Source organism: Kitasatospora sp. NPDC028055, from assembly GCF_040637885.1.
Taxonomy (GTDB): Bacteria; Actinomycetota; Actinomycetes; order Streptomycetales; family Streptomycetaceae; genus Kitasatospora.
On record NZ_JBEZXE010000004.1, the window covers coordinates 170,473 to 227,910 of the forward strand.

Annotated in this window: 50 protein-coding genes and 1 pseudogene (2 of these 51 cut by a window edge); 20 read left to right on the forward strand and 31 right to left on the reverse strand. The window is 74.2% G+C overall.

The genetic code is table 11. The features are described from left to right. The 5 genes from AB0F71_RS08100 to AB0F71_RS08120 all read right to left on the reverse strand — a co-directional run. Positions 1-1,151, reverse strand: the 5' portion of a protein-coding gene (locus tag AB0F71_RS08100; RefSeq protein WP_360229947.1) for a M4 family metallopeptidase. It extends 448 nt beyond the left edge of the window; only the first 1,151 of its 1,599 coding nucleotides appear in the window; the start codon lies at positions 1,149-1,151; its stop codon lies beyond the left edge, outside the window. Between the two features lie 555 nt (positions 1,152-1,706). Continuing rightward, the gene (locus AB0F71_RS08105; RefSeq protein WP_360229784.1) at positions 1,707-2,009 is read right to left on the reverse strand and encodes a glutaredoxin domain-containing protein; all 303 of its coding nucleotides are present in this window, start codon (positions 2,007-2,009) and stop codon (positions 1,707-1,709) included. Then, positions 2,006-4,093, reverse strand: coding sequence for a serine/threonine-protein kinase (locus AB0F71_RS08110; RefSeq protein ID WP_360229786.1), 2,088 nt, complete (start codon positions 4,091-4,093; stop codon positions 2,006-2,008). Before AB0F71_RS08110 ends, AB0F71_RS08105 begins: the two co-directional genes overlap by 4 nt. 112 nt (positions 4,094-4,205) lie before the next feature. Then, positions 4,206-5,222, reverse strand: coding sequence for an alpha/beta hydrolase (locus AB0F71_RS08115; RefSeq protein ID WP_360229788.1), 1,017 nt, complete (start codon positions 5,220-5,222; stop codon positions 4,206-4,208). 114 nt (positions 5,223-5,336) lie between these two features. Beyond that, on the reverse strand, positions 5,337-6,098 hold the full coding sequence (locus AB0F71_RS08120; protein WP_360229790.1) for a dienelactone hydrolase family protein: 762 nt from the start codon (positions 6,096-6,098) through the stop codon (positions 5,337-5,339). Between the two features lie 119 nt (positions 6,099-6,217). On the opposite strand from AB0F71_RS08120, the gene AB0F71_RS08125 reads away from it, so the two are divergent. Continuing rightward, positions 6,218-6,505 carry a DUF6191 domain-containing protein gene (locus AB0F71_RS08125; RefSeq protein WP_360229792.1) on the forward strand — a complete coding sequence of 96 codons (288 nt, stop codon included), beginning with the start codon at positions 6,218-6,220 and terminating at the stop codon, positions 6,503-6,505. 60 nt (positions 6,506-6,565) lie between these two features. Here AB0F71_RS08125 and AB0F71_RS08130 read toward each other — a convergent pair whose 3' ends face one another. Beyond that, a complete protein-coding gene (locus AB0F71_RS08130) occupies positions 6,566-7,567 on the reverse strand; it encodes an iron-sulfur protein (RefSeq protein WP_360229794.1) in 1,002 nt (333 codons plus the stop codon). 232 nt (positions 7,568-7,799) lie between these two features. Between AB0F71_RS08130 and AB0F71_RS08135 the strand changes: the two genes are divergently transcribed. From AB0F71_RS08135 to AB0F71_RS08180, 10 genes are all read left to right on the forward strand, one after another. Continuing rightward, positions 7,800-8,765 carry an iron ABC transporter permease gene (locus tag AB0F71_RS08135; protein WP_360229949.1) on the forward strand — a complete coding sequence of 322 codons (966 nt, stop codon included), beginning with the start codon at positions 7,800-7,802 and terminating at the stop codon, positions 8,763-8,765. A gap of 71 nt (positions 8,766-8,836) precedes the next feature. Next, a complete protein-coding gene (locus AB0F71_RS08140) occupies positions 8,837-9,805 on the forward strand; it encodes an iron ABC transporter permease (RefSeq protein ID WP_360229951.1) in 969 nt (322 codons plus the stop codon). Then, positions 9,805-10,641: an ABC transporter ATP-binding protein gene (locus AB0F71_RS08145; RefSeq protein WP_360229796.1), complete on the forward strand. Its 837-nt coding sequence runs from the start codon at positions 9,805-9,807 to the stop codon at positions 10,639-10,641. Before AB0F71_RS08140 ends, AB0F71_RS08145 begins: the two co-directional genes overlap by 1 nt. Before the next feature lie 92 nt (positions 10,642-10,733). Beyond that, a complete protein-coding gene (locus AB0F71_RS08150) occupies positions 10,734-11,735 on the forward strand; it encodes an iron-siderophore ABC transporter substrate-binding protein (RefSeq protein WP_360229798.1) in 1,002 nt (333 codons plus the stop codon). Between the two features lie 193 nt (positions 11,736-11,928). Continuing rightward, on the forward strand, positions 11,929-13,128 hold the full coding sequence (locus tag AB0F71_RS08155) for an ATP-grasp domain-containing protein (protein WP_360229800.1): 1,200 nt from the start codon (positions 11,929-11,931) through the stop codon (positions 13,126-13,128). A gap of 104 nt (positions 13,129-13,232) precedes the next feature. Next, positions 13,233-14,879: an IucA/IucC family protein gene (locus AB0F71_RS08160; protein WP_360229953.1), complete on the forward strand. Its 1,647-nt coding sequence runs from the start codon at positions 13,233-13,235 to the stop codon at positions 14,877-14,879. Continuing rightward, a complete protein-coding gene (locus AB0F71_RS08165; protein WP_360229802.1) occupies positions 14,876-16,090 on the forward strand; it encodes an MFS transporter in 1,215 nt (404 codons plus the stop codon). Before AB0F71_RS08160 ends, AB0F71_RS08165 begins: the two co-directional genes overlap by 4 nt. A gap of 26 nt (positions 16,091-16,116) precedes the next feature. Next, on the forward strand, positions 16,117-17,841 hold the full coding sequence (locus AB0F71_RS08170) for an IucA/IucC family protein (protein WP_360229955.1): 1,725 nt from the start codon (positions 16,117-16,119) through the stop codon (positions 17,839-17,841). Beyond that, complete coding sequence (locus AB0F71_RS08175) at positions 17,838-19,070, forward strand: type III PLP-dependent enzyme (RefSeq protein ID WP_360229804.1); 1,233 nt, start codon at positions 17,838-17,840, stop codon at positions 19,068-19,070. The genes AB0F71_RS08170 and AB0F71_RS08175 overlap by 4 nt, the downstream gene beginning before the upstream one ends. Before the next feature lie 228 nt (positions 19,071-19,298). Further along, the gene (locus tag AB0F71_RS08180) at positions 19,299-20,096 is read left to right on the forward strand and encodes an inositol monophosphatase (RefSeq protein ID WP_360229957.1); all 798 of its coding nucleotides are present in this window, start codon (positions 19,299-19,301) and stop codon (positions 20,094-20,096) included. Between the two features lie 68 nt (positions 20,097-20,164). Here AB0F71_RS08180 and AB0F71_RS08185 read toward each other — a convergent pair whose 3' ends face one another. The 4 genes from AB0F71_RS08185 to AB0F71_RS08200 form a co-directional block, all read right to left on the reverse strand. After that, positions 20,165-21,661, reverse strand: coding sequence for a pyridoxal-dependent decarboxylase (locus AB0F71_RS08185; RefSeq protein WP_360229959.1), 1,497 nt, complete (start codon positions 21,659-21,661; stop codon positions 20,165-20,167). A 20-nt stretch (positions 21,662-21,681) separates the two neighbouring features. Next, complete coding sequence (locus tag AB0F71_RS08190) at positions 21,682-23,172, reverse strand: diaminobutyrate--2-oxoglutarate transaminase (RefSeq protein ID WP_360229806.1); 1,491 nt, start codon at positions 23,170-23,172, stop codon at positions 21,682-21,684. A gap of 287 nt (positions 23,173-23,459) precedes the next feature. Continuing rightward, positions 23,460-24,200, reverse strand: coding sequence for a response regulator (locus AB0F71_RS08195; RefSeq protein WP_360229961.1), 741 nt, complete (start codon positions 24,198-24,200; stop codon positions 23,460-23,462). A 41-nt stretch (positions 24,201-24,241) separates the two neighbouring features. After that, positions 24,242-25,972, reverse strand: coding sequence for a sensor histidine kinase (locus AB0F71_RS08200; protein ID WP_360229808.1), 1,731 nt, complete (start codon positions 25,970-25,972; stop codon positions 24,242-24,244). 175 nt (positions 25,973-26,147) lie between these two features. Between AB0F71_RS08200 and AB0F71_RS08205 the strand changes: the two genes are divergently transcribed. After that, entirely contained in the window at positions 26,148-27,554 is a 1,407-nt protein-coding gene (locus AB0F71_RS08205; RefSeq protein WP_360229810.1) for a cation:dicarboxylase symporter family transporter, read from the forward strand. Between the two features lie 188 nt (positions 27,555-27,742). Here AB0F71_RS08205 and AB0F71_RS08210 read toward each other — a convergent pair whose 3' ends face one another. The 9 genes from AB0F71_RS08210 to AB0F71_RS08250 all read right to left on the reverse strand — a co-directional run bounded on the left by AB0F71_RS08210 (position 27,743) and on the right by AB0F71_RS08250 (position 38,162). Continuing rightward, on the reverse strand, positions 27,743-28,708 hold the full coding sequence (locus tag AB0F71_RS08210; RefSeq protein WP_360229812.1) for a hypothetical protein: 966 nt from the start codon (positions 28,706-28,708) through the stop codon (positions 27,743-27,745). 176 nt (positions 28,709-28,884) lie between these two features. After that, on the reverse strand, positions 28,885-29,493 hold the full coding sequence (locus tag AB0F71_RS08215; RefSeq protein ID WP_360229814.1) for an RNA polymerase sigma factor: 609 nt from the start codon (positions 29,491-29,493) through the stop codon (positions 28,885-28,887). 338 nt (positions 29,494-29,831) lie between these two features. Next, positions 29,832-30,440, reverse strand: coding sequence for an ATP/GTP-binding protein (locus AB0F71_RS08220; RefSeq protein ID WP_360229963.1), 609 nt, complete (start codon positions 30,438-30,440; stop codon positions 29,832-29,834). Positions 30,441-30,507: 67 nt separating this feature from the next. Continuing rightward, positions 30,508-30,918, reverse strand: a complete 411-nt coding sequence (locus AB0F71_RS08225) for a DUF742 domain-containing protein (RefSeq protein ID WP_360229965.1) — start codon at positions 30,916-30,918, stop codon at positions 30,508-30,510. Between the two features lie 101 nt (positions 30,919-31,019). Next, entirely contained in the window at positions 31,020-31,430 is a 411-nt protein-coding gene (locus AB0F71_RS08230; protein WP_360229816.1) for a roadblock/LC7 domain-containing protein, read from the reverse strand. After that, positions 31,427-34,222 carry a nitrate- and nitrite sensing domain-containing protein gene (locus tag AB0F71_RS08235; protein WP_360229818.1) on the reverse strand — a complete coding sequence of 932 codons (2,796 nt, stop codon included), beginning with the start codon at positions 34,220-34,222 and terminating at the stop codon, positions 31,427-31,429. Before AB0F71_RS08235 ends, AB0F71_RS08230 begins: the two co-directional genes overlap by 4 nt. 90 nt (positions 34,223-34,312) lie before the next feature. Further along, positions 34,313-35,248, reverse strand: coding sequence for an MHYT domain-containing protein (locus AB0F71_RS08240; RefSeq protein ID WP_360229820.1), 936 nt, complete (start codon positions 35,246-35,248; stop codon positions 34,313-34,315). A gap of 342 nt (positions 35,249-35,590) precedes the next feature. Beyond that, a complete protein-coding gene (locus tag AB0F71_RS08245; protein WP_360229822.1) occupies positions 35,591-36,955 on the reverse strand; it encodes a cytochrome P450 in 1,365 nt (454 codons plus the stop codon). Between the two features lie 139 nt (positions 36,956-37,094). Then, positions 37,095-38,162, reverse strand: coding sequence for an RNA ligase (ATP) (locus tag AB0F71_RS08250; protein ID WP_360229824.1), 1,068 nt, complete (start codon positions 38,160-38,162; stop codon positions 37,095-37,097). Between the two features lie 356 nt (positions 38,163-38,518). Here AB0F71_RS08250 and modA point away from each other — a divergent pair, with 356 nt between their 5' ends. From modA to AB0F71_RS08265, 3 genes are all read left to right on the forward strand, one after another. After that, a complete protein-coding gene (gene modA / locus AB0F71_RS08255) occupies positions 38,519-39,385 on the forward strand; it encodes a molybdate ABC transporter substrate-binding protein (RefSeq protein ID WP_360229826.1) in 867 nt (288 codons plus the stop codon). Positions 39,386-39,552: 167 nt separating this feature from the next. Continuing rightward, complete coding sequence (locus AB0F71_RS08260) at positions 39,553-40,368, forward strand: ABC transporter permease (protein ID WP_360229967.1); 816 nt, start codon at positions 39,553-39,555, stop codon at positions 40,366-40,368. Then, positions 40,365-41,594, forward strand: a complete 1,230-nt coding sequence (locus tag AB0F71_RS08265) for an ABC transporter ATP-binding protein (RefSeq protein WP_360229828.1) — start codon at positions 40,365-40,367, stop codon at positions 41,592-41,594. Before AB0F71_RS08260 ends, AB0F71_RS08265 begins: the two co-directional genes overlap by 4 nt. A gap of 63 nt (positions 41,595-41,657) precedes the next feature. Here AB0F71_RS08265 and AB0F71_RS08270 read toward each other — a convergent pair whose 3' ends face one another. Then, a complete protein-coding gene (locus AB0F71_RS08270) occupies positions 41,658-42,317 on the reverse strand; it encodes a response regulator transcription factor (protein ID WP_360229830.1) in 660 nt (219 codons plus the stop codon). Between the two features lie 44 nt (positions 42,318-42,361). Then, positions 42,362-43,597, reverse strand: coding sequence for a histidine kinase (locus AB0F71_RS08275; protein WP_360229832.1), 1,236 nt, complete (start codon positions 43,595-43,597; stop codon positions 42,362-42,364). Positions 43,598-43,786: 189 nt separating this feature from the next. Here AB0F71_RS08275 and AB0F71_RS08280 point away from each other — a divergent pair, with 189 nt between their 5' ends. From AB0F71_RS08280 to AB0F71_RS08290, 3 genes are read left to right on the forward strand one after another with little or no spacing between them, the layout of a single operon-like run. Beyond that, entirely contained in the window at positions 43,787-44,704 is a 918-nt protein-coding gene (locus AB0F71_RS08280; RefSeq protein WP_360229969.1) for an ATP-binding cassette domain-containing protein, read from the forward strand. Next, positions 44,701-45,450, forward strand: coding sequence for a hypothetical protein (locus AB0F71_RS08285; RefSeq protein ID WP_360229834.1), 750 nt, complete (start codon positions 44,701-44,703; stop codon positions 45,448-45,450). Before AB0F71_RS08280 ends, AB0F71_RS08285 begins: the two co-directional genes overlap by 4 nt. A 23-nt stretch (positions 45,451-45,473) precedes the next feature. After that, on the forward strand, positions 45,474-46,220 hold the full coding sequence (locus AB0F71_RS08290; protein ID WP_360229836.1) for a hypothetical protein: 747 nt from the start codon (positions 45,474-45,476) through the stop codon (positions 46,218-46,220). 157 nt (positions 46,221-46,377) lie between these two features. Here AB0F71_RS08290 and AB0F71_RS08295 read toward each other — a convergent pair whose 3' ends face one another. The 3 genes from AB0F71_RS08295 to AB0F71_RS08305 all read right to left on the reverse strand — a co-directional run bounded on the left by AB0F71_RS08295 (position 46,378) and on the right by AB0F71_RS08305 (position 48,767). Then, positions 46,378-47,106 carry an aminoacyl-tRNA hydrolase gene (locus AB0F71_RS08295; RefSeq protein WP_360229838.1) on the reverse strand — a complete coding sequence of 243 codons (729 nt, stop codon included), beginning with the start codon at positions 47,104-47,106 and terminating at the stop codon, positions 46,378-46,380. Positions 47,107-47,246: 140 nt separating this feature from the next. Further along, positions 47,247-47,768: a hypothetical protein gene (locus AB0F71_RS08300; RefSeq protein ID WP_360229840.1), complete on the reverse strand. Its 522-nt coding sequence runs from the start codon at positions 47,766-47,768 to the stop codon at positions 47,247-47,249. 69 nt (positions 47,769-47,837) lie between these two features. After that, the gene (locus tag AB0F71_RS08305; RefSeq protein WP_360229842.1) at positions 47,838-48,767 is read right to left on the reverse strand and encodes a hypothetical protein; all 930 of its coding nucleotides are present in this window, start codon (positions 48,765-48,767) and stop codon (positions 47,838-47,840) included. Positions 48,768-48,890: 123 nt separating this feature from the next. On the opposite strand from AB0F71_RS08305, the gene AB0F71_RS08310 reads away from it, so the two are divergent. Both AB0F71_RS08310 and AB0F71_RS08315 read left to right on the forward strand, forming a co-directional pair. Further along, positions 48,891-49,262 (forward strand): YbjQ family protein, encoded by a 372-nt coding sequence (locus AB0F71_RS08310; RefSeq protein ID WP_360229844.1) that lies wholly within the window; start codon positions 48,891-48,893, stop codon positions 49,260-49,262. 100 nt (positions 49,263-49,362) lie between these two features. Further along, on the forward strand, positions 49,363-50,604 hold the full coding sequence (locus tag AB0F71_RS08315; RefSeq protein ID WP_360229846.1) for an NAD(P)-binding domain-containing protein: 1,242 nt from the start codon (positions 49,363-49,365) through the stop codon (positions 50,602-50,604). Between the two features lie 8 nt (positions 50,605-50,612). Here AB0F71_RS08315 and paaE read toward each other — a convergent pair whose 3' ends face one another. From paaE to AB0F71_RS08350, 7 genes and pseudogenes are all read right to left on the reverse strand, one after another. Further along, entirely contained in the window at positions 50,613-51,737 is a 1,125-nt protein-coding gene (gene paaE / locus AB0F71_RS08320) for a 1,2-phenylacetyl-CoA epoxidase subunit PaaE (RefSeq protein ID WP_360229848.1), read from the reverse strand. Beyond that, positions 51,738-52,235 (reverse strand): annotated as a pseudogene (gene paaD / locus AB0F71_RS08325) (1,2-phenylacetyl-CoA epoxidase subunit PaaD); the annotation flags it as partial. Positions 52,236-52,333: 98 nt separating this feature from the next. Then, the gene (gene paaC / locus AB0F71_RS08330) at positions 52,334-53,269 is read right to left on the reverse strand and encodes a 1,2-phenylacetyl-CoA epoxidase subunit PaaC (protein WP_360229850.1); all 936 of its coding nucleotides are present in this window, start codon (positions 53,267-53,269) and stop codon (positions 52,334-52,336) included. Then, complete coding sequence (gene paaB / locus AB0F71_RS08335) at positions 53,253-53,558, reverse strand: 1,2-phenylacetyl-CoA epoxidase subunit PaaB (protein ID WP_360229852.1); 306 nt, start codon at positions 53,556-53,558, stop codon at positions 53,253-53,255. Before paaB ends, paaC begins: the two co-directional genes overlap by 17 nt. Further along, positions 53,555-54,550 carry a 1,2-phenylacetyl-CoA epoxidase subunit PaaA gene (gene paaA, locus AB0F71_RS08340; RefSeq protein WP_360229854.1) on the reverse strand — a complete coding sequence of 332 codons (996 nt, stop codon included), beginning with the start codon at positions 54,548-54,550 and terminating at the stop codon, positions 53,555-53,557. The genes paaB and paaA overlap by 4 nt, the downstream gene beginning before the upstream one ends. 282 nt (positions 54,551-54,832) lie before the next feature. Continuing rightward, positions 54,833-56,353: a M20 family metallopeptidase gene (locus AB0F71_RS08345; protein WP_360229856.1), complete on the reverse strand. Its 1,521-nt coding sequence runs from the start codon at positions 56,351-56,353 to the stop codon at positions 54,833-54,835. Between the two features lie 718 nt (positions 56,354-57,071). Beyond that, positions 57,072-57,438 carry the 3' portion of a response regulator transcription factor gene (locus tag AB0F71_RS08350; protein ID WP_360229858.1) on the reverse strand. Its footprint extends 293 nt past the window's final position, so 367 of the gene's 660 nt are visible here — the last part of the coding sequence; the start codon falls outside the window, past its right edge; it ends in the stop codon at positions 57,072-57,074.

Below are 57,438 nucleotides of genomic sequence, written 5' to 3' on the forward strand. Positions count from 1 at the left end.
GCGTACCACTCCACCATGGTGCCCATGATGTCGGAGGTGGCCTCGTTGAGGCCGCCGGACTCGCCCGAGTAGTTCAGGCTGGCGGTCGCCGCGGTGACGCCGTGGGTCATCTCGTGGCCGGCCACGTCGATCTCGGTGAGCGGCGCGCTGTTGTTGTTGCCGTCGCCGTACGACATGCAGAAGCAGTCGTCGCTCCAGAACGCGTTGACGTAGTTGGAGCCGTAGTGCACCCGGCTGAGGGCGCCGACGCCGTCGTTGCGGATGCCGTTGCGGCTGAACGTGTTCTTGTAGAAGTCCCAGGTGGTGGCGGCGCCGAACTGGGCGTCCACGGCGGCGGATTCGCGGCTGTTGTTGGTGCCGTCGCCGAAGCTGTTGCTGGGGTTGGCGAACAGCGACCCGCTGCCCGACTCGCTGTTGTTCATGTCCGTGGTGGACTGGCCGCCGCGGCTGGTGTCCTTGAGCTCGAACTGCGAGCCGTTCTCATTGGTGTTGAGGGGGACCTGGCCGACGAAGATGCCGTTGCCGGTACCGGCGGCGGTCTCGATCTTCTCGTGGGTGGAGAGGACCTTGCCGTCGGCCGCGTCGGTGACCAGGATCTGGGCGCTCGGGGTGCCGTCGGCGCGCACGCCCTCGACGGTGGTCCGGTAGGCCAGGCGCGGGTTGCCGTCGGTGGCCCAGACGACCAGCTCGGCCTTGCCGACCTGGTGCACGCCGGCGATCGGGGACTCGTCGGAGTCGATGGTCTGGCCGATGGTGGCCTTGACCGTGCCGGAGGCCTGGTCGGCGGCCTTGTCCGCGGGGATCTTCGGAGTCAGGCTCGGCAGCGCGATCCGGGCGGAGACGGCCTTGTCCACCGACTTCACGGCGCCGCCGGGCTTCTGGTGGACGACCAGGTCGCCGCCGATCACCGGGAGGCCCGCGTAGGTGCGCTCGAAGCGCAAGTGACGGGTGCCGTCCTGGTCGACGACGGCGTCCTTGGCCACCAGCTTCTCCTGGCCGCCGAGGCCGAGCGCCTGGGCGAGCGGGGTGGACTGGCCGTTGGCCACGGCGAGCACGGCCGCGTGCTGCGAGGCGGCCTGTGCCTGCAGCGACGGGGACGCGGGGGCGGCCTGGGCGGCGGTGGTGGCCACCTGGATGACACCGGTCAGCATGGCCGTGGCCGAAAGCACGGCAACAGCGGCGAGCTTACGCTTCAACGTAAGAGTCCTTCCGGGAAACCGCGTCTGGGCGCGGTCGCGCCGCGCTCCGGGGGCCGGGGTCGGCACCTGTGGGGCGGAGCGGGCGCTGACGTGCAGGAACCCCGTGCGGTCGAGCGGCTTGCCACCGAGGGGTGGGGGTGGGGGGCTACCGCTGGGGGGTGACCAGAAGCATGACAATCCAGCAGGTGAATTGACAGGTCTGCATCAGTGATTGGCCAGGTCCCGCCAGTTGGTAAAGGGATTCAAAAGGCGGTCGAACCAGGGCAATTCGAGCGGCCTCGCAGGGGGTTCCGATCCGAACCAGGCCCGACCGCCTGCGCCGACGGCGGGTCGGCCACCGACGGTCGGCCGGGGTGTCAATACCGATGACCGGCCGATCGACTTTTACATCCTTGTAGAAGTTTCCATACATACCCTTGACGCCCCGGTGGCGAGGTCCCGCCACCGAACGCCCTTGCCCGCCAGGGTGACGGCCTGATAGAGGCCGGCACCCCGGTGACCGGGCGCCTACGCGCCGTACTCCCTTGCGGCGGCCAGCAGTTGGCGCAACGAGGGGTTCACCATCGGACGGCCGGCCACACTCACCGTCGGCACGGTCTCGTTGCCGTCCGCGACCGAACGCACGAAGGCGGCCGCGTCCTGGTCCTTCCAGATGTTGACCCGGGTGAAGCGGCGGCTGTACCGCAGGCGGGTGAAGAGCAAGCCGAACCGCAGCTTCATGCAGTAGGTGCACAAGGGGCGCCAGTAGAGCACCACTTCGCCGGTCCCGGCCACCCCGTCCGCCGTCGCACCGCTCGCCGCGTCCGTCACTGCAACCTCCACTCCTGCGCCGTGTTCCCGGGTGTGCACGCGACCATGGTGAGCTCGTTGCCGGGGCCGTTGTCCGTCATGCACGACTGGTTCTGGTAGTCGGCCAGCGTGTACGAGCCCGGGGTGCTGCCGTTGCGGACCGTCCACCGGGTGAGGAAGCTGAACCCGTTGCTCAGCACGACCTTGCCGTCCATGGTCTGGACCAGCTGCGGGCCGCCGTTGTTGCAGGCGTTGAACACGATCCAGCTGCCCGGGTCGGTGGCGCGCACCCAGCCGTACTGCGAGGCACCGCCGAGGACGATCGGGTTGTCGCCGTTCAGGTTGTCGTTGCGCATCCCGATCGGACGGCCGTTCCTGACACTCACGATAGTGCTCCAGCTGCTGCCGCCGCAGGACGCGGGACGGGAGGCCGCCGGCGGGGCGGACGGGTTGCCGCCCGCCGACGAGCCGCCCGCACCGGCCGAACCCCCGGAACCGGCCGAACCTCCCGAGCCGCCTGAACCGCCGCCCTGGGAGGCCGGGTTGCCGGGCTTGGCGGGCGACTGGTCCGCCGCCGTACCCCCGCCCGCGGGCTGGCCGCCCGAAGCCCCACCGGCCGCAGCGCCGCCGCCGGGGTTCGAGCCGCCGCGCCCCTGGGAGCCGCTGCCGCCCTGCGCCGGTGCGGGAACGGGCAGTTGGGTACCGGGCGGCAGCCCGCCGCCGGTGGCCTGCTGGTCGGCGGTCGGGGTGGCCGACGGGGTGTCGGTCGGTGACGGCGTGACGGGTCCGGAGCCGGCCGCGGAGGTGGTGGCCGGGACCGCCGGGACCGTCACCACCACGGTGGGCTGGGCGGCGGGTGGCACGGCCGCGTCGGACCGGCCGGGGCCGCGGTCGACCAGCAGCACCGTCGCCGTGCCCATCGAGATCACGATCGGGACGACGACCGGGAGCAGCAGGGTACGGCGCGAGCGGCGTCGGCCGGGCTCGGTCTCCCCCTGCGGGTCCATCCGCACGACCTGCTCCGGACGGACCGGGGCGGCCCCGGCAGCGGCCCCCGCCGGGACGACGGCGGCGCCGCGGTTCGGAGCACCGGTCGGGTCGGCGGGTGCGGCACCGGGTGCGTCGCCAGGTGATGCACCGGCTTCGACACCGGCCTTGGGAGCCGCCGAAGGTACGGCCCCGGCCCCGCCGCCGACACCGCCCGCCCCGGCCCCGCCGGCGTCCGCCCGCAGGTCGATCGTCCCGCTGTCCGCCGCCTTCCGCGCCGCCCCCGGCAGCCCGATCGCCACCCGGGCCGCCGCCGCCATTCCGGCCGCGCTCTCGAAGCGGTCCTCGGGCTGCTTGGCCAGCGCGGTGGCGATCAGCGCCCGGACCGCCGCCGGGAAGGTCTCCGGCAGCTCCGGTACCGGCTGGTTGACGTGCTTGAGCGCGACCTGCAGCGGCCCCTCGCCCTGGTACGGCACCCGACCGACCAGCAGCTCGTAGCCGACCACGCCGATCGAGTACAGGTCGGAGGCCGGGCCGGTAGCCTCCCCCGAGGCCTGCTCGGGGGACATGTAGGCCGCGGTGCCGATGACCGCGTACGGCGCGGTGAGCTTGGTGCTGGCGACGGCCCGGGCAATGCCGAAGTCGGTGATCACCACCCCGCCGTCCTCGCGCACCATCAGGTTGGAGGGCTTGAGGTCGCGGTGCACGATCCCCCGCCGGTGGGCGGCGTGCAGCGCGTCCAGGGCGTCGGCGAGCAGGCGCAGCGCGCGCTCGGCGCTCATCGGACCGTCGTCCTCGAGCACCCGGTCCAGCGGCCGGCCCTCGATCAGGTCCATCACGATGTACGCGCAGCGGGCGTCGTCGCCGTCCCCGCCGCTCTCCCCGTAGTCGTGCACGCCCACGATGCCGGGGTGGTCGACCGCGGCGACCAGCTGGGCCTCACGGCGGAACCGCTGGAGGCCGGTGCCGTCCTCGAACAGGTCCGCGCGGAGGATCTTCACGGCGACCGGCCGGGCCAGCACCCCGTCCTCGGCCCGCCAGACCGCCCCCATCCCCCCGCCGCCGACCTTCTCGACCAGCGTGTACCGCCCGCCGAGCACAGTGCCCGCGCTACTCATCTCCCCTGCCCCCAGGTGTCATGACCCTCCCCGCCGGGTCGTCGGCACACAGTGTGCCAGAGCGTGCCGCAGGCTCAGCAGCCGCTGTGAGAAGGGAGATTGCCCCCGGGAGTCAGGCCTTCCGGGCGATTCGGACCTGCCGGGACACCGCGCGGACGGCCTCGGCGACCACCCCCGGCCGGTCCTGGTGGACGGCGTGCCCGGCTCCGGGCACCACCAGGTGGACGCCGAGGGCGGCACCGGCCGTGATCCGCGCCTGGGCGGCGGTGAAGCGGGCCCGCAGCCCGCGGGGCAGCCCGAGCGTCGCGCTCAGCACGGTGACCGGCACCTCGGGCGACGGCCCGGCGGCCCGACGGCGGCGGAGCTGCCCGGTCGCCCTGTTCGACAACCGGTTCTCGGCCAGTACGGCCCGCCGCTGGTGGGGGTGGGCGAGGACGGCCGCCTCGGCCCGGGCCGCCGCGTTGCCCGGGCCCGGCACATCACGGGTGCCCGGCACGTCACCGGTGCCCGGCACGTCACCTGTGCCCGGCGCGGCGGGCACCCGCGCCGCCCGGAACAGCCCGATCCGCAGCAATCCGATCCGGACCAGCTCGATCCGGAGCAGCAGTGACTCGATCACGCTGATCGCCCGTGGCCGGAAGTCCTCGTGCGCCGGATCGACCAGGACCAGTCCGGCCACCAGCTCCGGCCGTTCCCTGGCCAGGAGTTGGGCCAGTTGCCCGCCCCAGCTGTGCCCGACCAGCACAGCCGGCCCGGCGTCGAGGTGCCGCACCAGCGCGGCCAGGTCCGCGACCTGCGTGTCCAGGGTCGGGGTCGGAGCGCGGTCGGGTTCGCTGGCGCCGAGCCCGGCCCGGTCGTACGCCACGACCCTGGCCCGCCCGGCGAGTTCGGGCAGCAGCGGGGCCCAGGTGAGCGAGCTGGTGCCCATCCCGGCGACCAGGACGACCGGCGGACCGCCGCCCGTCCCGGGCCCCGTTTCCAGCCAGCGCAACGCCCGTCCGTCACGGTCGAGTTCGCCCCGCCGCACGCCGCCGGGCAGCTGCTCGGCCAGCGCCTCGGCGATGACCTGCTGAACTCCGGTCAGGGCCGGTGCCCGGCCGGTTCGCCCACTCCACCTGCTGGTTGCCACTTCCGCTCCCCCGGTCGGCCACAACGGCGGGGCCACTCTACGTCCTTCCGTCTTTACGTCTCTCCGGCTCTCCGGCTACGGCCGGACGAGGTGCCGGGGCGGCGAACCGGAGTGCTACGCCGCTAGGTTGCGCTTCAACAGGTCGAACAGTGCCGACCAGTGCCGAGCGTCACCGCCCGCGTGGTACCGGGTGGTGTCGGCCTGGGTGTAGCCGTGTCCGGCGCCCTCGTACACCTCCGTCCGGTGGCGGACCCCGGCGGCGGTGAGGGCCTCGTCGAGCCGGGCGATCTGCTCGGGCGGCATCGACTCGTCCTGGTCGGCGTGGCCGAAGTGCAGCTCCGCGGTGATGCGTTCGGCGCGCAGGTGCGGGCTGTCCGGGCGGTCGGTGGCGAGGTGGCCGCCGTGGAAGGCGCCGACCGCGGCGATCCGGTCCGGGTGGCTGACGGCGGCGCTCAGGGCCAGGTAGGCGCCGAGGCAGTAGCCGGTGACGCCGATCGGGCCGTCCTGAACCAGCGGGGACTCCTCGAACCAGGCCAGGAAGCCGTTCGCGTCACGCGCGGCCGTCTCCGGGTTGCTGGCGCCGAAGAGCAGCGGGCCGAGCTGGGCGAAGATCTCGTCGCACTGCTCGATGTCGATCATCTCGGGCAGTTCCACCAGCGGGGCGCGGCCGCTGCGGTAGTAGAGGTTGGGGACGAGGACGGTGTAGCCGGCCTCGGCGATCCGGTCGGCCATGGCCTTCAGGTGGGGCCGGAGCCCGAAGGCGTCCTGATAGAGCAGCACGCCGGGGTGGGGCAGGCCGTCATCGGGGTGGGTGAGGTAGGCGTCGGCGACGCCGTCTGCTGTCGGAATGTCCACGAGGGTTCCGCGCACGGTCATGGGTGAAAGCTCTCCTTGGGGTCGCGGGCAGCGTAGCCGCTGCGGACCCGGAACCGGGAACGCTCATGCCGGGGCGAGGCGTTGGGCCTGGCATGGGGCTGGTCGTGGGAGTGGCGTGCGTGGCCTTGGCCGCGGTCGGGCTGGTGGTGCTGGCGGGTTGGCAGGTGTGGTCCGAGTCCTCGCCGCGCCGTCGTGAGCGCGGGCCCGGGGTCGGCGGCGGTGGCGGTGGCGTGCTGGGCGAGATGCACGCGCTGTTCAGCCCGGGCAAGCGGATCCAGGTCGAGCAGCGCCGGGAGCAGACCTCCCGCCGGGACGACACCCGGGCCGGGGCCCCACCGCACTTCGGGGTCGACCTGGACCGTGGCGTGGCGGTGCTGCGCCGACCGGACGGCGACGACAACCGGTAGCACCGCCACCGGACGTCGGGGCCGGGCCGGTGGCCGCGGCCGCGTTCCGTGGACCGTCCGTCAGAGCCGGCGGATCCGCTCCTCGTCCGTGGTGCGCGGGCAGGTCAGGCAGGCAAGTGCCTCGGGCCCGACGGCGTAGTAGAGGCAGCAGCCGAGCCGGGTGCGGGTGTGGTGGTCCTGGCCGTCCGGGGTGCGCAGCCGGCGGAAGTCGGCGGCTCCGGGCAGCGGCAGGGTGCCACCGGGCAGCAGCGCCGCGGCGGCGACAACGGCGGCGTCCTCGCCGCCCGTAACACCGCCACCCCTAACACCACCAGCCGTCGCACCCACGGCCGTTGCACCCCTGGCTTTAGCGCCTCCGGCCGTTGCACCCGCGGCCGCGTCGTCCTGCGCGTCAAGCATCCGGCCGAGGTACCAGACGGCGGACGCGAGGTCGTCGGTCACCATGCCCCAGAGCGCGCGGTCGCGGCGCCGGGTCGGTCCGGCGAACGCGGCGAGCACCGGTTCGAGGTGGGCCACCACGGCGGCCCGCAGTTCGGCGCGCAGTTCGTCGTCGCCGGGGCGGGTGACGTGCCCGCGCGGGCGCAGGGCAAGCTCGCCGGTCGGGGCGTGCAGCCAGAGGTCGGCGGGGTCGACGGCGGGGACCCGCCGGGCAAGGTGCCAGGGACCGGCGATGAGCAGGCAGACGGACCAGGCGTAGTGGTGGAGCAGCCGGGAGGCGGTGACGTGCGGGCGGGGCGCGCGGCCGTGTTCGGCGGCGATCCGCTCCTCCGCCCCGGCCAGTACGGCGGCCAGGGCCCGTTCGTCGGTGGCGAGTCGGGCGCCCGAGTACCAGCCGTCGGCGGCCGAGGGGTCGGGTTCGGCGGGGTCGAGCAGGTGCAGCCGGAGCGCGGGGCAGAGTTCGCGCAGCCGCCGGTAGTCGCCGATCAGACCAGCCGACCGACCCCCGGGGCGAACGGCCGGGGTGCGGGCAGGCGCGGAACAGGCGAGCGCGGAACAGGCGGGCGGGGAAGAGGCCGGTGGGGAGCAGGCCGGTGCGACGGGCAGGGGTGTTCCGGGGACCATCGGCACTCCCGAGATCGACTCCGAGTGATCATTAAGGTGAGGCTCACCTTACAATGCCTCAAGGGGTGCACCGACCACCCGCCCGCAGGGCCGGTTGTGATGTTCGGCCATCGGTGCGAGCTTGACGAACTTAGGCAAACCTAACCTAAGATGTCGACTCGTGTTGAGAACCGACCCACCCGCCACCACAGCCCCGGCGACGCCCCGTCCCGCGGCGGCGCTCCGGCGGCCGTTGCTGCTGGTCGCCGGTGTGGCCGCACTCGTGCTGTGCGCCGCCCTGAGCCTCGCGCTGGGCTCCCGCGCCATCCCGCTGTCCACCGTCGTCGACGCCCTCGCCGGCGCCGCCCACGGCGGGGACGCCGACGTGGTGACGGGCCTTCGGGTCCCGCGCACGCTCATCGGCCTGGCCGTCGGAGCCGCGCTCGGCGTCGCCGGGGCGGTCGCCCAGGGCGTCACCCGCAACCCCCTGGCCTCCCCGGTCACCCTCGGCATCAACGCCGGAGCGAGCCTCGCCGTGGTTGCCGCGATCTACGCGCTGGACCTCTCCCGCCCCTCCCAGTACGTCTGGTTCGCCTTCGCCGGGGCGGCCGTCGCCGCCGTCTCCGCCTACGGCATGTCCCGGCGCGGCGGGGACCTCGACCCGGTCCGGCTCGCGCTCGGCGGCACCGTGCTCACCGTGGTGCTCACCTCCTGGACCTCCGCGCTGATGCTGGCCAGTCACCGCACCCTGGACGAGGCCCGGTTCTGGCTGGCCGGCTCGATCGCCGGACGCCACCTGGACACCCTCACCCCGGTGCTGCCCTTCCTGGTGCTCGGTCTGGTGGCCGCCTTCGCGATCTCCCCCGCGCTCAACGCGCTGGCCCTGGGCGACGAGACCGCCCAGGCACTGGGCGTGCCGGTGGCCCGGATCCGGGTGGTCGGCGGACTGGCGGTGGTGCTGCTCGCGGGCAGTGCGGTCGCCGTCTCCGGACCGGTGGCGTTCATCGGACTGGCCGCGCCGCACCTGGTCCGCGCCCTGCTCGGCAACGACCACCGCTGGCTGCTGCCCGGCTGCCTGATCACCGGCCCGCTGCTGCTGCTCGCCGCCGACGTACTCGGCCGGCTCGTGGTGCAGCCCTCCGAGATCGAGGTCGGCATCGTCACCGCCTTCCTCGGCGCGCCGCTGCTCGCGGTGCTGGCCCGGAAGGTGGCCAAGTGAGCGCGCGCAACGGGCGGACCGCCGCGCTGGGCGCGATCGCGCGCCGCCGGGCCCGTACCGCCGCCTGGTCGCTGCTGGCCGTCGCCCTGCTGGTGGTGCTCACCGGCATCGCGCTCGGCACCGGCCAGGTGAGCATCTCCGCCTGGGACGCGCTGCGCGCCCTGTTCGGCCAGGGCCAGCCCGGCGACGTCCTGGTGGTGCAGCAGTTCCGGGCGCCGCGCGTGGTGTCCGCGCTGATCGCGGGGGCCGGGCTGGCGATGGCCGGCTCGATGCTGCAGCGGCTGTTCCGCAATCCGCTGGCCGCCCCCGACACCATCGGGATCACCGGCGGCGCCTCCTTCGGCGCGGTGCTGATGCTCGCCACCGGCGCCTCGCAGCAGCTGATCCCGCTGGCCGCGGTCGGCGGCGGGCTGCTCGCCGCGCTGCTGCTCGGCGGCCTGGCCTGGCGCTCCAGGATGGCCGTGACCCGGCTGGTGCTGGTCGGCCTGGCGGTCCAGCAGGGCCTCGCCGCCGCCGTGAACCTGATGATCGTACGGTTCCCGGCCGAGCTGGCCTCCTCCGCCATGCAGTGGACCACCGGCTCGCTGTACGGGCGCAACTGGACCGAGGTGTGGATCGGCGGCAGCGCCATCGCCCTCACCGCCGCAGCCCTCCTGCTCTGCCAGCGGCGGGTCGCCGTCCTCGACCTCGGCGACGACTCGGCCGGCGGCCTCGGCCTCGACCCCGCCCGGGACCGGCTCTGGCTGCTGCTGCTCACCATCACCCTCGCCTCGCTGGCCGCCGCCCTCACCGGACCGGTCGCCTTCGTCGCCCTCGCCGTCCCCCACCTGGTCCGGCTGCTCGCCGGGCCGCCCACCCCCGGCACCCTCGGCCTCACCGCGCTCACCGGCGCCGTGCTGCTGCTCGCGGCCGACCTCCTCGTGCTGCACGTGATCCCCGTCCACGGCCTGCCGGTCGGTGCTGTCACCGCCACCCTCGGCGCGCCCTGGCTCCTGGTGCTGATGATCCGCCAGGGCCGGCTTCCCCAGAGGAGCAGCTGATGACCTCCCCCTCGGCCCCGGCGACCGCCAACCGGCTCGCCGCCCAAGGCCTCGGACTGCGCTACGGCGACCGGACCATCGTCGACGGCCTCGACCTCGAACTCCCCGGCGGCGCCGTCACCGCGATCGTCGGACCGAACGCCTGCGGCAAGTCGACCCTGCTGCGCGGCCTCGTCCGACTGCTCGACCCGGCCGCCGGCACGGTCACCCTGGACGGCGCCGACATCCACCGGATGCCCGCCCGCACCCTCGCCAAGCGGATGGGCCTGCTGCCGCAGCAGCCCGTCACTCCGGAGGCGGTCACCGTCGAGGCCCTGGTCCGGCTCGGACGCTACCCGCACCAGCGGATGCTCAGCCCGTGGTCCAAGGCCGACCAGGCGGCGGTCGAGGAGGCCCTGGAGCGCACCGGCACCGCCGAGCTGCGCGACCGGCAGGTCGACCGGCTCTCCGGCGGGCAGCGCCAGCGGGTCTGGATCGCGCTCGCGCTCGCCCAGGAGACCGACCTGCTGCTGCTCGACGAGCCGACCACCTTCCTCGACCTGCGGCACCAGCTCGACGTGCTCGATCTGGTCGCCGACCTGCATGCCGAGGCCGGGCGCACCGTCGTCATGGTGCTGCACGACCTCGGACAGGCCGCGCGGTACGCCGACCACCTGGTGGTGCTCAAGGACGGGCGGCTCGCCGCGGCCGGTCCGCCCGCCGAGGTCCTGACGGCCGAACTGGTCGAGGCCGTCTTCGGCGTGCCGTGCCGGGTCGTGCCCGACCCGGAGACCGGCACTCCGCTGGTCGTGCCGCGGGCCCGGGTGCGCACTGGCGCTGCGGCCGCTGCCGTCTGACCCCCACCGCCCTTCCCGTCCTCCCTCCTCCGTCCCGCCTCTCCCGTCCCGCCTCTTCCGTCTCCCCGTTCGACCCGATCCAAGGAACTCCGATGAACCGCCGACTCCCCGTCGCCGTCCTCGCCGTCACGCTGTCCGCCACGCTCCTCGCCGCCTGCGGCAGCAACGGGGACGGCGCCAAGTCCGGCGGTGACTCCGGCTCCTCCGCCGCCGCCTCGGCCGGCACCGCCGCCGGCTTCCCGCGCACCGTCAAGCACGCCGCCGGGACCGCCCAGATCAAGTCCCAGCCCAAGCGCGTCGTGGTGCTGGACAGCGGCGAGCTGGACGACGTCACGCTGCTCGGTATCACGCCGGTCGGCGCGGTGTCCCCGCACATGAAGACCGAGGGCGGGTTCCCGAACTACCTCAAGGACAAGATCAAGGACACCAAGGACGTCGGCCCGATGAACGAGCCGAACCTGGAGCTGATCGCCTCCCTCAAGCCCGACCTGATCCTCTCCTCCAAGGTCCGGCACGCCAAGGTGTACGACCAGCTGAACGCGATCGCGCCGACCGTGCTGGCCGAGACCACCGGCTTCCCGTGGAAGGAGAACCTCGCGCTGTACGCCCAGGCCCTCGGCAAGGAGGACGAGGCGAAGAAGGCGCTGGCCGACTACGAGGAGCGGGCGCACAAGCTGGGCGAGGCGATCAAGGCCAAGTACAACGGGACGATGCCGACCGCCTCGGTGGTCCGCTTCGTGGCCGGCCCGACCCGCCTGTACGCGAAGGCCTCCTACAGCGGTGTGGTGCTCAAGGACGTCGGCCTGACCCGCCCGGCCCCGCAGGACGTGGACAAGAACATCATCGAGGTCAGCGCCGAGCAGGTCAGCCAGGCCGACGCCGACCTGGTGTTCGTCACCACTGCTGACGACCCGTCCAAGACCAAGGAGAGCGAGGTCCAGCAGACCCCGGTCTGGCAGGGCCTGAACGCCGTCAAGAACAACAAGGTCTTCACCGTGCCGGACGAGACCTGGATGTCCGGCATCGGCGTCCAGGCCGCGGACGCGATGCTCGTCGACATCGCCAAGGCGGCGGGCGTGGACGCGCCCAAGTAGCCGTCGCCCAGCGCTCCGCGCCCCGCGCCCCGCGCCCCAGACCCCGCGCCCCGCGCCCCACGAACAGCTGACGGCGAACAGATTTCAGAATTCAACTTTCAGAGTTCATCTTTCAGACGACAGATAACAGATTTCGAACTCTGTCATCTGTTCGCCGTCCTTCGTCCGCCACCACGCCCCGAGGACCCTCCCCATGCGGCTCTACCTGCTCGCCCTCAACCCCACCGACTCGGTCACCCGTGGCTTCCTACCCGCCGCCGCCCGGCTCGGACTCGACGTCACCGTCCTCACCGACCACGTCGAGGCCCACCAACGCGCCTACGCCGAGGCGGAGTTCACCTGCGAGGTGGTGGAGTGCGACGTGCAGGACTTCCGCGAGGTCATCGGCCTGATATCCCAGCACCACACACCGGCCGCGGTCTTCAGCAACAGCGACCACCTGCAGACCCAGACCGCCCTGGTCGCCGAGTACTTCGGCCTGGCGGGCAAGGACTGGAAGGCCGCCCTGCGGACCAAGAACAAGGGCGAGCTGCGCCGCCACCTCGCCGAGTCCGGCCTGGACGCGGTGGAGTCCGCCGAGCTGGCGCCCGGACAGGACCCGACCGGTCTCACTCCCTCGTTCCCGTGCATCGTCAAGCCGCGCGAGGGCGTCGCCAGCGAGGACGTCACCCTGGTCGCCGACGCCGCCGAACTCGCGCTGCGGGTCAAGGAGATCCAGCAGCGCCGCCCCGGTGCCACCCTGGTGGTCGAGGAGTTCCTGGCCGGTGAGCTGCGCACCCTGGAGACCCTGGGCGACGGCCGGACCAGGCGCGTCCTCGGCGGCTTCCGCACCCGGCTCTCCCCGCCGCCGGACTTCATCGAAGAGGTACTGACCTTCACCCCGGCGCACCCCCGCCCGGTGGTCGAGCAGGTGCTCGCCCAGCTCGACGCCCTCGGGGTCGGACTCGGCGCCTGCCACACCGAGTTCGTCCTCCAGCCGGACGGCCGCGCCCGCATCATCGAGGTCAACTACCGCGCCATCGGCGACCAGTGCGACCTGATGCTCGCCGAGATCCTCGGGATCCCCTACTTCGAGCTGGTGCTGCGCACCCACCTCGGCGAGGAGCTGCCCGCCGACCTGGGCGCCCGCAGCGATCAGCGGGCCCGCCACGAGCGGGTCTGCGCCGAGCAGGCCGGCACCCTGACCGCCGCCCCCGAGCCGCGCTTCGAGCGACGGGCCGACGGGGTGACGCTGTCCTACCTGCCGGTTCGCGAGCTCGGCGCCCGGCACGAGCTCTACCGCACCAACCGCGACTACCTGGGCATCGTCTGGGCGGTCGGCCCGGACCAGGACGCGGTGGACGGCGCGGTCGCGGACTTCATCGCCGCCAACCGCTGGGAGATCACCGCGTGAACCCGGCCGATCATCCCGCCCCCACCGCTTCGACGCCCACCGAGGCGGCCCCCGCCACTTCGACGCCCGCCGCTTCGACCCCCGCCGCGCAGCTCACCCTGCGGGTGCTGTCCGCCCTGCTGCGTGAGGACGTGCTCGGCCTGCGCACCCGCGGCACCCTGGAGCAGCGCCCCGACGGCCCCTGGCTGAGCGACGGTTCGCTCGCCCTGCCGGTCGCCCACGACGGCTTCCAGGCCGACCACGCCGCCCGGCTGCCGGAGCTGGAGGTCGACGGCGCCCGGCTCACCGAACTGACCGCCGTCCTGGCCCTGCTGGCGGAGCGGGCCGATCCGCTGGACCGCCCCGGCCACCTGGCCTTCGCCGAGGAGTGCCGGCAGACCCTCGCCACGATGGAGCTGCACGACCGGGTGCGGCCCGAGGTGCAGGCCGAACTCGCCGAGCGCTACGGCAAGGACGTGGCCGACTGGGCCGGCCCGCGAGCCGCGCTCGGCTTCGAGACCCTCGCCGCCTTCCTGGACCACCCCGTCTACCCGACCGCGCGCGGCCGCTCTGGTCTGAGCGAGGCCCAACTGCGCTCCTACGCGCCGGAGTTCCACCCTAGCTTCGAGCTGCGCTGGCTCGCCGTCCCGACCGGCCGGCTGACCGTGCACGGCGACGGCCCACTGCCCGCCTGGTGGCCGAGCGCCGAACAGCTCGGCGTGCCGGGAGAGTTCACCACCGTCCCGGTCCATCCGCTCACCGCGGACGAGGACTTCGCGCGGATCGTGCCGGGCGCGGTGCTCGCGCCCGAGCCGTACCTCGACGTGCTCCCCACGCTGTCCATGCGCACCGTCGCCGTGGCCGCCGACCCGTCCTGCCACCTCAAACTGCCGCTCGCCACCGCGACCCTGGGCCTGCGCAACCGCCGCACCATCAAGCCGGTCACCCTGGTCAACGGCGCGGTCGGGCAGCGCCTGGTGGAGGCCGTGGCCGCCCACGAACCGCGCTTCGCCGAGCAGATCCTGCACGCCGACGAACAGCACTACGCCCACGCCGAGGACGAGCTGCTGGCCGTCCTGCTGCGCCGCTACCCGGCGAGCCTGGACGACGCCGTCACCGTCCCGCTGGCGGCCCTGCTCGCCGAGGCGCCCGACGGCCGACTGGTGATCGACCACCTGGCCGACCGCTTCCACCACGGCTCCGTCCCCACGCTGTACGAGGAGCTGCTGCGGCTGCTGGTCGACTGGCAGACCACCCTGTTCGGCCACGGCATCGCCCTGGAGTCGCACCAGCAGAACACCTCGCTGGTCCTCGACGGCACCGGCCTGCGGCTGCTCTACAAGGACAACGACGGCCCCCGGGTCAACACCACCCGGGTGGGCCGCTCCCCGGTCCGCGAACTGGCCGCCCTGGTCGCCGAGTTCCGCGACCCGAGGATCCTCGGCGAGCAGGACCGCGCACTCACCGACCTGTTCACCACCATCACCGGCCACCTGTGCACCGCCTCGCTCGCCTTCGGCCTGGCCGCGCACGGCCGGGTGCCGCTGGCGCGGAGCCTGGAGCTGCTGCGCACCGTCCTCACCGAGGCGGTCGACCGGCTGGGCCCGGCCGGACAACCGCTGCGCACCGACCTGTTGGACGCCGAACGCCTGCCGGTCAAGGCCATGGTGAGCGCCGGGACGCTGCTCAGCAAGGAGCGCAGCGGCGCCGCGGACATCAACAAGCACTACACCGACGGCCCCAACTACCTCCTTCCCGAGGACCGTTCGTGACGACCGTCGAACCCCTGTCGCGGCCGGCCGAGGCCACGGGGCTGGACCGGCGCCAGGTGCACGCGGTGGCGGCCTGCTACTTCGTCGCCTCCTTCGCCGCCCTCGGCCTGCCTCCGTACCTCACCGAGATCCTCCCCACCCTCGGGGACCACAGCGGCCACTGGGCCGGTCTGCTGTACGTCGTGCCGACCGTCTTCACCGCCCTCGGCGCTCCGCTGTGGGGCCGGCTGGCCGATCGCTTCGGCCAGAAGCGGCTGCTGCTGCGCGCCCAACTCGGCCTCGCCGTCTCCTTCCTGCTCGCCGGAGCCGCCGACAGCCTGCCCGCGTTCACCGTCGCACTGGTGCTCCAGGGCTTCCTCGGCGGCACCTTCTCCGCCACCAACGGCTACCTCGCCGCGGCCCTGGACGGCTCCCGGCTGTCCAAGGCGCTGACCCTGATGCAGGGCAGCGCCCGGGCGGCCCTGGTCGCGGCGCCGATCCTGGTCGGCGCACTGTCGCCGTGGATCGACCCGCACCGGCAGTACCTGGTGATGGCGGTGCTGCCGCTGACCGCCGCGGCACTGCTCAACTCCCTTCCGGAGCCGGTCCGTCCGCCCCTCGCCCCGGCGGGCCACGACGCCGGCACGAGCACCCCAACCGTCTCGGCCGTCCCGGCCGACCGGCCCGGCTCGCTCCGGCTGCTCTACACCTTCGAGTTCGCCTTCGTCTTCGCCACCATCATCTCCTTCCCGTACCTGATCACCCTGGTCCAGCAGCGGCTGCCGGGGGCCGGCGGCACCGTCGCGGGCCTGCTGTTCGCACTGCCGCACCTGGTCTACCTGGTCGGTGCCGGCCGGGTGCACGCCGCCGTCGAGGCACGCCCGCGCAGCGGACTGGCCCTGGGCTTCGCCCTGGTGGCCGTCGGACTGGTCGGCCACGCCCCGGCCCACTCGCTGCTCACCTTCGCCCTCACCCGAGCGGTGCTCGGACTCGGCATGACCTTCGGCCTGGTCTGCCTCGCCGTCCTCGCCGCCGAAGCCGCCCGCGGCCGCGCGCCGGGCCGGATGTTCGGCACCCGCGAAACCGTCTCCAAGTGCGGTGCCGTCGCCGCCGGACTGGCCGCCGCGCTCGCCAACGGCAGCGGCGGACCGGCCGCCCCGGTCGTCACCGGCACCGTCGCCGCACTGGCCGCCGCCCTGCTCGCCCTCCTGACCCGTAGGAGTCCCCGATGACCGCCCGGCCCACCACCCTCCCCGCCATGCCGTCGACCACGGATCCCGCCGAACTGCCCGGCGCGGACGAGGCGGTGGCGCACACCCTCCTCAACTGCCTGCTGCGCGAGGTGTCCGCCCCCGAGCACCAGACCGCCGTCGACGACGGGCACCTGCTGCTGCGCCTGCCCCGCCGCGGCACCCTGCTGCGGGTCGCCCTGCGCCGGACCTCGCTGCTCGGAGCACACCGGTTCACCGGTCCCGTACACGAGGAAACCCCGGACGGCTGGCGCGAGTTGGGCTGGCGCGAGCTCGCCGGGTACGCCCAGGACGAGCTGGAGCTGCGCACCGGCACGGTGAACGAGGAGTTCCTCGACCAGGTGGCCTCCAGCCACCGGGGCGTCGGCGCGGGCCTGGCCGACCGGCCGGCCGCCGGGGCGGACCGCTACCTGGAGTCCGAGCAGGCCCTGCTGTTCGGCCACCGCTTCCACCCGGCCCCCAAGTCCCGCTCCGCCGCCCGGGGCGACTGGCGCCACTACGCGCCGGAGTCCCGCGCGGCCTTCCCGCTGCGCCACCTGGCCGTACGCGCCGAGCTGCTGGCCGAGGAGTCCGTGGACCCGGGGGCGAGCGCCGTACTGGACGGCCTCGGTGAGGTGCCGGACGGCTACCGGCTGCTGCCCGCCCACCCCTGGCAGTACCAACTCGTCGGCGACCACCCGCTGTTGCGCGCGGCCCTGGCCCGCGGCGACGTCCTGGACCTCGGCCCCCGAGGCGAGCGCTTCGCCGCCACCGCCTCGGTGCGCACCCTGTACGGCGCGGACGCCTTCCTCAAGTTCAGCCTCAACGTGCGCATCACCAACTGCCTGCGGAAGAACGCCGCCTACGAACTCACCGGCGCCGTCCGGCTCACCAGCGTGCTGGAGCCGGTGCTGACCGACCTGGCCGAGCGCTTCCCGGACGCGGCCATGCTGCGCGAACCCGCCTTCCGCACCCTCGCCCTCCCGGGCGCCGACGGCCACCCCGACCGGGCCCTGTTCGAGGGCTTCGGCCTGATCCTGCGCGAGGGCTTCGGCGGGCTGCTGCGGCCCGGTGTCACCCCGCTGCTCGCCGGCGCCGTCGCCGACGAGCACCCGACCAGCTCGGCCCACATTTCCCGCCTGCTGGACGGGAGTTCGGGCGGTGCGGCCGCCCTCGGCTGGTGGCGCGACTACCTGCGACTGCTCCTCCCGCCGGTGCTGGCGGCCTACTTCGACCACGGCGTGGTGCTGGAGCCGCACCTGCAGAACGTACTGATCGGCGTCGACGCGGACGGTCGGCCGGCCCAGGTGCTCTTCCGCGACCTGGAGGGCACCAAGCTCGTCCCCGAGCAGAACGCCGAACTGCTCGCCGCCCTGCCGCCCGAGGTGGCCGGCCCGATGACGTACGACGCCGAGCGCGGCTGGGACCGGGTGGTCTACTGCCTGCTGGTCAACCACGTCGCCGAGCTGCTCGCCGCCCTCGCCGACCGCCACCCCGAGTTGGAGGGCGCGCTCTGGCAGGCCGTCCGGGACGCCCTGGAGGAGTACGCGGCCGCCCACGGCCGCCCCCCGCGACTGCGGGCACTGCTGGCCGGCGTCCCGCTGCCCGCCAAGGCCAACCTGCTCACCCGCTGGGAGCGCAAGGCCGACCGGGAGGCCGGGTACGTCCGGCTGCCCTCCCCGCTGGCCGGCTCGGTGCTCGCCGAGGCCGCCCGCATGACCGCCCACCTTCCGACCGGGAGCGCCGTCCGATGAGCCACACCCCGACCACCGGCGCCCCGGTGACCGACACCGTCCACCGCCACGTCGCCTCTCTCGCACCCGACCAACTGCCCGCCTACGTCTACGACCTGGCCGCCCTGCGGGAGCACGCCGCCGCCGTCCGGGCCGCACTGCCCGAGCGGGTCGAGCTGTACTACGCCGCCAAGGCCAACCCGGACGCGCCGCTGCTGACCGCGCTGCGCGACGCCGTCGACGGCTACGAGGTCTCCAGCGGCGGGGAGTTGGCGCACGTACGGGCCGCCGTCCCGGACGCGCCGCTGGCCTTCGGCGGACCGGGCAAGACCCCCGCCGAGATCCTCGCGGCCGTGGACGCCGGAGTGCACCGCTGGCACGTCGAGAGCGAGCAGGAACTGCACCGGCTCGCCGCCGTCCTGGCAGAGCGCCCGGCGGTGGTCGTGGACGTCCTGCTGCGGGTGAACCTGCCGGTGGCCACCGACGCCCTGGACGCGGTGCCGCTGGCGATGGGCGGACGCCCGACCCCGTTCGGGCTCGACCCCGACCGGGCCGAGGAGTGCGTCCGACTGCTCACCGACGGCGGCCCGCTCGGGCACCGGCTGCGGCTGCGCGGGGTGCACGCCCACCTGGCCAGCGGGCTCGCAGCGGACGAGCAGCTGGCGGTCGCCGGGCAGATCGTCGCCTGGTCGGCCGAACTGGCCGACCGGCACGGCTTCCCGCTCGCCGAGGTCAACGTCGGCGGCGGGATGGCGGTGGACTACGACGACCCGGCGCGGCTCTTCGACTGGACGGCCTTCGGCGAGGGCCTGGCCAAGCTGCTCGACGCCCACCCCGGGCTGACCCTGCGGATCGAGCCCGGGCGGGCGCTGACCGCCTACTGCGGCTGGTACGCGACCGAGGTGCTGGACGTGAAGCGCAGCCACGGCGAGGACTTCGCGGTGGTCCGCGGCGGCACCCACCACCTGCGCACCCCGGCCACCCGCGGGCACTCCCAGCCCTTCGCGGTGCTCCCGGTGGGCGCCTGGCCGCATCCCTGGCCGCGCCCCGCCGTCACCACCGGCCGGGCCACCCTGGCCGGGCAGCTGTGCACCCCGAAGGACGTCCTGGCCCGAGCCGCGGACGGCGCGGCGCACCTGCGGACGGCGGACCGAGTGCTGTTCGCCATGGCGGGCGCGTACGGGTGGAACATCTCGCACCACGAGTTCCTGATGCACCCGCGGCCCGGGTTCCACTACCTGGGCGACTGACCGGCAGCCGACGGGGAGCCGGAGGGGAACCGGCAGACAATCAACGGATAGCGATGACGGGGAACAGATAACAGATGACAGATTTCGAAATCTGTCATCTGTTATCTGTTCCCCGTCTCCCGTCCCCGTTCCCCGTCTCCCGTCCCCGCCCGCCGTCACCGGCCGGCCGACACCCCTCCCCCCACTCGTGCGAGAGTGGTAGCCGGCGAAGGGAGCGCGAACGTGCTGATGGACAAGGTGGCGGAGATACTCGCCGAGGCCTCGGCCGAGGCGGTGGAGCCGCGCTTCCGGGCGTTGACCGCCGGCGAGGTGATGGAGAAGGCACCCGGCGAGGTCGTGACCATCGCCGACCGCGAGGCCGAGGCGATCATCGCCCGCCGCCTGCAGGAACTGCTGCCCGTCCCGGTGGTCGGCGAGGAGGCCGTGGCCGCCGACCCGTCGCTCGCCCTGGCCATCCACGACGAGCCCGCCGTCTGGCTGGTCGACCCGGTGGACGGCACCGCCAACTTCGTCGCGGGCCGCCCCGACTACGCCGTGATGTGCTCCCTGGTCCGCAGCGGCCTGACCGTCGCCTCGTGGATCTGGCAGCCCGCCACCGCGACCGCCTACCGCGCCGAACTGGGCTCCGGCGCCTGGCGGGACGGCGAACGCCTCACCCGCCGCCCCGCGCCCGCCGACGCCGGCAAGCTGACCGGCATCCTCAAGAGCCGCTTCCTCGACCCGGCCGAACGCCACCGCCTGGAATCGCACTGCGCGGCCTTCCGCGAGATCTCCCCCGGCCGCAGCGCCGCCGGGATGGAGTACCCCGACGTCGTCGAGGGCCGGACCGACTTCATCTTCTACTGGCGGACCCTCCCCTGGGACCACGCCCCGGGTTCCCTGCTGCTCTCCGAGGCCGGCGGTGTCGCGGCCCGCATGGACGGCGCCCCGTACCGCCCTGAGGCCCCCGGCTGCGAGGACGGCCTGCTGGTCGCCGCCGACCCCGAAACCTGGGAACTCAGCCGCGGCATCCTGCTGAACGGCTGACCCCACCGGAGCCGCCCGGCCGGCCCTCCCCTGCCCAGGGCATCTGCCCGCCCGGGGCGGGGGCACCGCTACCCCGCCCGCTCCCCGGCGACCTTGCGCCCCGCGCCGACCACCTCCCGCAGCAGCGCCCCCACCTCGCCCACCGTCGTGTGCGGGTTGAGCAGCGTGAGTTTCAGCCGCACCCGCCCGGGCCCGTCCCCCGGCAGCTCGGTCCGCCCGACCACCGCCCGCCCGGTGCGCAGCAGCAGCCGACGCAGCTGCCCGTTCAACTCGTCCACGGCGGCCTCGTCCGTCATCCCGGGCGGCCGGTAGCGGAACAGCAGCGTGGTGAGGACGGGTTCGGCGTGCAGTTCGAGCGAGGGTTCGGCCCGGACGGCGTCCGCGGCCGCCAGCGCCAGGTCGTGGCAGGCGTCCACGAGTCGGCCGAGTCCTTCCCGGCCGAGGGTGCGCAGCGTGACGGCGAGCTTGAAGGCGTCGGCCCGCCGGGTGGTGCGCAGCGAGCGGCCGAGCAGGCTGGGGTAGCCGGCCCGCTCGTCGTCCACGGGGTTGAGGTACTCGGCGCGCCGGGCCAGCGAGACGTACGTCTCGGCCCGGCGGACCAGGAAGACCCCGGCGGCCGCGGGCTGCCAGCCGAGCTTGTGCCAGTCCAGGGAGACGGAGTCGGCGCGGGCGATGCCGTCGAGCAGCGGGGCGAGCCGGTCGGAGAGCAGCGCGCCGCCGCCGTACGCGGCGTCGACGTGCAGCCAGGCGCCGTAGCGGCCGGCCAGGTCGGCGGCGGCGTGCAGCGGGTCGATGGTGCCGGTGTCGGTGGTGCCGGCGGTGGCGACGACGGCGATCGGGGTGTGTCCGGCCCAGCTGGCTTCGGCCAGGGAGCGTTCCAACTCCTCCGGGGGCATGCGCAGTCGGCGGTCCACCGGGACGGCGAGGACGGAGCGTTCGCCGAGTCCGAGCAGGGCGGCCGCGCGCTGGACGGAGAAGTGGGCGGCCTCGGAGGCGAGGATGCAGGGCCGGGCGCCGGTCGGGATGCCGTCCAGTTCCACGATGCCGTCGAGCTTCTGGTCCCGCGCCAGCATCAGGCCCATCAGGTTGGACTCGGTGCCGCCGGAGGTGAGCACCCCGGCCGCGCGGCGCGGGTCGTAGCCGACCAGGGTGGCGAGTTCGGCGAGCAGGGCGGTTTCCAGGGCGGTCGCGGCGGGGGCCTGGTCCCAGGAGTCCTGGGAGGGGTTGAGCACGCTGACCGCGAGGTCGGCGGCGGCCGCGACGGCGAGCGGCGGGCAGTGCAGATGGGCGGCGCAGGCCGGGTCGGCGGGGTCGGCGGCGCCGTAGGCGAGCAGTTCGGTGAGCCGGGCGAGCGCGCCGTGTCCCCCGGCGCCGGCGAGGCCGTCCGCGACCAGGGCGGCGATCTCGGCCGGGCTGCCGGCGGGCAGTGGCCCGGAGCGCAGCGCGGTGCCGGTGTCGAGGGCGTCGAGGACGGTGGCCAGCAGCGGGCCGAGGGCTCCGGGCCCAGCCGCGCCGCCCGCGAGGGCGTCCAGGTCGCCGCCCTCGCCGGGCAGTTCGGGCGGCACCGCCCCGGAGTCGGCGGCGGTCACGCCCCACCCCGCGCCGTCGAACCCGGAGCCGTGGCCCGGGCCCCCGAGGCCCCCGACGCCCCCAGGGCCCCCGACGCACCCGACGTAACCGAGGCCCCTGACGCGACCGAGGCCACCGCGATCGCCTCCGCCAGCCGCTCCAACACGGCCGCGACCTGCTCGTCGGTGATGGTCAGCGGCGGCAGCAACCGCAGCACCGCGTCGTGCCGCCCGCCGAGTTCGACGATCAGCCCGCGCGCCAGGCAGGCCTCGCGGACCCGTACGGCGAGCGCGGGGTCGGCCGGGCGGGCGCCGCAGGCGTCGGGGGCGGCGTCGGGGGCGACCAGTTCGACCCCGATCATCAGCCCGCGCCCGCGCACGTCGCCGATCGCGGGCAGTTCGGCGGCGAGTTCGCGCAGCCGGGCGGTGATCCGCTCGCCCGCCACGGCGGCGCGCTCGGCCAGTCCGTGCGCGGCGACGTACCGCAGGGTGGCGGCTCCGGCGGCCATCGCGAGGGTGTTGCCGCGGAAGGTGCCGGTGTGGGCGCCGGGCCGCCAGCCGTCGTAGTCCTCGCGGTAGACGACCACCGCGAGCGGCAGGCTGCCGCCGATGGCCTTGGAGAGCACCATCGCGTCCGGGACGATGCCGCTGTGTTCGACGGCCCACATCGCGCCGGTCCGTCCGACGCCGGTCTGCACCTCGTCCACGATCAGCGGGATGCCGCGCTCGGCGGTGATCCGGCGCATCTCGCGCAGCCAGCCGTCGGGGGCGGGCACCACCCCGCCCTCGCCCTGGACGGCCTCCAGGATCATCGCGGCGGGCGGCACCACACCGCCGGAGGGGTCGTCCAGCAGCCGCTCGACGTAGGTGGCGCCGAGGTCGGCGCCCGCCTCGCCGCCGACCCCGAACGGGCAGCGGTAGCCGTACGGGTAGGGCAGCCGGACGACCTCGCCGCCGCCGGGCAGCGGTTCCTTGACGGCGACGTTGCCGGTGAGCGCGAGGGCGCCGGCCGTCATGCCGTGGTAGGCGCCGGTGAAGGCGAGGGCGCCGGAGCGCCCGGTGGCGGTCTGCATCAGCTTGAGGGCGGCTTCGACGGCGTCCGTCCCGGCCGGTCCGCAGAAGTGCACCCGGGCGCGGGAGGCGAACTCGGGGGGCAGGCTCTCGAACAGCGCGCTGGTGAAGTCGTCCTTCTCGGCGGTGGCCAGGTCGAGCAGGTGCAGCGGGGCACCGCTGTCGAGGGTGCGGCGGATCGCCTCCAGCACCACCGGGTGGTTGTGTCCGAGGGCGAGCGTCCCGGCGCCGGAGAGGCAGTCCAGGTAGCGGCGGCCGTCGGCGCCCTCGACGGTCATGCCGTGGGCCCGGACCGGGACGATCGGGAAGGACCGGGCGTACGTCCGGGCGGCGGACTCGCGGACGCGCTGGCGGCGCAGGATGGCCTCGCCGGAGGGCGGGGCCGCGGCGGCGGTGGCCCCGGAGGCGGCCTGGGCGGGTACGGCGGCGAGCGACAAGGCGAACCCCCAGAAGAAGTTAGGTAAGCCTAACTTTATCGCCCGCGACCTGCCGGAATGCCGCGGGGGCGCCCAGAACCACCCGAGTGAGTGAACCTCCCGCGCCAGCACCCGCGCCGCCCCGTCCGGACCAACGAACGAGGGCACCGAAAGGTAACGGGCGGCGCCCCTCCACCATCAGCGCCTCTTCCTCACCGTCCCTTCGTCACCGCTCCCGTGCCGCGCCCCCGTGTCACCGCCCCCGTGTCACCGCCCCGCCGTCACGCTCCCGTGCCATCGCCCCCATGTCACCGCCCCTTCCAGCGGTAGCAGAGCTCCGGCCGCCCCACACTCCCGTACTGCGGCTCGCGCACCGCCCGCCCGGTGTCCACCAGGTGCTCCAGGTACCGCCGCGCGGTGATCCGGGACACCCCGGCAGCGGCACCGGCGGCCGCCGCCGACAGACCGGTCGACGCCTCCCGCAGCACCGAGGCCACGGTGTCCAGGGTCGGCGCGCTCAGCCCCTTCGGCAGCGAGTTGCGCTCGGGCGTGCGGAGCAGGGCGAGCGCCTGGTCGACCTCATCCTGTCCGGTCGCCTCGCCGGTGCGCCCGAGGCTGTCCCGGTAACGGGCGTAGCGCTCCAGCCGGTCGTGCAGCGCCGCCGCGCTGAACGGTTTCAGCAGGTACTGCACGACCCCCGCCGAGACCGCCTGTCGCACCATGGCGAGGTCACGGGCCGAGGTGACCGCGATGACGTCGGTGGCATGCCCGGCCGCGCGCAGCGTGCGGCACAGCTGGAGGCCGTGGCCGTCCGGCAGGTAGAGGTCGAGCAGGGTGAGGTCGACGGGCGTCCCGGCGGCACGGGCCCGCTCCAGGGAGCGCAGCGCGTCGGCGCAGCTGTGCACGGTGCCGATGGCGCGGAAACCGGGCTCGCGCTCGACGTACAGGGTGTGCGCGGCGGCGGCCACCGGGTCGTCCTCCACGACCAGGACGGAGATCCCGCTCCGGGCGGCCGCGCCGGAGGCGCCGCCCGCGCCGGTACCGCTCATGCCGCTGCCGCCCGCGCCAGGGCCGCTCATGCCGCTGCCGCTCACGCCGGGGCCCCTTCCTGGTCGAGCTCCCGTACCCGGCCGCCGGTCAGCGGCAGCCGTACGGTGAGCACCGCGCCGCGCTCGCGGCCGACCTCGACGGTGCCGCCGTTGCGCCGGGCGGCCTGGGCGACCAGCGCCAGGCCCAGGCCGTGTCCGTGGCCGTCCTGCTTGGTGCTCCAGCCGCGCCGGAACACGTCCTCGACGGCGGCCGGGTCGATGCCCGCACCGGTGTCGGCAACCCGCAGCAGCAGACAGGCGACCCCTCCCCCGCCATCACCGCCCGCACCGACCGCACCATCGCCGGCCCCACCGCCGTCGATCCGCGCGGTGACGGTGACCTCCGGCGCGCCCGGGCTCTGCGCGGCCCCGGCGATCGCGGCGTCCACCGCGTTGTCGATCAGGTTGCCGAGGACGGTGATCAGGTCCCGCGCGGAGAGCCCGGGCGGAAGCACCCCGTCGTCGATCCGGCTGTCCTCGGTGAGGGTCAACTCCACGCCCCGTTCGGCCGCCTGGGCCGCCTTGCCGAGCAGCAGCGCCGCCAGCACCGGCTCGCCGACCGCGGCGACCACCCGGTCGGTGAGCTGCTGGGCGAGGGCGAGTTCGGCGGTCGCGAACTCCACCGCCTGTTCGTGGCACCCGAGTTCGATCAGCGAAACGACGGCGTGCAGCCGGTTGGCGGCCTCGTGCGCCTGCGCCCCGAGCGCCTCGGTGAAGCCGCGTACGGAGTCCAACTCTCCGCTCAGCGACTGCAGTTCGGTGTGATCGCGAAGGGTCACCACCCGGCCGAGACCGGTGCCGATGGTGGAGGTGTTGAGCACCACGACCCGCTCGGCCGTCAGGTGCACCTCGTCCCGGACCGGCTCCTCACCGAGCACGGCGGTCACCAGGGCCTCCGGCAGCCCGAGATCGGCCACCGGGCGTCCGTCCAACTCGCCTTCCAACCCGAGCAGTTCACGAGCGGCGTCGTTGCACAGCACCACCCGGTGCGCCCGATCGAGCAGGATCAGCCCCTCCCGCACCGAGCGCAGGGTCGCCTGGTGGTACTCGTAGAGGTGGCTGAGCTCGTCCGGCCGCATGCCGTGAGTGTGCCGTCGCAGTCGGGAGTTGGCGAGGTAGGTGCCCACCCCGCCGAGCGCCAGCGCGGCCACCGCGACCCCGACCAGGGCGAGCAGCGGCCCGCTCAGCTGCGCGGAGATCGAATCCAGCGTCAGCCCCACGCTGACGAGCGCGACCACCCGGTGCTGGTCGTCCCACACCGGGGTGACCACCCGGACGGACGGACCGAGCGTGCCGGTGTAGGTCTCGCTGCGGGTCTGCCCGGCCAGTGCCCAGTCGATGTGGCCGAGATAGCGCTTGCCGATCTGCTCGGGCAGCGGGTGGGTCCAGCGCACCCCGTCGGTGTCCATGACGGTGATGAAGGAGACCCCGACGTCCTGGCGCACCCGCTCGACGTACGGCTGGAGCACCGCGGTCGGATCCGGTCCGGCGACGGCGGACCGCACGGACGGGGAGTCGGCGACGGCGTGGGCGACCGAGGTGACCTCGCGGCGGGCCGCGTCCGCGGTGCGCTCGGCGGTGAACAGGTACGCCAGCACCGCGCCGCCCGCCACCACGGCGGCGACGATGACCACCTGGACGACGAACAGCTGCCCGGCCAGGCTGCGGACCAGCCGACGCGGCGGCGGGAGCCAGCGGCGACGCGAGCGGGTGGGGGCGGTGCTCACGGACATGCCTGCCAGTGTGCACCACGGCCCCGCACACCCGGGGGGCTCCGGGCACCCCGGGTCGTTCCCGTCCCGCCGTGAACTCTATGAACGCAAACGTGACCTCCGTCACGCCCGGACCTCATAGTCGGATCGGCCCACCACCCGGGGCCGCCAGGACTGCAGGGCGAAGGAGCCGCAGATGTCGACCACCGAGACCGCCACGGCGGGGGGACCCAGACGCAAGGACCGGACCCACTACCTCTACCTCACCGTGATCGCCGCGGTGGTCGCGGGCGTGGTGGTCGGGCTGGCCGCCCCCGGCTTCGCCGTCGAGCTGAAGCCGATCGGCACCGGGTTCGTCAACCTGATCAAGATGATGATCAGCCCGGTCATCTTCTGCACCATCGTGCTGGGCATCGGCTCGGTCACCAAGGCCGCGAAGGTCGGCAAGGTCGGCGGCCTCGCCATCGGCTACTTCCTCGCCATGTCGACCATCGCCCTGGCCATCGGCATGGTCGTCGGCAACCTGCTGGAGCCCGGCGGCGGCCTGCACCTGACCGCCGCGCTCGCCAAGTCCGGCCACGCCCAGGCGACCGCCGGCGGCGCCCAGTCGACCACCGACTTCCTGCTCGGGATGATCCCCGACACCCTGTTCTCGGCCCTCACCCAGGGCAAGGTGCTGCAGACCCTGCTGGTCGCACTGCTGGCCGGCTTCGCCCTCCAGGCGATGGGACCGGTCGGCGCCCCGGTGCTGCGCGGCGTCGAGCACCTGCAGCGGCTGGTGTTCCGGATCATGTCGATGATCATGTGGGTCGCGCCGATCGGCGCCTTCGGGGCGATGGCGGCGGTGGTCGGGGCGACCGGCGTCGACGCGCTGAAGAGCCTCGCCGTGATCATGATCGGCTTCTACGTCACCTGCGCGCTGTTCGTCGTCGTGGTGCTCGGGGCCCTGCTGCGCCTGGTCGCCGGGGTCAACGTGTTCGCGCTGCTCAAGTACCTCGGGCGCGAGTTCCTGCTGATCCTCTCGACCTCCTCCTCCGAGAGCGCGCTGCCCCGCCTGATCGCCAAGATGGAGCACCTGGGCGTCAGCCGCCCGGTCGTCGGCATCACCGTGCCGACCGGCTACAGCTTCAACCTCGACGGCACCGCGATCTACCTCACCATGTCCTCGATCTTCATCTCCGAGGCGATGGACAAGCCGATGTCGATCGGCGAACAGCTCTCGCTCCTGGTCTTCATGGTGATCGCCAGCAAGGGCGCGGCCGGGGTCACCGGCGCCGGGCTGGCCACCCTCGCGGGCGGACTGCAGTCGCACAAGCCCGCACTGGTGGACGGGGTCGGCCTGATCGTCGGCATCGACCGGTTCATGTCCGAGGCCCGCGCCCTCACCAACTTCGCGGGTAACGCCGTCGCGACCGTGCTGATCGGGCACTGGACCGGCGAGCTGGACGCCGAGCGCGCCCGCCGCGTGCTGGACGGCGAGCTGCCCTTCGACGAGCTGACCCTGGTCGACGGCCACGGCAGCGCCGCCCCCGAACCGGAGGCCGTCCCCGTGGCGCCCGTGACGGCGGCCACGACGGCAGCCACGACGGCAGCCACCGTCTGAGCACTCCCACGACTCCCCGGTCCGGCGCCACCACCATCCCCGGAAACGGCGCCGGACCGGGGGCTTCCCATTTCCGGCGGCGCCCGTACCGGGCCGGCGCTCGCGGATCCGCTCGGGACTCCTGACAGGGGCCCTGTCGGAACTTCCGCCAGAACTCCAGATCTCCAGAACTCCCGCCAGAACTCCTGTCAGAACTCCTGCGAGCCGCTGACCGCCCAGGCCACCCCGCTGGCCGGGTCCTCCAGCGCCACGTGCAGATGGCGCAGCCCGGCGGCCGGCTCATGCCAGGTGAAGCAGCGCATCCGGGCCACCAGGGCGTCCACCTCCCGGCGGTTCGGACCGTCCGCCCCGGCCATCGCGCCCAGCGCCCGCCAGAGCCTCAGCCGCCCGTGGGCGCAACCGTGCGTCCGGCCCACCGCGGCGGCCTGCACGAGCGCCGGGTAGGCGAGCGCGAACGGCAGGAACCCGCCGAGCACCCGCCGGCCCCGGGCCAGCACTGCGGCCGCCGACGGGGCCGGACCGCGGACGCAGACCACCTCCGCCCAGGGCGCCAGCGCGGCGAGCTCCGCCAGGCCCCGGGTGACCCGCTGACCGCCCGGCCGGGCCGACGACCTCGGCAGGTCGACCTGGCCCAGGCCCTCCCGGCTGGCCGGCAGGGTCAGCACCGCGCTGCGCGCTCCCCCGCCGGGCAGGTACTCGCGCACCCGGGCGGCCTCGTCCCAGCCCGCCTTCTCCCAGGGCTCCAGGCGCAGCGGCACGCCCTCGGGGTCGGGCTCGGCACCGTAGGAGAGGTCCTCGCCGAGCAGCACCCGGGTGTGCGCCACCAGGCGGCGCACCGGGGCCGGACCGAGCAGCGGGGCCAGCCGCAGCCAGGAGTGGCGGGTCGCCAGCACCTCCCACAGCGGACCGGCGTCGTGGTCCGCCACCCCGGCGGAGGTCCCCGCGCCACCGTCCGTGTCGAACAGCCGGACGGCCAGCTCGGGCGGCGCCGCGTAGGCGATCAGATGGCCGAGCGGCGCGGTCAGGGCCACCGCGGCCCGCTCACCGGCCTGCACGACGGCGGCCGCCCGGCCCTGCCGGTAGGCGGCGAGCAGCTCGGGCCAGCGACCGTCCTCGGCCAGGGCGCGGACGCTGTGGTCCTCGTACGTGATCACGATTTTCAGCGTACGGGCCGGGGTGGCGCATCAGCCGACTTGCCGTCGGCTCGGTGCGTCGGGGCGGCTCGGTGCGTCGGGGGGCTGCGCTGGCAGGCTGCCTCGGCACTCGGACTCAGCGCTCGGACTCAGCGCTCGGACTCGGCGAGCGGCGGCCTCGGCGGGCGGCCGGGCCGTCAGGGGTCCTGTCGGCGCTCGTGCTCCAGGACGGCGCGCAACCGGCCGTGGGCGCGGCGGCGGGTGACGGCCAGGGTGCTGCGGTGCAGGCCGAGCAACTCGGCGGCCTCGTCGACGGAGTAGCCGTCGAGGTCCACCAGCACCACGGCGCGGGCCTGCTTGACGGTCAGGAAGCCGAGCAGGCGGACCACCTCCCAGCGCGCCTGCAACTCGGCCATCCCACCGGGCGACGGGCCGAACGCCGCCGCCCGCCCGTGTCCCGCGGCCTCGGCCGACTCCGGGAACTCGCGCAGCGCCGCCCGGCGGCGCTCCCGGCGCCACTGGTCGCGCAGGATGTTCGTCATCGTGGTGAACACGTAGGCGTACGGCTGCGGGTGGCTGAGGAAGCGCTCCGGGCGGCGGGCGATCCGCAGGTACGCGTCGTGGACGACGTCACCGGCGGCGAGCGGGCTCCCGGCGAGCATCGCCGCCGCCTGCTGGAGTCTGGGCAGCAGTTCGGTGAACAACCGGTTGAAGTCCGCCGACCGGTCCGCCGGTTGGCCTTCCGTCGGCCCCGGGCCGAAGTCCTTGCGCGGTCCGCCCGCACACCGCTCGTTGCATTCCGCCATGCCGTTCTCCCCGGAAATCGGCACCCCGAACGCCCAGTTGGGGCCGTTTCCCACCCCTACCGGACATGTTGTGACACAGGTCACATCATAAGCCGTCCTCTCGCCCTGCGCAGTCATTCGTGTGCAACTCGTCATCGGCCGAACGGAGCGGGCGTTCACCCTCCCCACCACCGCGCCAGCCGGGGGCATGACCACTGACAGCTGACGGATAACAGATTTCAAAATCTGTTATCCGTCAGCTGTCATCTGTTTTCTGTTCGTTGTCATCTGTCACCTGTTCCCTGCCATCCGTTCGCCGTCTTCCGTCTTCTCCCGTCCGCCATCCCGTCCAGCCTCCGTCAGCCGCCGGTCGCCGCCGGCGAGACCTCTGCCAGCAGCCGGGCGGCGTGCACCCGGCCGGCGTGCTCGACCAGGTTGATCAGCACCTCCTTGCCGGAGGCTCGCTGCCGGGCGTCGCAGAGCAGCACCGGCGTACCGGGGTCCAGGTCCAGCGCGCGGGCGACCTCCTCCGGGCCGTACTCGCGCGTTCCGGCGAACCGGTTCACCGCGACGACGAAGGGGATGCCGCGGTGCTCGAAGAAGTCCACGGCGGGGAAGCAGTCGGTCAGCCGACGGGTGTCGGCGAGCACCACCGCACCGAGCGCTCCCTGGGCCAACTCGTCCCAGAGGAACCAGAACCGGTCCTGCCCCGGGGTTCCGAACAGGTAGACGGCCAGGCCCTCGCGGATGGTGATCCGGCCGAAGTCCATCGCCACCGTGGTGCTGGACTTGCGCTCCACCCCGTCCAGGTCGTCCACCCCGCGCCCGGCCTCGGTGAGCCGCTCCTCGGTGCGCAGCGGACGAATCTCGCTGACCGCGCCGACCAGCGTCGTCTTGCCGACCCCGAACCCGCCCGCCACCAGGATCTTGAGCGCGAGCACGGAGTCGGACTGGTCCACCGGACCCACCGGGGTGGACGGCCACCGGCTGATCGGGCGGCCCGGACCGGCGGGGTGATGACGGCCGGACGGCTGGTCAGAGTGCACGGAGCCCATGGATGACCTCCTGGAGGATGCGTTCGTCGGGGAGCAGTGCGGGCGGCACAGGGCGGTTGACCCGGATGAGCCCGGCCGCCAGCAGATCGCCGAGCAGCACCCGCACGACGCCCACCGGCAGGTCGAGGTCGGCGGCGAGCTCGGCCACGGACAGCGGTGTGCCCAGGCACCGGCGGAGGATCCGCGCCTGCTCCGGACCGATCGGCAGCTCGGCCGCGTCCGGTGCGAGCGCCGGGTCGGGCAGCTCGGACACCACCACGGCGATCAGGTCGAACTGCTGCTCACCGCTCCCGGTCCGGCCCCTGGTCATGGCGTACGGGCGGACCAGCGGCCCGGCCTCGTCGTCGTACCAGTGGGCCCGGTGGGCGGCGGCGAGCGGGTTCCGGGGCAGCCGGTCGGGGTCGGCCCTCGGGTGCTCCGGATGTCGCTGGTGGTACGGGTGGAAGGCGTGCTCCGCCCGGTGGTCCGGGCGGTCCGGCTGGGGCACCGAGCTCACCCTCCGTGCACCGTGCGGGGCGGGGCGCTCAGGTGCTCACCGACCCGGCGGACCAGTCTGGCCATCTCGTAGGCGACCAGCCCGAGATCGGCCCGCGCGGTGGCGAACACGGCCAGGCAGGTACCCTCCCCGGCCGCCGCGACCAGCAGGTAGCCGCCCTCCAACTCGACCATGGTCTGCCGGACTTCGCCCGCACCGAAGTGCCGCCCGGCACCCTTGGCGAGGCTGTGGAACCCGGCCGCGACGGCCGCCAGGTGCTCGCCGTCCTCCCGGGCCAGACCGGCCGAACTGCCCATGGCCAGGCCGTCGGCGGAGAGCATCACGGTGAAGCGGACCTCGGGGGCGCGCTGGACCAACTCGTCGAGGAGCCAGCTCAGTTCCCCCGCGCGGTGGGTGGTGCCGATCACGACCGGTCTCCTTCGGTTCGGGTGTCGGGTCTCGCTCCGGGCCGGAAGCCCGGCCGGGCTTCCGGCCGGGCGTCGGGCGGGGTGCCGGGCGAGGTGCCGGGCGAGGTGCCGGGCCGGACTTCGGGCCGCCGGCCGCGCGCCCAGCCGTGCTGGAAGGCCGCCATCGCCGCCCGCGCCTCCTCCGGACTGCGGGCCACCGGCCCCGTACCGATTCCGCCCCCGGCTCCGGCGGTGACTCCGGTGGTGACTCCGCGGCGGCCGTACGGGGCGGCGGCGGGCGCCTCCCGCAGCTGCGGGGCAAGATTCGCCCGGCGCACCCGGCGCGGCAACTCCTCCGGACCGTCCACCGATCCGCGCTCGCCCGGCACCTCGCCCTGCGGCCCGCTCGGCAATGCGCCCGCCGACGGTGCGGAGGCGCCGTGCTGGGGCTGCGGCGGACCGGGCTGCGGACGGGAGGCCGCGCCCGGGCCCCCGTCCGCAGCCGGTCCGGCCGTCCGGGCGCCGGAGGCCCGGAAGGGGGTGCGGTGCGTCGGCCCGGGGTCGACGCCCCGGACTCCGAACGGCAGCAGCGCCCCGCCCTCCGGCAGCGGCCCACCCGCCGCCGGAAGCTCTGTCCCCGCCACCCCGCTGCCCGGGAGGGCGGGTTCCGCTCCGTCCCCGGCCGGATCCGGCACCCACTCGGGCGCCGGCTCCGGCGTGATGTCCAACTCCGGTACCGGCTCGTGGCCTTGTCCCGGGTGGTCCCCCCGCTCGTCGGCCAGCAGCCCGGCGGGCAGCAGCACCACCGCGGTGGTGCCGCCGTACGCGGAGGTCACCAGGGAGACCCGGACGTCGTGCCGCCGGGCGAGCCGGCTGACCACGAACAGGCCGAGCCGGTCGCTGTCGAACAGGTCGGTCTGTTCGGCCGCGGCGATCCGCCGGTTGGCGGCGGCCAGCGCGGCCGGACCCATCCCGAGACCGCGGTCCTCGATCTCCAACGCGTAGCCGTTGCCGACCTGTTCACCGCGGATGTGCACCCTGGTGTGCGGCGGGGAGAACCCGGTGGCGTTCTCGACCAGTTCGGCCACCAGGTGGGTGAGGTCGGCGACGGCGTGGCCGACGACGGCGGCGCGCGGCAGTGGGTGCACCTCGACCCGGGCGTACTCCTCGACCTCCGAGACGGCCGCCAGCACCACGTCCACCAGCGGCACGGGCCGCCGCCAGGCCCGGCCGGGAGCCGCACCGGAGAGGATGATCAGGCCCTCGGCGTGGCGGCGCATCCGGGTGGTCAGGTGGTCCAGCCGGAACAGGTCGGCGAGCTCGGACGGGTCCTCGGTGCGGCGCTCCATGCTGTCCAGCAAGGTGAGTTGGCGGTGCACCAGGACCTGGCTGCGGCGCGCGAGGTTGACGAACACCCCGGACACTCCCGACAGCACCTCGGCCCGTTCCACCGCCGCCGTGACAGCTGCCCGCTGCACGGCACCGAGCGCCCGGTGCACCTGGCCGATCTCGTCGTCGCGGCCCACCGGCCGGGGCGCCTCGGATTCGATGTCCACCTCCTCGCCAGCACGCAACTTCCGCATAGTGGACGGGAGTTCGCGCCAGGCAAGGTCAAGTGCCGTGTCACGCAGGCCGGTCAGCTCGGTTACCAGGCCGCGGCCGATCTGCACCGAGATCACCAGCGAGGCGACCACCCCGAGCAGCCCGAGCAGTACGGCGATCCCGGACGGGGTGAACAGGCCCAGTGCGTAAGGGTTCTGCTGTTCTGCGGCGAGCCGACCGGTCCGGTCCGCAACATCGCGCAGCCCGGCGGCGACGTTCCCGGCCACCGCCGCCCACCGGTCCGCCGGCACCGCGGCGACGGCCGACCGGCCGTCGGCGGCGGTACGGACCTCCTCCTCGTAACCCACCAGTTCCCGGTGGTCAGGGCCGTCGGTGACGGCGAGCAGTGCCTCCCGGTCTGCCTGGCCGAGACCGGCGGCCGCGCCCTGCTCGAACGCGCGACGGGCAAAGGCCGCACCGGAGAACTCCCGCAGCTGGTCGTCACCGAGCCCGCCAGAGAGTTCGGCGGACCGCAGCAACGCGTCCTCACGGGAGAGGAGTTCGCGGGTGCGGTCCAGCTCCGGCAGCACCCGCGAGTCGGCCCCGGGGTGGCCGTCGCGCGGCGCGGCGACGGCACCGGACACGGCCAGCGCCCGGTCCACGGCCGTCCCGTACGCGGCGTACGCCTCGGACCAGCCCACGCTCCGGGTGAGCACCCTGCCGCGCAGTTCGGGCAGGGCGGCAAGCGCGGTGCCGAGGTCGTCCAGGCGGGCGGCGGCGTCGGCGCCGAGGCCCTGGGCGTCGGCCCGGTTGTAGCCCCGGCCGGGGCGGCGCGGGTCGGGGAACAGCGGGGTGAGCGCCCGGTCGGTGGCGGCGGCAGCCTCGCGCACGGCACTCTCCCGCCCTGCGGCGGGCACCGTCCCCGGGACGAGGCCCGGACCGGCCAACAACTGTCCGGCGGCGGCGCGTTCGGCCTGCAGGCCGGCGACGGTGTCGGCGACGGGGGTGAGCAGGCTGCGCTGGGCGTCGCGCAGGCGCAGCAGGTCCCAGACGCCCTGGGCGGTGGTGACGGTGGCGAAGCCCCAGAGGGCGATGACGGAGACGACCGGGACCATCAACAGGGCGATGATCCGGGCGCGCACGCTCCGGGGACGCAGCCCCCGCAGTCCGAACGGCCCGCGCAGTCGGGGGCCGGGGCGCGACGAGCGGGCGGGCGGTCCGGCGTGGGCACCCCGGCGGGCGCCAGGGGTGGTGCCACGGACTTCTCGCATGGACGGGGGCCTTTCGGGCAAGGGCGACGGGGCTCGGGCGGCACGAACAGCCTCGGGCGGCACGGACGGGCTCAGGCGGCACAAGCGGGCTCAGGCCGCGCGGTCCCGGCCGTACGGATCCCGCCCGGCCGGGGCAGGGCCGGCCGGGGCAGGGCCGGCCGGGTCGAAACCGCCCGCGGCAGGGCCGTACAGGCTTGTGAGCGCGGTGCCCGAGGGCGCAGCGCCCGACTCGGCGCCGGGCCGGGCGGCGGGGTCGGCGAACTCCTCGATCGCCAGCTCCCCCGCTGTCAGATCGCCGGCCCGCTCCTGGGTGGTCGGGGAGAGCGCGACGAAGGCGGAGGCCAGGAAGAGGAACGAGCCGAGGCCGACGGCGAGCGGGAAGACGAACTCCATCGGGCTGACCCCGCCCAACCCGGTCCGGGCGGAATCCAGTTGGACGTGGACGGCCGCCATGCCCGTGTAGTGCATGCAGCTGACGGCCAGGCCCATGCCCAGCGAGGCGGCGGCCGCGGCGTACCCGTTGCGGACGGTGACGGCGGCCCAGAGCGCGGCGGTGGCGGCACCGACCGCGACCAGGACGGAGAGCGCGACCGTCCCGCCGTCGTAGCGCAGCCCGCCGTGCATCCGGACGGCGGCCATGCCGAGGTAGTGCATCGCGGCGACGCCGACGCCGGTGGTGCAGCCGCCGCCCAGCAGAGCGAGGCCGCGGTGCCGGCCGTAGCAGACCACGGTCAGGCCGAGGCCGGTGACCAGTACGGCGACCAGCAGGCTCAGCACCGTGAGCGGCACGCTGTAGCGCAGTTCGGTTCCGTCGACGGCGAAGCCGAACATGGCGACGAAGTGCATGGTCCAGATCCCGGAGCCGATCGCGGCGGCTGCGGTGAGCAGCCAGTTCCGGCGGGCGGCGCCCGTGGCGGCCAGGCCGCGCAGGGTGCAGCGCAGCCCGAGGGCGGCACCGGCGCAGGCCATCGCGTAGGAAAGGACGGGGGTCAGCCAGCCGAAGCTGAACTGGTTGAGGGCTCCCATGGGACCTCCGGTCGACCGGTCGGGCCCGGGGCGGAATGCGGTACTCCCGGGCACCCCCGGCCGGGCGGACTGCATCCGACGGGCACATGGGCATGTGCGGCATATGCCCGTCGCATGTGCGCTTCCGGCCTGGGGTGCGTGGGACGCTATCGAGCGGCTGGAATCAGCCAGACGAAGATCTGAAAAGCTGCACGCGCGGCGCGGGCGCCGTGTTCGAATGGCCCGGTCCTGTGCCCAGCGACACTCGGGCGACTGACAACGAACAAAAGACAGATAACAGATGTTGAAATCTGTTATCTGTCTTCTGAAAGTTGAACTCTGAAACCCGTCAGCCCGACGCCGTCAGCCCTGCGCCGTGACCCGCACCCGCATCGCGCTCGCCGCCCGGAGCGTGATCCCCTGCACGAGCGCCACCCGCCGGTCCACCACCTCCAGGTCGAAGTCCCGCAGCAGCACCCCGAGGGTCAGCACCGACTCCAGCATCGAGAAGTGCTGCCCGATGCAGGCCCGCGGCCCGCCGCCGAACGGGAACCATGCGTAGCGGTGCCGCGCCTTCTCCTCCTCCGGCAGGAACCGGTCCGGGTCGAAGCGCTCGGGCTCGGCCCAGTGGTCCGGGTGCCGCTGGGTGACCAGCGGCGCGACCACGACCTGTGCCCCCGCCGGGATCACGTACCCGTCGATGACCGTCTCCTCGACCGCCCGCCGCCCGATCAGCGACGCCGCCGGAAAGAGCCGCATCGCCTCCTTGATCACCCGGGTGAGGTACGGCAACCGCTCCAGGTCCGCCGCCGTCGGCGCCCGCCCGGCCAGAACGGTCCGCGCCTCCTCCTGGGCGAGCTTGCGCTGCTCCGGGTGCTTGGCCAGCAGGTGCAGGGCGAAGGCCAGCGAGGTGGCCGTGGTCTCGTGCCCCGCGAGCAGGAACACCAGGACCTGGTCCCGGAGTTCGGCCGGATCCAGCCGCTCGCCGTCCTCGCCGCGCGCCCGCCCGAGCAGCGTCAGCAGGTCGTCCGCCTCCTCGTCACCGCCCCCGCGCGCCGCCCGCTCCGCGATGATCCGGTCGCAGACCTCGTAGAGCGCCCGCTGCGCCTCCAGGCCGCGCCGGTTGCCCGGCGTCGGCCAGGTGCGCGGGAACCGGACCGGCGCGAAGCCTCGCTCCTTGATGTACTCGCCGAGCACCGGGAAGCTGCGGTTCACCACCTCCACCGCTTCCTCCACGTCGGCGCCGAAGAGGATCCGGGCGACGGCCCGCAGCGCGAACCGCGACATCTCCTCCGCGGCGTCCACCACCCCGCCCGGCACCGCCCGCCAGCGCTCGGCGAGCGCCTGCGCCTCCTGGGCGAGCGCCTCCGCGTAGCCGTCGACCCGGCGACGGGTGAACAGCGGCTGGACCAGTCGGCGCTGACGCTGGTAGACCTCGTCCTGGCTGGTCAGCAGGCCGTTGCCGACACTGGTCCGCAGTTCGTCGTAGAAGCTGTTCTCCTTGCGGAAGTTCGCCGCCTCGCTGCCCAGCACCTGGTGGGCGCCCTCCGGCGAGAACACCCCGTAGAACTCGACGCGCAGCCCGGGCGGCCCGGCCACCATGCGCACCACGTCGCCGTGGTCCCGCCGGGCCGCGAGGTAGGTGCGCAGCGGACGGCGGGTGAGGTCGAAGAGCGACCCGACCAGGGGGTTCCCGGCCGGTCCGGGTATGGCGGCTGCGGTGGCCATCGGCACTCCTTCTGGGCTTCCTCGGCGCTGACGCGCGCTCGCTGACCCTTCAACCTTACTGACGGGTATTCAGCCGAGGAAGCCACGCGAAAGGACCGGGCCGCCGACCCACGCCGCCGGCCCGGTCCGCTCACTCGTATCACTCGTACTCGGTGCCACCCTTGCGGGTCAGGTAGGCGTCGCTGACCACCTTGGCGATCGCCCGCCCGCCGAGCACCGGGCTCCAGCGCTCGACCACCGGCCGGACCACCACGCCCTCACGCAGGTGGAGTTCACGCCCGGAGTGCGCCTCCTTGCCCTGCGCATGCGCCAGCACCGTCGCGGTGTCGAACGGCCCGCGCCACAGTTCGGTCACCAACGGCAGTTCGCCGTCCATGAGTTCGGCGGCCGACAGCCAGGTCAACTGCCCGTCCAGCACGGCCGACACGTCGAAGGCCGCGTACCCGGGGCGCTCGGTACGCGCGGAGGCGCCGTACGTCAGGTCCTGCACGCCCTCGCCGAACACCTCGCCGAAGATACCGACCCGCTCGGCACCCAGCCGTTCGGCCAACCGGGCCGCCGCCGCCGGGATGTCGTACGCGCGCACCGCCCGCCAGTACAGGTTGCGCTCGTCCTCGGCGAGCGCCAGCCCCTGCGCGCCGATCCCCTTGGACGAGACGTGCACCTCGCCGGTGGCGGCGGTGTAGGTGACCAGGCAGCAGCTGCCGTGCAGCTTCTCGGTCAGTACCACGGGCTCGCCGGGCCCGAAGACGTCGGGGTGGCGCTTGAGGTTCTCGATGTCCACCCAGGGCAGCAGGTCGGGCGCGCTGAGGACCTCACCGTTCATCGAGGTCGGCACCGGCGGCTGCCACTTGACGATCCCGAGCACTTCGGCGAAGTCCTCGCCCCGCTCGGCCGCCCCGGCCAGGTCGGTTCCGGCCAGCGCGCCGGGCCGGCAGACGATGCCCTGGGACAGCTCCCCGCGCAGCCGTACCGCCTTCACCCGGTTCGCCGCACTGCCCGCCAGCTTGCCGGTCAGCCCCAGCTCCTCGATCAACTCCTCGGGCAGGACAGCCTGTTCGGGGATGTAGACGGCGTGGTCGCCGGTCCGGTAGGAGCCCTTGGCCACCACCGCGCGATAGAGTCCGACCTGGGCCAACTCCAGTGCGTCGGCGTTCGGGTGCTCCAGGATGACCAGCTTCTCGGCGGTGACGCGCAGCGTGGACATGGGCGGACTCCTCCCCGTTGATCCGTTCGGATCGACCATCGGGCCCGGGCGGCCGACGGTCGGCCGCGCCTACGGGCTGTCGCCCACTCTGACCGTTCCACCTGCCCGGATGCGAAGGGTTTTCCACCGGCCGCCCTTCCGCCGGTCGTCCTTCCACCTGCCGCCCTTCCGGACCGAACCGTCCGTGCACGTTTGAGCCTTCGCACAGCAGCCCCGAGACCGTCGCCCCACTCCCGCTGTGCGATGTGACAGAGGATTTATCGCTCGCATCTGCGGCACTATGATCGCCGTAATGGCCGCACCTGCGGCCACACCTCCGCGCCCCTTCCGGCGCGAACCCTGGAGGGGAAGCACCGATGAGCACTCGCACCACCCCCACCCGCAGACTCGCCGTCGCCGCCACTGCGGCCCTCGTCCTCAGCCTCGGGGCCACCGCCTGCGGCAGCGACGGCGGCAAGTCCTCCGGCTCCGCCTCCTCGGCCGCGACCGCCGCCGCCACCGGCGCCACCGGCGCGGCGGGCACCGACGGAGCCACCGCTCCGAAGGCGAAGGGCGCCATCACCGTGTTCGCCGCCGCCTCCCTCAAGGAGACCTTCACCGAGCTCGGCAAGAAGTTCGAGGCCGCCAACCCGGGCACCAAGGTCACCTTCAACTTCGGCGGCAGCTCCGCCCTCGCCACCAGCATCAACTCCGGTGCACCGGCGGACGTCTTCGCCGCGGCCAGCCCGGCCACCATGAAGACGGTCACCGACGCGGGCGGCGCGAGCGGCCAGCCGACGACCTTCGTCAAGAACACCCTCGCCATCGCCGTGCCCAAGGGCAACCCCAAGCACCTCGCGGGCCTCAAGGACCTCACCGGTTCCGGCGTGAAGGTCGCGCTCTGCGCGAAGGAGGTGCCCTGTGGTGCCGCCGCCCTCACCGCGTTGAAGGCCGCCGGCGTCGACCTCACCCCGGTGACCCTGGAGCAGGACGTCAAGGGCGCGCTCACCAAGGTCGAGCTCGGCGAGGTCGACGCCTCGCTGGTGTACAAGACCGATGTGCAGGCCGATGCTGCGAAGATCGACGGCGTGGACTTCCCCGAGGCCGCCAAGGCCGTGAACGACTACCCGATCGCCGCACTCGCCAAGGCGCCGAACAAGGACGGCGCGGCCGCCTTCGTCGCCTACGTGCGGTCGCCCGAGGCCAAGCAGGTGCTGACTGCGGCGGGCTTCCAGGCGCCGTGACGGACCGCACCACCGGCAGCGACCGCAACCGGGACTCCGGCTCCGGCACGGGCTCCCGCATCGGCTCCGGCGCCGGCTCCGGCGCCAGCTCCGACACCGGTACCGCTACCGGTACCGGCATCACCCGGGACGACGCAGCCCCGGCACCGGCAGGACCCGCGAACGCCCTGCCGGGCCGCCGCCGGGGCCCGCGCCGCCCCGGCGCACAGCGCGTCCCGGTCACGCTGCTGCTCCCGGCGCTGCTCGGCCTGGCGTTCCTGATCCTGCCGCTGGTCGGGCTGCTCGTCCGGGCGCCGTGGAGCGGCCTGTCCGAGCAGCTGACCAGCACCGCCGTCTGGGACGCCCTGCGGCTCTCGCTGATCTGCGCGACGGCCGCCACCGCGGTGTCGCTGGTCCTCGGGGTCCCGCTGGCCTGGCTGCTCGCGCGCGCCGAGCTGCCCGGCCGGCGGGTGATCCGGGCGCTGGTCACCTTGCCACTGGTGCTGCCCCCCGTGGTGGGCGGTGTGGCGCTGCTGCTGGTGCTCGGCCGACGCGGCATCGTCGGTTCCTGGCTGGACTCGGCGTTCGGCATCACCCTGCCCTTCACCACCACCGGGGTGGTGATCGCCGAGGCCTTCGTGGCGATGCCCTTCCTGGTGATCAGCGTGGAGGGAGCGCTGCGGGCGGCCGATCCCCGCTTCGAGGAGGCGGCCGCGACCCTGGGCGCCTCCCGGCTGACCGCGTTCCGCCGGGTCACCCTGCCGATGATCGCCCCCGGGATCGCCGCCGGAGCCGTCCTGGCCTGGGCCCGGGCGCTCGGCGAGTTCGGCGCGACGATCACCTTCGCGGGCAACTTCCCGGGCCGCACCCAGACCATGCCGCTGGCCGTCTACCTGGCCATGGAGTCCGACCCGGAGGCGGCGATCGCGCTGTCGCTGGTGCTGCTGGTGGTCTCCGTCGCCGTCCTGGTCGGCCTGCGCGACCGCTGGATGTCGACCCCATGACACCGACTCCGGACCAAGACCCGGCCTCGGCCCCGACCCCGGCCCCGGACGAACGCCCCCACACCCAGGACGCCGACAGGACGGCCGAACCGATGCCCCCCGAACCGCCCTCCACCGCCGCCCCTGCCCCTGCCCCCGTCCCCGTCCCCGCACCGGGTGTCGGGGCCGCGCCCGCCGCCCTCGACGCCCGCCTGCGGGTCGACCGCGCCGCGTTCGCCCTCGACCTGGAGCTCACCGCCGCCCCCGGCGAGGTGATCGCCCTGCTCGGCCCGAACGGCGCCGGCAAGTCCACCGCGCTGCGCGCCCTCGCCGGCCTGCTCCCGCTCACCGGCGGCCACCTTCGCCTGGACGGCCACGTCCTGGAGGAACCGGCCCGGCGCCTGCACACCCCCGCCGAGCGACGACCGGTCGGCGTGGTGTTCCAGGACTACCTGCTGTTCCCCCACCTCAGCGCGCTCGACAACGTCGCCTTCGGCCCGCGCTGCCAGGGCCGCGCCAAGCGCGAGGCCAGGGCCGAGGCGGCGGCCTGGCTGGAACGGATGGGCCTGGCGGGCCACGCCTCGGTGCACCCCGGCCGGCTCTCCGGCGGCCAGGCCCAACGGGTGGCGCTGGCCCGGGCCCTGGCCGTCCGCCCCCGGCTGCTCCTGCTGGACGAGCCGCTGGCCGCCCTGGACGCCCGCACCCGGCTCGACGTACGGTCCCAACTGCGGCGCCACCTAGCCGAGTTCGAGGCCGTGGCGGTGCTGGTGACGCACGACCCGCTGGACGCGATGGTGCTGGCCGACCGGCTGGTGGTGATCGAGGACGGCCGCGAGGTGCAGTCCGGCAGCCCGGCGGAGGTCGCCCGGCGCCCGCGCACCGACTACATCGCCCGCCTGGTCGGCCTCAACCTGTACCAGGGACGGGCCGAGGGCACCCTGGTCACCCTCCCGGACGGCACCGTCCTGACCACCACCGAGGAGCTGTCCGGACCGGCGTTCGTGGCCTTCCCGCCCGCCGCCGTCACCCTGTACCGGGAGCGGCCGCGGTCCAGCGCCCGCAACCTGTGGCAGGCCGAGGTCACCGGCCTGGACCTGCACGGCGACCAGGTGCGCGCCGAACTCGCCGGAACCCTGCCGATGGCCGCCGACCTCACCCCGGCCGCCGTCGCCGAACTGGGGCTGGCACCGGGAACACCGGTCTGGGCCTCGGTCAAGGCCACCCAGACCCACGCCTACCCGGCCTGACCCGGCCTGACCCGCCGCCCTGTACCGCCCCGGCCCGCCGGACAACACCCCGCCCGAGCGCGCCTACTCCGACGGCTCGACGAACCCCGACTCGTACGCGGCGATCACCGCCTGGGTACGGTCCCGCGCGCCCAGCTTCGCCAGCACGCTGCTGACGTGCGTCTTCACCGTCTGTACCCCGAGCACCAGCTGCTCGGCGATCTCCCCGTTGCTGAGCCCGCGCGCCATCATCCGCAGCACCTCGGCCTCGCGCCCGGTCAGCGCCGCCCGGTCCATGGCCGCGCGGGCGGCCGGGTTGCCGTGCCCGGCGGCCAGCTGCCGGATCGCGGCCGGGAACAGCAGCGACTCGCCGGCCGCCGCCAGCCGTACCGCGTGGACGATCTCGGCCGGGCGGCTGCGCTTGAGCAGGAAGCCGTCGGCGCCCGCGCGCAGCGCCTGGTAGACGTAGTCGTCGTTCTCGAAGGTGGTGACGACCAGGATCCTCGGCGGCCGTTCCCCCGGCGGGCCAGGGCGCAGCAGTTCGCGGGTGGCCGCCAGGCCGTCCATGACGGGCATCCGGACGTCCATCAGCACCACTCTCGGGCGCAGCGCACGAGCGAGGGACACAGCCTCCGCGCCGTCGCCCGCCTCCCCGACCACCCGCAGGTCGCCCTGGGCCTCCAGTACGGCCCGCATCCCGGCCCGGACCAGTTCCTCGTCGTCGGCGAGCAGGATGTCGGTCATCCCAGCCGCACCGGCCCCGACGCCTCCGCCTGCAAGATCATTCGTCACGAGCCCAAGCGTAGGGGCAGCCGGACGTCGAGCACCCACTCCGCTCCCCCGTCGCCGCCCGCCCCGACCATGGCCTCGCCGCCGAGCAGCGCGGCCCGTTCCCTGATGCCGCGCAGCCCCTTGCCGCCCTTGCGCGAACCGCCGACCCGGCCTGGACCGCCCCGACTCGGCGCCGCCACCAGGCGGTTGGCGCAGCGCAGCTCCAACTGCCCCTCCCGAACGGCGATCTGGACATCGACCAGCTGGCCGGGCGCGTACTTGAGCGCGTTGGTGACGCCCTCCTGGACGATCCGGTAGGACTCGCGCGAGAGCACCCCGGGCAGCACCCCGGCGGGTACCTCGATGCTCGCCTCGACCGGGCTGCCGGCCGCGCGGGCGGTGTCGAACAGCGCTGGCAGCTGGTCGATACCGGGCTGCTCGGTGGCCGCCCCGTTCCGCGCCGCGCCGCCTGCCGGGGTCTCCCGCAGCAGGACCAGGGTGCGTTCGAGGTCCTCCATCGCCTGCCGCCCGGTCTCCTCGATGACCTCCAGCGCCTTGGCGGCGAAGGCCGGGTCCCCGACCTCGCGCGCCGCCCCCGCCTGGAGGACCGTCACCGTCAGTGCGTGGCCGATGGAGTCGTGCAGCTCGCGGGCCAACCGGTTGCGCTCCAGCAGCCGTTCGGCCCGAAGCTCCGCCTCCGCCAGCCGCTCCGCCGGGGACGGCCCCAGCAGCCTCACGGCCATGGCGAGTTGGAGGCGGCCCGCCCAGACCACCAGCCAGCCGTAGCCGAGCGCCGGCACCGGGGCGAGCGGGAGGTACCAGAAGCCGCGCGGACCGGTCAGCAGGTCGAAGACCGGAGCGAGGCCGAAGACCGTCGCGAAGCCGATCGCCGAACCGAGCGCCACCCGCCCGATCAACCAGGCCGCCGTACGGCGCCGGTCGGCCCAGGTGCCGGAGGGCTCGACGCCGATGTCCTCCTCGCGGTCGGGCACCAGCAGCAGTCGCGCCTGCACGCCCTCGGCGCGGCGCGCCGCCGGGACGAGGGCGACCAGCCCGAGCAGGACGACGTCCAGCGAGACGGCCGCCGTCAGGATCGAGCCGAGGCTCCGCTGGTACGTCCCCGGGTAGATCATCAGGACGACGCCCGCGAAGATCCACCCCACCAGCAGGTGCAGCAGCCGGGCGTAGGTGGCACCGGCCACCAGCGGCGCGAGGATCGCGGTCGCTCGGCCCCGGCTCCGGAACGCGTTCATTCGTGGCACCGCCCCATCCTGCCAGCTCAGCGGGCGGCCACGGCTCCCCCGCCGGATTGCCGCCGTCTCCCTCCCCGGAGGGAGACGAATCCCCGCTGCGGCGGGATCCGCCCACCAGCCCGTTCCGGTCGAATGGAGCCACCGACCGGAACACGGACGGTGACCAGCGACGAGGAGGGGAAAGCGGCCGTGATCAAGATCCAGGGCCTGACCAAGGAGTACGACGGCCGTCGGGTAGTCGACGACCTGTCGTTCGAGGTCCGGCCCGGCGTGGTGACCGGCTTCCTGGGCCCGAACGGCGCCGGGAAGAGCACCACCATGCGGCTGGTCCTCGGCCTGGACCGCCCCACCGCCGGGCACGCCCTGGTCGGCGGCCGTCCGTACACCGAACTCGCCGAGCCGCTGCGGCAGGTGGGCGCACTGCTGGACGCCCAGGCCCTGCACGGCGGCCGGACGGCGCAGGGCCACCTGCGCTGGCTCGCCGCGAGCAACGGCCTGCCGGCGCGACGGGTCGGCGAGGTGCTCGCCCAGGTCGGGCTGGCCGAGGCCGCCGGGCGGCGGATCCGGGGCTTCTCGCTCGGTATGCGCCAGCGCCTCGGGGTGGCCGCCGCACTGCTCGGCGACCCGCCGGTGCTGCTCCTGGACGAACCGGTCAACGGCCTGGACCCGGAGGGCATCCGCTGGATCCGCACCCTGCTGCGCGAACTGGCCGCCGAGGGACGGGCGGTACTGGTCTCCTCCCACCTGATGACCGAAATGGCCATCACCGCCGACCACTTGGTGGTGATCGGTCGCGGCCGCCTGCTCGCGGACGCCGCCACCGCCGAGTTCATCGACCGCCACGGCCGCACCAGGATCCGGGTCCGGGCGGTGGACGCCGCCAAGCTGGCCGCTTTGCTCGGCGGGCCCGGCCACGGCCTCGACGCCGTCGAAGTCGACGGCGGCGCCTGGGAGGTGACCGGCGCCGAACCCGAGCGGATCGCCGCACTGGCCGCCGCCAACGGCGTGGTGCTGTACGAGATCGCGGTCCAACAGGACTCGCTGGAGGAGGCGTTCATGCGGATGACCGCGGACAGCGTCGAGTACCGGGCGGAGGCCGTCGCATGAGTGCCGTTCCGTACACCGCCAACGCCTTCCGGGCCGAGCGGGTCAAACTCACCACCCTCCGCTCGCTCTGGGTCCCGCCGTTGCTCTCCGTGCTGCTCACCGTCGGCGCCACCACGGCCGTCGGCGCGATACTCGGCGACAAGGACCACAGCATCACCGACGACCCAGGCATCGGCATCTTCTACGGACTCAACTTCGGCCAGGCGGCGCTGGTCGCCTTCGGTGTCCTGCTGATCGGCCAGGAGTTCAACACCCGGATGATCGACGTCTCCCTCGCCGCCGTCCCCGCGCGCGGCCGACTGTACGGCGCCAAGCTGGCGTTGGGCGCCCTGATCGGCCTCGGCGTGGGCGCGCTCGGCACGGCGGGCTCCTACGCCGGGTACGCGGCCACCGTGCCCGCCGACTGGCACGGCCCCGCCTTCGCCCGCGCGGCCACCGCCGGAGTGCTGTACCCGGCGCTGCTGGTGGTGTTCTGCCTCGGGGTGACCGCACTGTTGGGCAATCTCACCGCCGCCATGGGCCTGCTGACGCCGACCGTCTTCCTGCTCTCGCCGCTGCTCGTCGGCGTGCCCGGGGTGCGCCGGGTGGCCCAGTTCCTCCCCGACCGGGCAGGCCAGTACGCGCTGCACTACGCCGACGACCCGCAGCTCGCGTACGGGCACTGGACCGGCCTGGCGATCATGGCGCTCTGGACGGCGCTGGCCGCGTACGGCGGACTGCGGGCGATGCGGGAGCGCACCAAGTGACCGTGAGCGAAGGAGAGATGAGGATGAGCCTCGGCAACGCCCTGCGCGCCGAACGGATCAAGTTCACCACCCTGCCTTCGCAGTGGGCGGCACCGCTGACCTCAGTGGTCCTCACCGTCGGGGTGACCGCGGCCGTCAACGCCGCCTACGCGGCGAAGGACCATGTCCCCGGCGAGGACCCGGCCGGCGGGATCTTCTACGGCCTGCTGTTCGGCCACGTGGCCGTGGCCTGCCTCGGCATCCTGCTGATGGGGCAGGAGTTCAACACCCGGATGATCGGCACCTCGCTCACCGCCGTCCCCCGGCGCGGCGAGCTGTACGCTGCCAAGCTCGCACTCGGCGCCGGGCTCGGCCTGTTGGTGGGGCTGGCCTCCACGGCGGGCTCCTTCCTCGCCTTCGACGCCACCGCCGGCCTTGACCTCTCCACCCCGGGCCTGGCCCGCAGCTTCCTGGCCGGCGTGCTCTACCACCCGCTGATGGTGCTGATCTGCCTCGGACTGACCGCGATGCTGGGAAACTTCAGCGCCGCGCTCGGCCTGCTCACCCCGATGGTGTTCCTCGGCACCACCTGGCTGGCCGCGATTCCCGGTGTTCGTGAGATCGGCCAGTTCCTGCCCGACCGGGCCGGCCTCTACGCGATGCGCACCCAGACCGAGCCCGGCATCCACTACGGGCACTGGACGGGCCTGCTGATCATGGCGCTCTGGACGGCCGCGGCCGTCTACGGCGGGCTACGGGCGATGCGGCGCTACCAGGCTTCGGGCGAGTAGCGGGGTGGCGGGCGGCAGGAGGGCGGGCAGGGCAGGGCCAGCGGCGGGTAACAGATGACAACAAACAGGTAACAGATAACAGCGAACAGATTACGAAATCTGTTCGCTGTTATCTGTTACCTGTCATCCGACATCCGTTCGCCGCCGGCCCGCCCCGTCACCGCAGCGCCGGATGCTCCGCGATCACCGTGCAGCTCCCCGGGGCGATCTCGGTGAAGCCCGCATCCCGGACCACCGGCAGCCCGCTGCGGACCAGTTCCTCCCACGCCCCCGGCTCCGCCGTGCGGACGGCGAGCGCGAAGCCCGACTCCGCCCACTCCTTGCGCTGCGCATCGTCCAGCCGCCACCAGGCGAGCTGCGCCGCGTGGCCGGTCTGGGCCATGGTCTTGCCCGCGCTCATCTCCAGCTCCGGGTTGAGCCACAGCACCGGCAGTCCCGGCTCGGGCGCGCCGACCTCGGCGGTCTCCTCCAGGTCCGTCCCGGAGACCTGCAACTTGGCGAGCTCCTTCGGCCAGCCGTCCAAGGGGATCGGCGGGAACACCCGCACCTCCGCCTCCCGCCCGTGCACCGTGATCCCCGGCAACTCCCCGGCCCGACGCCACTCCCCGCCCCGGGCGCGCCGGACCACCTTACGGATCCGGGCGTCCTCCCAGGCCTCGACCTGCTCCGCCCACTCCCCGTCCGGCCCGGTCACCCGGGGGTCGGCGAGCAGCGTCAGCACCGCCCGTGCCGAGGTCTCCAGCGCGTCCGTCCGCCCGGGCGGCGTGGCCTTCTCCAGCCGGACGACCAGCGGCAGCACGTACTGCGGCCGCGCGTCGCGGTCCTCGGGGTCGGGAAGGTCGCCGGGGGCGGGAGCAGGGGCCGGGGCATCGAACGGAGAAGTCACCCGTCCAGCATGCCAGCCCCGCCGTCACCGCCCCGGCCCGCCCCCGCGCCCTCGCACCGCACCCGCGCCCGCAGCCGCACCCCGAGCCGCGCCCGCGCCGCCAACGCACCGCCCGACCCACCCCGGCCTGGCGGCCACGCTCAGCGCAGCCGCTGCCGCAGTTCGTCCACCGCCGCCCGGATCCCCGCGCTGTAGGCGTCCTCCGGCAGCGCGTCCAGGCTCCGGACCGCCCGTTCCAGCTGTTCGCGCGCGAGGTCGGGTTCCCCGAGCTTGAGGTGGTCGGAGGCCAGGTTGAGGTGCAGCGACGGATAGAAGGCCCGCACCTGGAGCGCGGACTCGTAGGTCCGGGCGCGCTCGGCGGTCAGCGAGTCGGCGGCCGCGAGGGCCCGCCGGTCCCACTCCAGTTCGGCCCGGGGGTCGTCCTGCAGGTCGGCCAGATAGTGCGCCAGGACGCAGCGGTGGAAGACGTCCCGCTCGCCCAGTTCCTCCCAGAGGGCCTCGAAGCTGGCCCGCGCCTCGGCGGTCCGCCCGAGCTGCGCCGCCCGCACACCGTCCAGTCCGAGCGCGATCCGGCCGAGCGCCGACTCGTCAGCACCCCCGTCCGGACCGGACTCCGCCGAGGCCACACCGTGCACATCAGACACATCAGACACATCGGACATGACGGCAGCCTAGGGCCAGTCCGGCGGGTCCCGCCCGGCAAGGTCCGCCGGACAGGCCCGGCGGCCCGCTCAGCGCCGGTAGCCGCGCTGCGGGTCCCGCTCCTCCGCGTCCTCGTAGATCAGGAACCAGCCCTCGGGGTGCGTCGCGGCCAGCAGTAGTTCGGTGCGCTGCTCGGCGCCGAGCTCCGGGTCGCCGTCGTCCGGCCCGTACACGCCGAACAGTTCGTCGTGACAGCCGTCCCAGTCGTAGTCGTACAGGTCGGCGGGCAGGTCGCCCATCATGTCGGCCACCGACTCGGGCTGGGAGCCCAGCAGCGTCCGGGCGTCCACCAGGGCCATCCGCAGCGCGAGCTCCTCGGCGAGGCAGCGCGGCAGCGGCCATTCGCCGAGCGCGAGGTCGTCGGCCAGGTCGTCGAAGGCCCGGGCCATGGTGCGCCGCCAGCCCCGGTGGAGCCGCCAAGTGCGCTGGGGCAGCCGGGCGAAGACCGTCCAGTCGACGTCCTCGCCGTCGACCACCGGGTCGTCCCCGTGCTCGTCGAGGTCGTCGTAGGCGGCGTCGGCCAGGCCGAGCAGCTGGGCGTGCAGCAGGCAGGCGGTGCGCGGGGTGAGGGTCCAGTCGGCACCGGCGCCGCCCTCCTCGTCCTCGCCGTCCAGCGGGAACAGTTCGCCGAAGTCCGGGGTGAAGTCCTCGGTGACGCTGATCTCCAACGTGCCGCCGATCGCCTCGACCCCGGGGATGGCGGCCACCAGCCGGTCCGGGTGGAGCAGCGCGCCGAGCGCCGCGTTGGCGTCCTCGGCCACCTCGCGCAGCAGTTCACGGCGCTGGCCGGCCGGGTCGATGCCGTCGAAGTCCAGCTCCTCGACGGCCTTGATCGCGGCCGCGCGCAGCGCCGGCCAGTCGTTGATCCGCAGGCCCAGCACCACCGTCGCCTCGATCTCCGGTGCGCCGGAGTACTCTGCCGCGCCCGGCCCCTGCGGATGATCGCTTCGCTCGCCCATGGGGCTACGGTACGGCTTTTCGGCCGCCCGATCACCGGTCCGGACCAGCTTCCGGAGAGCTTCTCGGCCACCGCCCGGCCGTGTCTCTGTCACCCGGACGCACGACGCGGGCAGGATGGGCCCATGGCTGACATCAACGAGTACGGCGGCGGGCAGGGCCCGAACGCCGACGTCATGGTCGTGACCACCAACGACATCCCCGGCTTCCGGGTCGACCACGTGATCGGCGAGGTCTTCGGGCTGACCGTGCGCAGCCGCCACGTCGGCAGCCAGATCGGTGCCGGACTCAAGTCGCTGATCGGCGGCGAGCTGCGGGGTCTGACGAAGACCCTGGTCGAGAGCCGCAACGAGGCGATGCAGCGGCTGATCGAGCAGACCAAGGCGCGCGGCGGCAACGCCGTCCTGATGATGCGCTTCGACGTGACGGCGGCGGCGGACGTCGGCACCGAGGTCTGCGCGTACGGCACCGCCGCGGTGATCTCGCCGATCGGCTGAGGCCCCGGCCCACTGCGCTACGCCACACCGCGCCACCCGCGCCGCGCCGAGGGGCCGGCCGCGCGGGGAACAGCCACCGACCGCCCGATGTTTCACGTGCGTGACTGTTTACGGTGCAACAGACGAGGCCGGCGAGCGCCGCGTGGACGTCCTGGTGGTGGGTGCCGGACAGGCCGGACTGTCCGCCGCCTACCACCTCGGCCGCCGCGGCTTCGCCCGCTACCGGGCAGGAGTCGACGGCGGCTTCGTCGTACTCGACGCCAACCCCGCCCCCGGCGGCGCCTGGGCCCACCGCTCGCCGTCCCTGCGGATGGCCACCGTGCACGGCTTCCACGACCTCCCGGACGCCGAGCTCCCGGCGCCCGACCCGGAGGCCCGCGCGCGGGAGGTGGTGCCGGGGTACTTCACGGCGTACGAGGCCCGGCACGCGCTCCCGATCGTGCGCCCGGTCGCGGTACGCGCCGTACGCGCCGAGTCCGACCGCCCCGACTCCCGGCTGCTGGTCGAGACCGACCGCGGCACCTGGTCCACCCGCGCACTGATCAACGCAACCGGCACCTGGACCCGCCCCTTCCTCCCCCACTACCCCGGCCACTTCGCGGGCCGTCAGCTGCACTACGCCGAGTACCGCGGCCCCGAGGAGTTCGCGGGCCGGCGCGTCCTGGTGGTGGGCGGCGGCGCCTCGGCGATCCAGGTGCTGTCCGAGGTGGCCGCGGTCGGCGAGACGATCTGGGTCACCCGCTCCGAACCCGTCTTCCACGAGGGCCCGTTCACCCCCGAGTACGGGCGCGCGGTGGTCGCCAAGGTCGAGGAGCGGGTCCGCCAGGGCCTGCCGGTGCGCAGCGTGGTGAGCGTGACCGGCCTCGGCCCGTCCGTCGCCTACCGCCGAGCCGAGGAGCTGGGCGCGCTGCACCGCCGCCCGATGTTCGACCGGCTCACCGAGCACGGAGTCGCCTGGGGCGACCAGGAGTTGGCGGTGGACGCGATCGTCTGGGCGACCGGCTTCCGCCCCGAGGTCGGCCACCTCGCCCCGCTCGGCCTGCGCTCCCCCGGCGGCGGCATCGCGCTCACCGGGACCCGCGCCACCGCCGACCCGCGCGTCCACCTGGTCGGCTACGGGCCGTCCGCCAGCACCATCGGCGCCAACCGGGCGGGCCGCGCCGCCGTCAACGATCTGGTCGAGTTGCTCGGGGGCCCAAACGGCCCGACCGGGCGGGCCGGGGAGGCCGGGAAGCCAGGGGAGGCCGGGGAGGCCGGGCGCGGGACCGAATCCGCGGCCGACCCGGTCCACGTCACCGCCGTACCCGCGCCCGCGCCCGCACCCGTACCCGCCGCCGTCTGACGGCCCGGTCAGCGGTCGTAGTCGACGGTGACCCGGTCGGTGACCGGCCGGGCCTGGCAGGTGAGGACGTAGCCGGCCGCCAGCTCCTTCTCCTCCAGTGCGAAGTTGCGGCGCATCTCTACCTCGCCCTCGGTGACCAGGGCCCGGCAGGTGCCGCAGACCCCGCCCTTGCAGGCGAAGGGCAGGTCGGGGCGGGAGCGCTGGGCGCCGTCCAGGATCGAACGGTCGCGCGGGAGGCTGAGGGTGCTGCCGCGGCCGTCGAGGACGACGGTGACCTCGCTGCGCTCACCGGCCGCGGCCTCGGCCGCGCCGTCGGGACCGTCCAGGTCCTCGTCCCGCTCGGCGAGCGGCTCGTCCTCGGCGTGGAACAGCTCCTGGTGCACCCGCTCCCCCGGCACGGCCAGTTCGGCGAGCAGTTCCTTCGCCCCGGCGACCATGCCGAACGGCCCGCACAGCCACCAGTGCCCGACGCCGCCGACGTCCACCAGCGCCGCCAGCAGCGCCCGGACCCGCTCCGGGTCCAGGCGGCCGCTGAGCAGTTCGGCGTCCCTGGTCTCCCGGGAGAGCACGTGGACCAGCTGGAACCGGCCGAGGTAGCGGTCCTTGAGGTCGGCCAGCTCGTCCGCGAACATCACGGTGTCGCTGCGCCGGTTGCCGTAGAGCAGGGTGACGGTGGAGCGGCGGTCGGCGGCCAGCACGGAGGCGGCGATCGACAGCATCGGGGTGATACCGGAGCCCGCCGCGAGCAGCACGTGGTCGGCGGGGACGCCGAGTTCGGGGGTGAACAGGCCGGACGGGGTCAGCACCTCGACCTCCTCGCCGGGCCGGGCCTCGCGCACCAGCCAGCGCGAGAACAGCCCGCCGGGCACCTCCCGGACGGCGATCCGCAGCGGGCCGCCGACCGGCGCGCAGATCGAGTACGAGCGGCGCTCGTCGGTACCGTCCACCAGCTTGCGCAGGGTCAGGGTCTGGCCGGGACGGAACGCGAACTCGGCCGCCAGGGCGTCCGGCACCGCGAAGGTCACCGCCACGGCGTCCTCGCAGAGCCGCTCCACCCGGTCGATCCGCAGCCGGTGGAAGCTCGGGCGGCGGGCCGGGCGGACGGGATCCGTCACAGGGGTCGCGGCGGGCATTCAGATCTCCTTGACGCGTTCGAACGGCTCGCGGCAGGCGCGGCAGCGCCAGAGCGCCTTGCAGGCGGTGGAGCCGAAGCGGGACAGCTCCTCCGTGTCGGTGCCGCCGCAGTGCGGGCAGGGCACGGGGGCCGCGGCGCCCGCGCGGGTGGGACCGAGGGTGAGCGGGACCGGTCCGGGGCCGGGTACGAGGGCCGAGGTCGGGCGCGGCGGGGCGATGCCCGCCTCGGCGAGCTTGCGGCGGCCCGCGGCGGTGATCAGGTCGGTGGACCACGGCGGGTCCAGCCGCAGCCGCACCCGGACGTCCGGGTACCCGGCGGCGCGCAGCCGGCGGTCGACGTCGGCGGCCATCTCGGCGACGGCCGGGCAGCCCGAGTAGGTCGGCGTCAGCCAGGCGGTCACCGTGCCGCTGCCGTCGTCCACCTCGACCCCGGCGAGCACGCCCAGGTCGGCCAGGGTGAGCATGGGCAGCTCCGGGTCCGGGACGGCCGCGGCGACCGACCAGGCCGTCCCGCGGACGGTGTCCGCAGTGCCCGGAGCCGCGGCGCGCGTGTACGCAGTTCCCGTATCCGCGGTGCCCGTGTCCGCGGTGCCCGTCACCACGTCGCCCCCGGGTGGGCGCGCGCCACCACCTGCAGCTCGGCGAGCAGCGGGCCGAGCGCCTCGGTGTGCACCCCGTCGCGGCCGGCCCGGCCCAGGACGGTGGCCAGCGGCGGGACGTCCGGCAGGGTCAGCCCGGCCTCCGCGACGACGGCGGCGAGCTCGCGCAGCACCGGTTCGCGCAGGCCGGCCGGGTCGACGCCGACCCGCAGCTCCACCGGGTGCGCGGTGAACAGCTCGTCCAGCAGCGGCCAGACCGCGTCCAGCCCGGCCTGCATCCGCTCCGCCGAGTACGGCGTGCCGTCGCCGAGGCGCAGCGTCCAGGCGGTGGCGTACTCGCGGTGGTAGGCCAGTTCCTTGACGCCCCGGGCCGCGACCGCAGCCAGCACCGGGTCCGGGTGGGCGCTCAGCGCCTCGTACAGCGCGCCGCGGGCGGTGGCGAACAGCAGCAGCCGGGCGATCGAGTACGCGAAGTCGCCGTTCGGGGTCTCCACCAGGCGGACGTTGCGGAACTCGTGCTCCTCCCGCCAGTACGCGAGGTCGTCCTCGGTGCGGCCGGAGCCGTCCGCCTGGCCGGCCCGGGTGAGCAGCAGCCGGGCCTGGCCGAGCAGGTCCAGGCCCAGGTTGGCGAGCGCGACCTCCTCCTCCAGCTCGGGCGCCCGGGTGCACCACTCGATCAGCCGCTGGGAGAGCACCAGGGCGTCGTCGCCGAGCATCTGGCAGTAGGCGGCGAGGTCGGCACCATCCAGGCCGGCGGGCAGGGCGGTGTCCACGCCGAGCAGCGGGTCGGCGAAGCCCGTCCCGTACGCCCAGCGGCCCTCGCCCTCGGGACCGGGGGTGGCCCCGGCGAGGCTGAGGTAGACGTGGTCGTCCTCGGTGGCGGACGTGGTGTGGTCGTGCACGGTGACTCCCCCGTCAGATGTGCGGGACATCCTCGGGGATGTCGTAGAAGGTCGGGTGGCGGTAGACCTTGTCACCGCTGGGCTCGAAGAACGGGTCGCGCTCGTCCGGAGTGGAGGCGGTGATCGCGTCCGAGCGGACCACCCAGAGGCTGACGCCCTCGTTGCGGCGGGTGTACAGGTCACGGGCGGCGAGCAGCGCCATCCGGTCGTCGGAGGCGTGCAGCGAGCCGACGTGGACGTGGTTCAGGCCGCGCCGGGGGCGCACGAACACCTCGTACAGCGGCCAGCCGGCCTTGGGCCCTGCCTCGGACTCGGTCACTTCTCGTTCTCCTGTTCGGGGGTGGGCCGCGCGGCGGCCGCGGCGTGTTCGGCGTCGGCGGCGCGCTTGGCGGCGTAGGCGACGGCCGCCTCGCGCACCCAGGCGCCGTCCTCGTGCGCGGCCCGGCGGCGGTCGACGCGCTGGGCGTTGCACGGGCCCTGGCCGTGGATGACCCTGGTCAGCTCGGACCAGTCCGGCTCGCCGAAGTCCCAGCCGCCGCGCTCCTCGTTCCAGCGCAGCTCGGGGTCGGGGAGGGTGACGCCCAGGTGCTCGGCCTGCGGGACGGTCATGTCGACGAAGCGCTGCCGGAGCTCGTCGTTGGTGTGGCGCTTGATCCGCCAGGCCATCGAGCGGGCGGTGTTCGGCGAGTCGGCGTCCGGCGGGCCGAACATCATCAGCGACGGCCACCACCAGCGGTCGACCGCGTCCTGGACCATCCGGCGCTGGCCCTCGGTGCCGCGCATCAGGGTCATCAGGAGCTCGTAGCCCTGGCGCTGGTGGAAGGACTCCTCCTTGCAGATCCGCACCATCGCGCGGGCGTACGGACCGTAGCTGCAGCGACAGAGCGGGACCTGGTTGCAGATCGCGGCACCGTCCACCAGCCAGCCGATCACGCCGACGTCGGCGAAGGTGAGGGTGGGGTAGTTGAAGATCGAGGAGTACTTCTGGCGGCCGTTGATCAGCTTCTCGGTGAGCTCGGCGCGGTCGACGCCGAGGGTCTCGGCGGCGGCGTAGAGGTAGAGGCCGTGGCCCGCCTCGTCCTGGGCCTTGGCGAGCAGGATCGCCTTGCGGCGCAGCGAGGGGGCCCGGGTGAGCCAGTTGCCCTCGGGCTGCATGCCGATGATCTCGGAGTGGGCATGCTGGGCGATCTGGCGGATCAGGGTGGCCCGGTAGGCGTCGGGCATCCAGTCCCGGGGCTCGATCCGCTGTTCAGCGGCGATCACCGCGTCGAACCGGTCCTCCGGCGTCTGCGCGGGGACCGCCTCTGCCACCTCTGTTGTCACCACGGTCCCCTCTCGTGTTCCTGCTCCGGCTTCCGACTTCTCAGCCTTGGCACCAGGGCGCCAACCGACTGACCGTTCGGTCGGTACCATTCTGCGCGGCGGGACGGAGGGATGGCAAGGGACGCCGACGAATGGGCGGGCGCGAGGGGCGGGGAGCGGGTAACAGCGAACAGAAAACAGATAACAGCTGACAGAATCTGAAATCTGTCAGCTGTTATCTGTTCGCTGTTACCTGTTACCCATCGCCTGTCAGCCGTCAGCCGTCGAGGGTCACCCCTCCGCGCGGTCCCGCAGTCGCGGCAACGGCACCGCGAGCAGCGCCGCAAGCAGGGCGATCCGCGGTGCGAGCTGGTCCAGCTTGATGTACTCGTGCCGGGCGTGGGCGCCGGCACCGACCGCGCCGAAACCGTCCAGCGTCGGCAGTCCGCGCGAGCCGGGCAGGTTGGTGTCCCCGGCACCACCGGCCGGGGCGCCGTCGATCTGCTGCCCGAGCACCGCGGCGAGCGAACGCACATGCCTGAGCAGCGGGTTGCCGGTGCGCTCGGGCCAGGCCGGCCGACTGGACAGCACCTCCGTCCGCACCCGCGCTCCCGGCCGCAACGCGGTCAGCCGGGCGAGGTTGTCGAGCGTGCGGCGCTGCGCCTCGGTGGTGGAGAAGCGCAGGCCGAGCTCCGCCTCGGCCCGTCCGGCGACCACGTTCGCCCGCGAACCCCCGCTGATTCGACCGGTGTTGAGCTCCGTACCGGGCTGGCCCGCGAGGCCGCGAACGAGTACCAGCTGGTCGACCAGCTCATCCACCGCCGACACCCCGTCGTGGGCGTCGTTGCCCGCGTGCGCCTCCCGGCCGGTGACCGTCAGCCGCACCCGGGTACTGCCGCGCCGCGCGGTCTTCAACCGCCCGTCGGGATGCGGCGGTTCCAGGCCCAGGACGGCTGCCGCGCCCCGGAGTTGGCGCTCGACCAGGCCCCGCCCGTCCGGACTGCCGACCTCCTCGTCGGACACCACGACCAGCCGTACGGTGCGATGCGGCCGCTGCCCCAGGTCGGCGAGCAGCGCCAAGGCGCCCTCCAGGACGGCGAGTCCGCCCTTCATGTCGACGACGCCGGGCCCGGTGAGCCGACCGTCCTGCTCGGTCACCGGCCAGTCGGCCAGGGTGCCGGCGGGCCAGACGGTGTCGTGGTGCCCCACGATCAGCAGGTGGGGCAGGGTCTCGTCCCGTCCCTCCCACTCCAGCACCAGGTGGTCACCGGCCGGCCCGGGTTCGCGGCGGGCGGTTGCCCCGGTGGCGCGGAATCCGGACTCCAACTCCTCGGCGAGCGCGTCGAGTCGGGGCGCGTCACCACTCGGCGATTCGATCCGGGCCAGGTCCGCGCACCGCCGCCGGACGGCGCCGGCGAGGGTACGGGCCCGGGTACTGAGTGCCTGCGGCAGTCCGGGCAGCGCCGCGGTGATGCTCGTCGCAGCGGTACCGGCAGCGGTACCGGCAGCGGTACCGGCGCTGGCGCCGGCAGTGGCGGATCCGACCCCCGCGGCACCGGACTTCGGTGTCACACCGGACTTCGCCGTGGCACCGAGCTTCACCGCGGCCACCGACTTGGCCGTGACACCAGGCTTGGCCGTGACACCGGACTTGGCCGTGACACCAGTCGCGGACGTGGCGGCCGGGGGGCTCTCGACGGCAGAGCCCACCACGGCGGAGCCCATGGTGGAACCGATGGTGGACGAACCGGCCTTGACGGAGCCGCCCAGGGCGACCAGGGCCTCACCGTCGGCCGCGGCGGGAACGGTCACGGGTACGCGGTCGGGTTCCGCGGCGCTGCCCGGTGCGGCCGGCGACCCGACGATCTGGGGACTCAACGCTCGCCTCCGCGGCCGCAGCCGGTACTCAGCGGCCGCACCGGCCGACCGCTCCCGCCCGGGTGCCAGGCCCGGCCGGACCGCACCGGTCGGCCGGGGGGTCGGACGGCCCGTCGGAACGGCCCGTCTGGCCCAAGTGCGGTGGAACGGTTGGGCGGCGTGCTTGGCATCTGCGTCCTCCTCGCTCGATCCGGTGGCCCCGGTTCCGCCCGGAGCCCCGTGGACGGCGGCTTCCTGGTGGCGGGCGCAAGGGCCGGACCGCCGCAGGGAAGCCGAGATGTGAGCCTAGAAGAACCGTTCGGTTTCCTGCGAGGTGGCCCTGCTCCCAGCGTGCCGGTACGGGCCCCGGTGCCGGGCACCCGTCGGCGGAAGCGGCGGGCGCTCGGCGGGCGGGCCCGGATCGACGCGCGGGCGCGGTCGCCGGATCACGCCCATCTCCACCATGGACCCGCCGCCCGGGTTCGGCAGCGCAAACGGCCAAGGCACGGCATTTCCACGCCGGATGGGTGACAACGGCTCAGCGGGCGGTACCAACCGGAGGCACGCGACGGCTCAGGGAAGCCCGTGGCGAAGCCCGGACCGACGCCCGGGGAACATCCGTGTGAACACCGTCCGACGCTGCGCCCCGCCCTGCCCTCCCGAGCGCCCACGGTCAGGCGCCGTCCCCGACGAGCCCCGCATCCCGTGCGAGCAGCGCCGCCTGGACCCGGTTGGCCACGTCGAGCGCGGTCAGGATCCGGCTGACGTGCGCCTTGACGGTGCTCTCCCGCATCCCCAGCACACCCGCGATCTCGGCGTTGGACAGCCCGTCGGCGAGCTCCCGCAGCACGTCGGTCTCGCGCGGGGTGAGCCCGGCGATCCGGCCCCGGGCGGCGACGGAGCGCGGCGCGCCGACCCGGTGGTACCGGTCGATCAGCCGTCGCGCGGCGGCGGGGTGCAGCATCCCCTGGCCGGCGGCGACCACGTGGACGGCGCGGGCGATCTCGGCGGGCGGGGTGTCCTTGAGCAGGAAGCCGTCC

Excerpts from the sequence above, each read along its gene's own strand:
- AB0F71_RS08275 (WP_360229832.1), bottom strand. The coding sequence starts at position 43,597 with ATGAACGCGTTCCGGAGCCGGGGCCGAGCGACCGCGATCCTCGCGCCG.
- AB0F71_RS08245 (WP_360229822.1), bottom strand. The coding sequence starts at position 36,955 with ATGGCCACCGCAGCCGCCATACCCGGACCGGCCGGGAACCCCCTGGTC.
- AB0F71_RS08235 (WP_360229818.1), bottom strand. The coding sequence starts at position 34,222 with ATGCGAGAAGTCCGTGGCACCACCCCTGGCGCCCGCCGGGGTGCCCAC.
- AB0F71_RS08240 (WP_360229820.1), bottom strand. The coding sequence starts at position 35,248 with ATGGGAGCCCTCAACCAGTTCAGCTTCGGCTGGCTGACCCCCGTCCTT.
- AB0F71_RS08110 (WP_360229786.1), bottom strand. The coding sequence starts at position 4,093 with ATGAGTAGCGCGGGCACTGTGCTCGGCGGGCGGTACACGCTGGTCGAG.
- AB0F71_RS08305 (WP_360229842.1), bottom strand. The coding sequence starts at position 48,767 with ATGGGCGAGCGAAGCGATCATCCGCAGGGGCCGGGCGCGGCAGAGTAC.
- AB0F71_RS08205 (WP_360229810.1), top strand. The coding sequence starts at position 26,148 with ATGTCGACCACCGAGACCGCCACGGCGGGGGGACCCAGACGCAAGGAC.
- AB0F71_RS08195 (WP_360229961.1), bottom strand. The coding sequence starts at position 24,200 with ATGAGCGGTACCGGCGCGGGCGGCGCCTCCGGCGCGGCCGCCCGGAGC.
- AB0F71_RS08290 (WP_360229836.1), top strand. The coding sequence starts at position 45,474 with ATGAGCCTCGGCAACGCCCTGCGCGCCGAACGGATCAAGTTCACCACC.
- AB0F71_RS08180 (WP_360229957.1), top strand. The coding sequence starts at position 19,299 with ATGGACAAGGTGGCGGAGATACTCGCCGAGGCCTCGGCCGAGGCGGTG.
- AB0F71_RS08130 (WP_360229794.1), bottom strand. The coding sequence starts at position 7,567 with ATGGTCCCCGGAACACCCCTGCCCGTCGCACCGGCCTGCTCCCCACCG.
- paaC (WP_360229850.1), bottom strand. The coding sequence starts at position 53,269 with ATGTCCCGCACATCTGACGGGGGAGTCACCGTGCACGACCACACCACG.
- AB0F71_RS08310 (WP_360229844.1), top strand. The coding sequence starts at position 48,891 with ATGGCTGACATCAACGAGTACGGCGGCGGGCAGGGCCCGAACGCCGAC.
- AB0F71_RS08150 (WP_360229798.1), top strand. The coding sequence starts at position 10,734 with ATGAACCGCCGACTCCCCGTCGCCGTCCTCGCCGTCACGCTGTCCGCC.
- AB0F71_RS08155 (WP_360229800.1), top strand. The coding sequence starts at position 11,929 with ATGCGGCTCTACCTGCTCGCCCTCAACCCCACCGACTCGGTCACCCGT.
- AB0F71_RS08270 (WP_360229830.1), bottom strand. The coding sequence starts at position 42,317 with ATGACCGACATCCTGCTCGCCGACGACGAGGAACTGGTCCGGGCCGGG.
- paaE (WP_360229848.1), bottom strand. The coding sequence starts at position 51,737 with ATGCCCGCCGCGACCCCTGTGACGGATCCCGTCCGCCCGGCCCGCCGC.
- AB0F71_RS08170 (WP_360229955.1), top strand. The coding sequence starts at position 16,117 with ATGCCGTCGACCACGGATCCCGCCGAACTGCCCGGCGCGGACGAGGCG.
- modA (WP_360229826.1), top strand. The coding sequence starts at position 38,519 with ATGAGCACTCGCACCACCCCCACCCGCAGACTCGCCGTCGCCGCCACT.
- AB0F71_RS08200 (WP_360229808.1), bottom strand. The coding sequence starts at position 25,972 with ATGTCCGTGAGCACCGCCCCCACCCGCTCGCGTCGCCGCTGGCTCCCG.
- AB0F71_RS08175 (WP_360229804.1), top strand. The coding sequence starts at position 17,838 with ATGAGCCACACCCCGACCACCGGCGCCCCGGTGACCGACACCGTCCAC.
- AB0F71_RS08285 (WP_360229834.1), top strand. The coding sequence starts at position 44,701 with ATGAGTGCCGTTCCGTACACCGCCAACGCCTTCCGGGCCGAGCGGGTC.
- AB0F71_RS08215 (WP_360229814.1), bottom strand. The coding sequence starts at position 29,493 with ATGGCGGAATGCAACGAGCGGTGTGCGGGCGGACCGCGCAAGGACTTC.
- AB0F71_RS08300 (WP_360229840.1), bottom strand. The coding sequence starts at position 47,768 with ATGTCCGATGTGTCTGATGTGTCTGATGTGCACGGTGTGGCCTCGGCG.
- AB0F71_RS08145 (WP_360229796.1), top strand. The coding sequence starts at position 9,805 with ATGACCTCCCCCTCGGCCCCGGCGACCGCCAACCGGCTCGCCGCCCAA.
- AB0F71_RS08250 (WP_360229824.1), bottom strand. The coding sequence starts at position 38,162 with ATGTCCACGCTGCGCGTCACCGCCGAGAAGCTGGTCATCCTGGAGCAC.
- AB0F71_RS08265 (WP_360229828.1), top strand. The coding sequence starts at position 40,365 with ATGACACCGACTCCGGACCAAGACCCGGCCTCGGCCCCGACCCCGGCC.
- AB0F71_RS08120 (WP_360229790.1), bottom strand. The coding sequence starts at position 6,098 with ATGACCGTGCGCGGAACCCTCGTGGACATTCCGACAGCAGACGGCGTC.